The sequence below is a fragment of the Bacillus sp. SIMBA_074 genome (assembly GCF_046534555.1).
Taxonomy (GTDB): Bacteria; Bacillota; Bacilli; order Bacillales; family Bacillaceae_G; genus Bacillus_A; species Bacillus_A mycoides.
This window is the reverse complement of sequence record NZ_JAWRYM010000002.1, coordinates 114,650-171,959: the sequence shown is the minus strand read 5'-3', so window position 1 is coordinate 171,959 and position 57,310 is coordinate 114,650. Positions and strand designations below refer to the sequence as shown.

The 57,310-nt window shown below is 35.1% G+C and carries 61 protein-coding genes, 1 riboswitch and 2 other annotated features (2 of these 64 cut by a window edge); of the genes, 32 read left to right on the top strand and 29 right to left on the bottom strand.

Annotation, left to right across the window (positions count from 1 at the left end; translation table 11 throughout):
• The 3 genes from SB773_RS03200 to SB773_RS03190 form a co-directional block, all read right to left on the bottom strand.
• Positions 1–341: the 5' portion of a purine/pyrimidine permease gene (locus SB773_RS03200; RefSeq protein ID WP_410588556.1), read on the bottom strand. The gene continues 940 nt to the left of window position 1, outside the view; only the first 341 of its 1,281 coding nucleotides appear in the window; the start codon lies at positions 339–341; the stop codon falls past the left edge of the window.
• A 127-nt stretch (positions 342–468) separates the two neighbouring features.
• Complete coding sequence (gene cynS / locus SB773_RS03195; protein WP_001081567.1) at positions 469–918, bottom strand: cyanase; 450 nt, start codon at positions 916–918, stop codon at positions 469–471.
• 31 nt (positions 919–949) lie between these two features.
• Positions 950–1,531, bottom strand: coding sequence for a beta-class carbonic anhydrase (locus SB773_RS03190; RefSeq protein ID WP_000926491.1), 582 nt, complete (start codon positions 1,529–1,531; stop codon positions 950–952).
• 167 nt (positions 1,532–1,698) lie between these two features.
• Between SB773_RS03190 and SB773_RS03185 the strand changes: the two genes are divergently transcribed.
• A complete protein-coding gene (locus tag SB773_RS03185) occupies positions 1,699–2,130 on the top strand; it encodes an Lrp/AsnC family transcriptional regulator (RefSeq protein WP_002016035.1) in 432 nt (143 codons plus the stop codon).
• 268 nt (positions 2,131–2,398) lie between these two features.
• On the opposite strand, the gene SB773_RS03180 is transcribed toward SB773_RS03185, so the two are convergent.
• Entirely contained in the window at positions 2,399–3,364 is a 966-nt protein-coding gene (locus tag SB773_RS03180; protein WP_410588553.1) for a DUF4822 domain-containing protein, read from the bottom strand.
• 429 nt (positions 3,365–3,793) lie between these two features.
• Between SB773_RS03180 and SB773_RS03175 the strand changes: the two genes are divergently transcribed.
• A complete protein-coding gene (locus SB773_RS03175; RefSeq protein ID WP_410588551.1) occupies positions 3,794–4,228 on the top strand; it encodes an Lrp/AsnC family transcriptional regulator in 435 nt (144 codons plus the stop codon).
• A gap of 39 nt (positions 4,229–4,267) precedes the next feature.
• On the opposite strand, the gene SB773_RS03170 is transcribed toward SB773_RS03175, so the two are convergent.
• From SB773_RS03170 to SB773_RS03160, 3 genes are all read right to left on the bottom strand, one after another.
• Complete coding sequence (locus SB773_RS03170; RefSeq protein ID WP_033707919.1) at positions 4,268–4,825, bottom strand: cysteine hydrolase family protein; 558 nt, start codon at positions 4,823–4,825, stop codon at positions 4,268–4,270.
• 282 nt (positions 4,826–5,107) lie between these two features.
• Positions 5,108–5,347, bottom strand: a complete 240-nt coding sequence (locus SB773_RS03165) for a DUF896 domain-containing protein (RefSeq protein WP_002129863.1) — start codon at positions 5,345–5,347, stop codon at positions 5,108–5,110.
• Between the two features lie 134 nt (positions 5,348–5,481).
• A complete protein-coding gene (locus SB773_RS03160; RefSeq protein ID WP_410588548.1) occupies positions 5,482–6,129 on the bottom strand; it encodes a nitroreductase family protein in 648 nt (215 codons plus the stop codon).
• A 164-nt stretch (positions 6,130–6,293) separates the two neighbouring features.
• Here SB773_RS03160 and SB773_RS03155 point away from each other — a divergent pair, with 164 nt between their 5' ends.
• The 5 genes from SB773_RS03155 to SB773_RS03135 all read left to right on the top strand — a co-directional run bounded on the left by SB773_RS03155 (position 6,294) and on the right by SB773_RS03135 (position 8,586).
• Positions 6,294–6,650 (top strand): winged helix-turn-helix transcriptional regulator, encoded by a 357-nt coding sequence (locus tag SB773_RS03155; RefSeq protein WP_016121030.1) that lies wholly within the window; start codon positions 6,294–6,296, stop codon positions 6,648–6,650.
• Between the two features lie 71 nt (positions 6,651–6,721).
• Positions 6,722–7,126, top strand: a complete 405-nt coding sequence (psiE, locus tag SB773_RS03150) for a phosphate-starvation-inducible protein PsiE (RefSeq protein WP_044439305.1) — start codon at positions 6,722–6,724, stop codon at positions 7,124–7,126.
• Between the two features lie 137 nt (positions 7,127–7,263).
• Positions 7,264–7,785: a spermidine N1-acetyltransferase gene (gene speG / locus SB773_RS03145; RefSeq protein ID WP_060749293.1), complete on the top strand. Its 522-nt coding sequence runs from the start codon at positions 7,264–7,266 to the stop codon at positions 7,783–7,785.
• Between the two features lie 154 nt (positions 7,786–7,939).
• The gene (locus SB773_RS03140; protein WP_002129860.1) at positions 7,940–8,149 is read left to right on the top strand and encodes a DUF3955 domain-containing protein; all 210 of its coding nucleotides are present in this window, start codon (positions 7,940–7,942) and stop codon (positions 8,147–8,149) included.
• 257 nt (positions 8,150–8,406) lie between these two features.
• Positions 8,407–8,586, top strand: coding sequence for a DUF3947 family protein (locus SB773_RS03135; protein ID WP_081085919.1), 180 nt, complete (start codon positions 8,407–8,409; stop codon positions 8,584–8,586).
• Positions 8,587–8,781: 195 nt separating this feature from the next.
• Here the strand turns inward: SB773_RS03135 and crcB (SB773_RS03130) are convergent, their stop codons facing one another.
• Both crcB (SB773_RS03130) and crcB (SB773_RS03125) read right to left on the bottom strand, forming a co-directional pair.
• Positions 8,782–9,138 (bottom strand): fluoride efflux transporter CrcB, encoded by a 357-nt coding sequence (gene crcB, locus SB773_RS03130; RefSeq protein WP_002167412.1) that lies wholly within the window; start codon positions 9,136–9,138, stop codon positions 8,782–8,784.
• The gene (gene crcB / locus SB773_RS03125) at positions 9,135–9,539 is read right to left on the bottom strand and encodes a fluoride efflux transporter CrcB (RefSeq protein WP_207391897.1); all 405 of its coding nucleotides are present in this window, start codon (positions 9,537–9,539) and stop codon (positions 9,135–9,137) included. The genes crcB (SB773_RS03130) and crcB (SB773_RS03125) overlap by 4 nt, the downstream gene beginning before the upstream one ends.
• Positions 9,540–9,593: 54 nt before the next feature.
• Positions 9,594–9,653: riboswitch (Fluoride riboswitch) on the bottom strand.
• A gap of 220 nt (positions 9,654–9,873) precedes the next feature.
• On the opposite strand from crcB (SB773_RS03125), the gene SB773_RS03120 reads away from it, so the two are divergent.
• From SB773_RS03120 to SB773_RS03100, 5 genes are all read left to right on the top strand, one after another.
• A complete protein-coding gene (locus SB773_RS03120) occupies positions 9,874–10,932 on the top strand; it encodes an endonuclease/exonuclease/phosphatase family protein (protein WP_002167413.1) in 1,059 nt (352 codons plus the stop codon).
• 34 nt (positions 10,933–10,966) lie between these two features.
• On the top strand, positions 10,967–12,469 hold the full coding sequence (locus SB773_RS03115) for a DUF4077 domain-containing protein (protein WP_410588544.1): 1,503 nt from the start codon (positions 10,967–10,969) through the stop codon (positions 12,467–12,469).
• A 211-nt stretch (positions 12,470–12,680) separates the two neighbouring features.
• Positions 12,681–13,076 carry an SET domain-containing protein gene (locus SB773_RS03110; protein WP_000573650.1) on the top strand — a complete coding sequence of 132 codons (396 nt, stop codon included), beginning with the start codon at positions 12,681–12,683 and terminating at the stop codon, positions 13,074–13,076.
• Between the two features lie 643 nt (positions 13,077–13,719).
• Positions 13,720–14,316 carry a hypothetical protein gene (locus SB773_RS03105; protein ID WP_410588542.1) on the top strand — a complete coding sequence of 199 codons (597 nt, stop codon included), beginning with the start codon at positions 13,720–13,722 and terminating at the stop codon, positions 14,314–14,316.
• 20 nt (positions 14,317–14,336) lie between these two features.
• Positions 14,337–14,624 (top strand): DUF3986 family protein, encoded by a 288-nt coding sequence (locus SB773_RS03100; protein WP_060749387.1) that lies wholly within the window; start codon positions 14,337–14,339, stop codon positions 14,622–14,624.
• Positions 14,625–14,716: 92 nt separating this feature from the next.
• Here SB773_RS03100 and SB773_RS03095 read toward each other — a convergent pair whose 3' ends face one another.
• Positions 14,717–14,836: a DUF3967 domain-containing protein gene (locus SB773_RS03095; protein ID WP_002016020.1), complete on the bottom strand. Its 120-nt coding sequence runs from the start codon at positions 14,834–14,836 to the stop codon at positions 14,717–14,719.
• A 351-nt stretch (positions 14,837–15,187) separates the two neighbouring features.
• On the opposite strand from SB773_RS03095, the gene murB reads away from it, so the two are divergent.
• Together murB and tyrS are read left to right on the top strand one after the other, a co-directional pair.
• Positions 15,188–16,105, top strand: a complete 918-nt coding sequence (gene murB, locus SB773_RS03090; RefSeq protein WP_002016019.1) for a UDP-N-acetylmuramate dehydrogenase — start codon at positions 15,188–15,190, stop codon at positions 16,103–16,105.
• A 107-nt stretch (positions 16,106–16,212) separates the two neighbouring features.
• Positions 16,213–16,429 (top strand) — a binding site (T-box leader).
• A gap of 57 nt (positions 16,430–16,486) precedes the next feature.
• Positions 16,487–17,749, top strand: a complete 1,263-nt coding sequence (tyrS, locus tag SB773_RS03085; protein WP_410588539.1) for a tyrosine--tRNA ligase — start codon at positions 16,487–16,489, stop codon at positions 17,747–17,749.
• A 264-nt stretch (positions 17,750–18,013) separates the two neighbouring features.
• Here the strand turns inward: tyrS and SB773_RS03080 are convergent, their stop codons facing one another.
• The 3 genes from SB773_RS03080 to SB773_RS03070 all read right to left on the bottom strand — a co-directional run bounded on the left by SB773_RS03080 (position 18,014) and on the right by SB773_RS03070 (position 20,457).
• A complete protein-coding gene (locus tag SB773_RS03080; protein ID WP_002016002.1) occupies positions 18,014–19,192 on the bottom strand; it encodes an NAD(P)/FAD-dependent oxidoreductase in 1,179 nt (392 codons plus the stop codon).
• Positions 19,193–19,236: 44 nt separating this feature from the next.
• Positions 19,237–19,677 (bottom strand): DUF1641 domain-containing protein, encoded by a 441-nt coding sequence (locus SB773_RS03075; protein WP_002016003.1) that lies wholly within the window; start codon positions 19,675–19,677, stop codon positions 19,237–19,239.
• Positions 19,678–20,112: 435 nt separating this feature from the next.
• Positions 20,113–20,457: a winged helix-turn-helix transcriptional regulator gene (locus SB773_RS03070; RefSeq protein ID WP_088033313.1), complete on the bottom strand. Its 345-nt coding sequence runs from the start codon at positions 20,455–20,457 to the stop codon at positions 20,113–20,115.
• Between the two features lie 383 nt (positions 20,458–20,840).
• Here SB773_RS03070 and SB773_RS03065 point away from each other — a divergent pair, with 383 nt between their 5' ends.
• From SB773_RS03065 to SB773_RS03055, 3 genes are all read left to right on the top strand, one after another.
• Positions 20,841–22,004 carry an MFS transporter gene (locus tag SB773_RS03065; protein WP_410588777.1) on the top strand — a complete coding sequence of 388 codons (1,164 nt, stop codon included), beginning with the start codon at positions 20,841–20,843 and terminating at the stop codon, positions 22,002–22,004.
• 15 nt (positions 22,005–22,019) lie between these two features.
• Positions 22,020–22,859, top strand: coding sequence for an aldo/keto reductase (locus tag SB773_RS03060; protein ID WP_131247000.1), 840 nt, complete (start codon positions 22,020–22,022; stop codon positions 22,857–22,859).
• Positions 22,860–22,982: 123 nt separating this feature from the next.
• Positions 22,983–23,921, top strand: coding sequence for a thioester domain-containing protein (locus tag SB773_RS03055; RefSeq protein ID WP_410588535.1), 939 nt, complete (start codon positions 22,983–22,985; stop codon positions 23,919–23,921).
• 41 nt (positions 23,922–23,962) lie between these two features.
• Here the strand turns inward: SB773_RS03055 and SB773_RS03050 are convergent, their stop codons facing one another.
• Positions 23,963–24,601 carry an NAD(P)-dependent oxidoreductase gene (locus tag SB773_RS03050; protein WP_410588533.1) on the bottom strand — a complete coding sequence of 213 codons (639 nt, stop codon included), beginning with the start codon at positions 24,599–24,601 and terminating at the stop codon, positions 23,963–23,965.
• A gap of 304 nt (positions 24,602–24,905) precedes the next feature.
• Here SB773_RS03050 and SB773_RS03045 point away from each other — a divergent pair, with 304 nt between their 5' ends.
• From SB773_RS03045 to SB773_RS03030, 4 genes are all read left to right on the top strand, one after another.
• On the top strand, positions 24,906–26,336 hold the full coding sequence (locus SB773_RS03045; RefSeq protein ID WP_410588531.1) for an alanine/glycine:cation symporter family protein: 1,431 nt from the start codon (positions 24,906–24,908) through the stop codon (positions 26,334–26,336).
• Positions 26,337–26,558: 222 nt separating this feature from the next.
• Positions 26,559–28,001 (top strand): alanine/glycine:cation symporter family protein, encoded by a 1,443-nt coding sequence (locus tag SB773_RS03040; RefSeq protein WP_033708503.1) that lies wholly within the window; start codon positions 26,559–26,561, stop codon positions 27,999–28,001.
• A gap of 299 nt (positions 28,002–28,300) precedes the next feature.
• The gene (locus SB773_RS03035; RefSeq protein WP_002089478.1) at positions 28,301–29,482 is read left to right on the top strand and encodes a NupC/NupG family nucleoside CNT transporter; all 1,182 of its coding nucleotides are present in this window, start codon (positions 28,301–28,303) and stop codon (positions 29,480–29,482) included.
• A 487-nt stretch (positions 29,483–29,969) separates the two neighbouring features.
• The gene (locus tag SB773_RS03030; RefSeq protein ID WP_410588528.1) at positions 29,970–31,151 is read left to right on the top strand and encodes a NupC/NupG family nucleoside CNT transporter; all 1,182 of its coding nucleotides are present in this window, start codon (positions 29,970–29,972) and stop codon (positions 31,149–31,151) included.
• A gap of 46 nt (positions 31,152–31,197) precedes the next feature.
• Here the strand turns inward: SB773_RS03030 and SB773_RS03025 are convergent, their stop codons facing one another.
• The 3 genes from SB773_RS03025 to SB773_RS03015 all read right to left on the bottom strand — a co-directional run bounded on the left by SB773_RS03025 (position 31,198) and on the right by SB773_RS03015 (position 33,552).
• Complete coding sequence (locus SB773_RS03025; RefSeq protein WP_410588526.1) at positions 31,198–32,367, bottom strand: DUF418 domain-containing protein; 1,170 nt, start codon at positions 32,365–32,367, stop codon at positions 31,198–31,200.
• 301 nt (positions 32,368–32,668) lie between these two features.
• On the bottom strand, positions 32,669–33,175 hold the full coding sequence (locus SB773_RS03020) for a ferritin (protein WP_046955624.1): 507 nt from the start codon (positions 33,173–33,175) through the stop codon (positions 32,669–32,671).
• 53 nt (positions 33,176–33,228) lie between these two features.
• The gene (locus tag SB773_RS03015; protein WP_410588524.1) at positions 33,229–33,552 is read right to left on the bottom strand and encodes a MazG nucleotide pyrophosphohydrolase domain-containing protein; all 324 of its coding nucleotides are present in this window, start codon (positions 33,550–33,552) and stop codon (positions 33,229–33,231) included.
• A gap of 73 nt (positions 33,553–33,625) precedes the next feature.
• On the opposite strand from SB773_RS03015, the gene SB773_RS03010 reads away from it, so the two are divergent.
• A complete protein-coding gene (locus SB773_RS03010) occupies positions 33,626–34,204 on the top strand; it encodes an LOG family protein (protein WP_001225739.1) in 579 nt (192 codons plus the stop codon).
• Between the two features lie 369 nt (positions 34,205–34,573).
• Positions 34,574–35,077, top strand: coding sequence for a DinB family protein (locus SB773_RS03005; protein WP_000533787.1), 504 nt, complete (start codon positions 34,574–34,576; stop codon positions 35,075–35,077).
• 105 nt (positions 35,078–35,182) lie between these two features.
• Here SB773_RS03005 and SB773_RS03000 read toward each other — a convergent pair whose 3' ends face one another.
• The 3 genes from SB773_RS03000 to SB773_RS02990 all read right to left on the bottom strand — a co-directional run bounded on the left by SB773_RS03000 (position 35,183) and on the right by SB773_RS02990 (position 37,819).
• Positions 35,183–35,380 carry a hypothetical protein gene (locus tag SB773_RS03000; RefSeq protein ID WP_002166501.1) on the bottom strand — a complete coding sequence of 66 codons (198 nt, stop codon included), beginning with the start codon at positions 35,378–35,380 and terminating at the stop codon, positions 35,183–35,185.
• Between the two features lie 394 nt (positions 35,381–35,774).
• The gene (locus tag SB773_RS02995) at positions 35,775–36,215 is read right to left on the bottom strand and encodes a Dps family protein (protein ID WP_002034654.1); all 441 of its coding nucleotides are present in this window, start codon (positions 36,213–36,215) and stop codon (positions 35,775–35,777) included.
• A 170-nt stretch (positions 36,216–36,385) separates the two neighbouring features.
• The gene (locus SB773_RS02990) at positions 36,386–37,819 is read right to left on the bottom strand and encodes an alanine/glycine:cation symporter family protein (protein WP_060749376.1); all 1,434 of its coding nucleotides are present in this window, start codon (positions 37,817–37,819) and stop codon (positions 36,386–36,388) included.
• Positions 37,820–38,230: 411 nt separating this feature from the next.
• Here SB773_RS02990 and SB773_RS02985 point away from each other — a divergent pair, with 411 nt between their 5' ends.
• From SB773_RS02985 to SB773_RS02960, 6 genes are all read left to right on the top strand, one after another.
• A complete protein-coding gene (locus SB773_RS02985) occupies positions 38,231–38,728 on the top strand; it encodes a cation:proton antiporter regulatory subunit (RefSeq protein ID WP_002015988.1) in 498 nt (165 codons plus the stop codon).
• On the top strand, positions 38,729–39,928 hold the full coding sequence (locus tag SB773_RS02980) for a cation:proton antiporter (protein WP_131246992.1): 1,200 nt from the start codon (positions 38,729–38,731) through the stop codon (positions 39,926–39,928).
• A gap of 194 nt (positions 39,929–40,122) precedes the next feature.
• A complete protein-coding gene (locus tag SB773_RS02975) occupies positions 40,123–40,557 on the top strand; it encodes a DUF3920 family protein (RefSeq protein ID WP_131246991.1) in 435 nt (144 codons plus the stop codon).
• A 109-nt stretch (positions 40,558–40,666) separates the two neighbouring features.
• Entirely contained in the window at positions 40,667–41,077 is a 411-nt protein-coding gene (locus SB773_RS02970) for a MarR family winged helix-turn-helix transcriptional regulator (protein WP_060749374.1), read from the top strand.
• 50 nt (positions 41,078–41,127) lie between these two features.
• The gene (locus SB773_RS02965; protein WP_131246990.1) at positions 41,128–41,826 is read left to right on the top strand and encodes a pirin family protein; all 699 of its coding nucleotides are present in this window, start codon (positions 41,128–41,130) and stop codon (positions 41,824–41,826) included.
• Positions 41,827–42,033: 207 nt separating this feature from the next.
• Positions 42,034–43,683 carry a M4 family metallopeptidase gene (locus SB773_RS02960; RefSeq protein ID WP_341026073.1) on the top strand — a complete coding sequence of 550 codons (1,650 nt, stop codon included), beginning with the start codon at positions 42,034–42,036 and terminating at the stop codon, positions 43,681–43,683.
• 44 nt (positions 43,684–43,727) lie between these two features.
• Here the strand turns inward: SB773_RS02960 and SB773_RS02955 are convergent, their stop codons facing one another.
• From SB773_RS02955 to SB773_RS02940, 4 genes are all read right to left on the bottom strand, one after another.
• Positions 43,728–44,045 carry a metal-sulfur cluster assembly factor gene (locus SB773_RS02955; RefSeq protein WP_000082522.1) on the bottom strand — a complete coding sequence of 106 codons (318 nt, stop codon included), beginning with the start codon at positions 44,043–44,045 and terminating at the stop codon, positions 43,728–43,730.
• 120 nt (positions 44,046–44,165) lie between these two features.
• On the bottom strand, positions 44,166–45,857 hold the full coding sequence (locus SB773_RS02950) for a methyl-accepting chemotaxis protein (RefSeq protein WP_410588514.1): 1,692 nt from the start codon (positions 45,855–45,857) through the stop codon (positions 44,166–44,168).
• A gap of 327 nt (positions 45,858–46,184) precedes the next feature.
• Entirely contained in the window at positions 46,185–47,879 is a 1,695-nt protein-coding gene (locus SB773_RS02945) for a methyl-accepting chemotaxis protein (RefSeq protein ID WP_410588512.1), read from the bottom strand.
• Positions 47,880–48,292: 413 nt separating this feature from the next.
• Positions 48,293–49,111, bottom strand: coding sequence for a class I SAM-dependent methyltransferase (locus tag SB773_RS02940; protein WP_341026064.1), 819 nt, complete (start codon positions 49,109–49,111; stop codon positions 48,293–48,295).
• A 113-nt stretch (positions 49,112–49,224) separates the two neighbouring features.
• Positions 49,225–49,495 (top strand) — a binding site (T-box leader).
• A gap of 50 nt (positions 49,496–49,545) precedes the next feature.
• Between SB773_RS02940 and metG the strand changes: the two genes are divergently transcribed.
• Positions 49,546–51,180: a methionine--tRNA ligase gene (gene metG / locus SB773_RS02935; RefSeq protein WP_410588509.1), complete on the top strand. Its 1,635-nt coding sequence runs from the start codon at positions 49,546–49,548 to the stop codon at positions 51,178–51,180.
• 195 nt (positions 51,181–51,375) lie between these two features.
• Here the strand turns inward: metG and SB773_RS02930 are convergent, their stop codons facing one another.
• The 5 genes from SB773_RS02930 to SB773_RS02910 all read right to left on the bottom strand — a co-directional run bounded on the left by SB773_RS02930 (position 51,376) and on the right by SB773_RS02910 (position 55,800).
• Positions 51,376–52,278, bottom strand: a complete 903-nt coding sequence (locus tag SB773_RS02930) for an EamA family transporter (RefSeq protein WP_410588507.1) — start codon at positions 52,276–52,278, stop codon at positions 51,376–51,378.
• Between the two features lie 139 nt (positions 52,279–52,417).
• On the bottom strand, positions 52,418–53,857 hold the full coding sequence (locus SB773_RS02925) for a sensor histidine kinase (protein WP_410588505.1): 1,440 nt from the start codon (positions 53,855–53,857) through the stop codon (positions 52,418–52,420).
• Positions 53,835–54,500 (bottom strand): response regulator transcription factor, encoded by a 666-nt coding sequence (locus tag SB773_RS02920; protein ID WP_088033256.1) that lies wholly within the window; start codon positions 54,498–54,500, stop codon positions 53,835–53,837. Before SB773_RS02920 ends, SB773_RS02925 begins: the two co-directional genes overlap by 23 nt.
• Before the next feature lie 364 nt (positions 54,501–54,864).
• Positions 54,865–55,326, bottom strand: a complete 462-nt coding sequence (locus tag SB773_RS02915; protein WP_002015973.1) for a L,D-transpeptidase — start codon at positions 55,324–55,326, stop codon at positions 54,865–54,867.
• A gap of 30 nt (positions 55,327–55,356) precedes the next feature.
• Positions 55,357–55,800: a DUF3978 family protein gene (locus SB773_RS02910; protein ID WP_002034632.1), complete on the bottom strand. Its 444-nt coding sequence runs from the start codon at positions 55,798–55,800 to the stop codon at positions 55,357–55,359.
• 414 nt (positions 55,801–56,214) lie between these two features.
• Between SB773_RS02910 and SB773_RS02905 the strand changes: the two genes are divergently transcribed.
• Together SB773_RS02905 and SB773_RS02900 are read left to right on the top strand one after the other, a co-directional pair.
• A complete protein-coding gene (locus SB773_RS02905) occupies positions 56,215–56,829 on the top strand; it encodes a DedA family protein (RefSeq protein WP_002129815.1) in 615 nt (204 codons plus the stop codon).
• 402 nt (positions 56,830–57,231) lie between these two features.
• A protein-coding gene (locus tag SB773_RS02900) for a helix-turn-helix transcriptional regulator (RefSeq protein ID WP_002067963.1) crosses the window boundary here: on the top strand, positions 57,232–57,310 show its 5' portion. The gene runs 167 nt beyond the window's last position; the window shows 79 of its 246 coding nt (coding positions 1–79); it begins with the start codon at positions 57,232–57,234; its stop codon lies beyond the right edge, outside the window.

The following is a 57,310-nucleotide window of genomic DNA, read 5'->3' as shown; positions in this document are numbered from 1 at the left end:
ACGAAGAGTAATATACCTGCAATAATTAATCCGCCTTCTAAAAGTTGTAATACATCCTTTGCACTTTGTCCCTGATGCATAGCGACTTGTCCCAATATGACAAATATACTTACCCATGAACCGGCTGGCCCATCCGCTATGGGATAGCGATGCCCAAACCATGCTTGTATAAATGAACTTACTCCTACAACTAAAAAAGTTCGTTGCATTAATGTTGAGATATCTTCTATTGATAAATGGAATATGCCACCAATAATGATCGGCAATGCAATTGCATTTGCTAATAAAAACACAAACCACTGTAGAATACTAAAGCTCGTATCGACGTATTTTTTATTCATATTATTCTCCCTTGTATAAAAAGAATCTCATAGTAAAAATCCATCCTTTCTACACAGCTAGATTAAAAAGGATGGATTTTGTAAATCTATAAAATTACTTTAATTATATAGATGGATTTTTAATTAATTACCATGTACGGAACGGTAAGAATTTCCCGTTAAGTGTAATCACGATACGAGGGTCGCCACCTTTTGGATCTTCTTGTGTGTCCACACCTAGATTGAAGTTAATTGCACTCATTACACCTTCGCCAGCTTTTTCTAGAATTAATTCTCTAAGAGTTGGTGCGTATTGTAACATCATTTCATATAATCGATATAAGATTGGGTCAGTAGGAGGCATTTGCATTACTTGACCTCTAAGTGGAACTACTGTTAATGCTTGAACTACTTCTTCATCTAATTCTAATAGTTTACCGATTTTTTCTGCTTCTGGACGTGTCATTGTAGCTTGTCCTAATAACGCTGTTACAACCCAAGTCTCAGAGTTTTCACTTACTTTTGAAATTTCTTCCCATGTTAAACCTTTTGCAATTTTTGCTTCCATAATTTTTTGCGTAGCTTCTTGTCTATTCATATCTAATAACTTCCCTTCATTTAAGTAATAATTAATTTTTCATACCATTTAATGCTTTATATCCATCAACTATTAAATCTAATTTACCTGTGTGAGGATCAATAACTAAACCATGTACAGGAACATCTTTTGGAATAAGTGGATGATTTCTTACTAAATCAACATTAGCTTGAGTTGAACCGTTGACATCATCGAATCCAAATAACCATTTTTCAAGGTCAACACCAGCATATTCAATCGCTGATAAAATTTCTGGTGAAGCTACTCCACGATCTAATATTTTTTGAAGTGTTCCTTTTGGATTAGTTTGGCTCGCACCACATCTTTGGTGTCCGATAAGGAAGATTTCATCTGCATTTAGATCATATACTGATGCGACAACACTTTGCATAACACTATCGAAAGCAGAAGCAATTTTACCACCTGCATTTCTGATAACTTTTGCATCACCATCGTGTATATCTAAAGCTTTTGGAAGTAGCTCAATTAAACGAGCGTCCATGCAAGAAACAACAACCATACGTTTTTTAGGCATTTTTGTCGCTTCACGAGGAGCGTATTCTTTATTTTCTACAAATTGTTCATTGAACGATAAAATCTCTTGTAATAACATATTTGTAACCTCCTTTAAATCTAGATGTATTTTTTTGTTGCGTCCTCTGTGTTATAAGTAAATATAACTGATAAACAATGTGATGTAAGAGGATAAACTAAGTATAGTGAATTGTATCGACAAGCAGAATAAGTTGGCGAAACACTTTCTGGCTTTCTACTTTCACGATGAAAGGATTGGTTTATATCATTGATCAAACAGATTTTGAGATACTGAAATTATTAGGAGAAAACTCAAGAATACAATGGAAAGAACTTGGTCAAAAAATACATATGACGGGGCAGGCTGTAGGAAATCGAATTCGAAGATTAGAGGATTTAGGGATTATTGAACAATATACAATCGCAATAAACCGAATCAAATTAGGACAAGTAGTGACTGCATTTGTTACTTTATTCGTAACAACAGCTAATCATCAAGAGTTTATGAATTTCTTTCAAAAAGAAGAAGGGATTTCTGAAGTAGACCGTATAAGTGGTGAGGGATGTTATTTATTAAAAACACATTTTGCTTCTAATGAAGAATTGGATAACTTTCTGGGGCGACTATTAAAGTATGGGAATTATCGTGTTAACTTATCAATAGGAAAGTTAAAATAAGATTTCTTTTTTTGAGGTTATAGTAACATTATTTGCTAAACCTTATTTGTATAGAGATAATAAAATTTTCATCTTAAATAGTCGGAGCCTTACTACAATTTATGTGTAGTAAGGCTTTTTAAAGCTGTTAAAAAAATGAGAGATATTATATTCAACAATCGTGCTGAATTGTTGAGGGGGATATAAGACAATTTTTTTCAAGGGAATCATAATGATTTTTCTTTAAAAAAATCCTGCAGCTCAGTACAGGATTTGTAATCAAACGTTTTTAAAAGCTAAATTGTGGTTTTATATCACCTTTATAAGGCTCATGTTCAACGAATATAGTTATGTCTTTACCCGCTTGGTCTTTACCAGTTCTTTTATACGTAAATTTCTTATTATTCAGTTCAGTAAGTTCAAGAGCCGCACCATATTTATTATTTCCAATTGAAACATGAGCTCTTATTTTATTTTCATGTACAACATCGAAGTAGCCATAATCACCGCGGCTTTGACCTGTTTCGCTATTGAAGAACTCGTATTTATTAGACTTGTCATCAAATTTTGCTAGACTTATAAAATTCGAATTAAACTGCGTTACATCATTACCGGCTTCATCTAATACCTTTGTTCCATGCCAAAGGGTTCCGCCTAAAATTTTATCTCCATCCACGTTTTTAACGATATCACCTGTAGTAGAGTTTAGCTGCTTATCCGGATCCGTGAAAGAAAGCTCTTTTTCTTTATATGGAACATGTTCAACGAAAACTTCTACATCTTTACCGTTAGCATCTTTCCCCATTCTTTTATAGGTAAATACATTTTTATTTAGCTTTGTCATGTCAACAACAGCTTGATACTTCATTGATTCTGAAATTAATATTCTTTTCTTCCCATCATTTGTGACAAAGAAAGTTCCTTTATCGCCACGGCTTGCACCAGTCTTAGCATCAAAAAATTCATATCTTCCTGACTTCGCATCATATTTTGCAAGACCAATGAAGTTTACATTTTCTTTCGTTAAGTCATTTTTATCTTTGTCATACACTCTTGTACCTTGCCAATTTGTCTCGCTAAGAATATTAGCCATTTTTTGCCCTTTAGTTAACTTATTTTCCTTTTTAGTATCTTTCGCAGCTTGTTCTTGTTTTTGTTTACTATGATTTTCTTCAGCTTTCGTGCCAGCGCAACCTGTTAATGCTAATGTGAATCCTAGCAGTATGGATGATAGTACTTTTGTTTTTTTCTTCATTTTTATCGTCTCCTTATTGTATGATTTTAGTTAGTACGGTTTGCGAGTATAGTAGCAGTTCGTCCTTCTAAATTTTTGTTATATGAAAAGATTCAGGTGGGAGCAACGAACTTAGTTACTACGTTTATCATGTTAATCCCCGAGTATAAACTCCCTCTAAATAAATCATTAAAAAAAGATAAACTAATTCCTAAAAAATTTTCATATTTATAAAAAACAATCGCTAGCTTACTGGATGGCCCTTTCGAACGCTTATCAATTTTTTTCTGATACCTACGAGTAATCGGAAAATACATAGTAAAGGAAGAAGGAAAGCTGTTAACAGTAATGTAATTCTTAATAGAATTAATCGAGTGTATTGTAAAAGTTTTTAAGATGAATTGTAGGGGAAATGATGATCTTATAGAAGGTGATTCCTATAGGAAGGGGATGTCCATGTTTGATTCAACAGATTTTAAAATTATAAAGTTACTACAAGAAAACGCTAGAATGAACTGGAAGGAAATTGGAGAGATAGTACATTTGACTGGCCAGGCTGTTGGGAAACGAATTAATAAATTAGAAGAGGCGTGTGTCATTCAAAAATATACGATAGATATCGACAGGGCTAAGTTAGAAGGGTCTATTATGACGTTTGTTACACTATTTCTGCATGCACCACATTATCATAATCAAATTCAAACTTTTTTTGAAAAAACGGACTTAATTACTGAAATGTATCGTATAAGTGGCGATGGGTGTTATATCATGATTCTTCACACATCTTCGCACCAGCAATTAGAAGAGACTCTTGCAGATGTTTTACATTATGGTGATTATCGTATAAATACTGTCATTAAGACAATCGAAAAAAAGAAAGAATAAGAGATTTATTCTTTCTTTTTTTTATGGAACTGTAATTCTTTATTTGCTCTTGTTTATAAAACAGTTTGCCGACATGATTTTCGCATAAATATCACCAAACTCTAACGAACTCATGAACGATTGATGAGCGTGTACTGCGGGGATCAGATTTCCTTGAAATTCTAAATCTCTTGTTGTACAAGCATCTTCAATTACAACACATTGAAATCCTAAATCACTGGCAGCACGTACTGTTGCATCAATACATACATGAGTCATCATACCGCAAATGACTAGTTGATCTATTTTTTCTTTCTTTAATGTTTCAAATAAATTGGTTCTTAAAAAACTGTTAGGGTGATGTTTTTGTATGACTCTTTCGTTAGCAATTGGCTGTACATCATCATGAATTTGAACACCTACTGTTTCAGGTAAGAAGAAAGTAGCTCCTTCATTGTTCGCAATATGTTGTACGTGAATAACTGTTTTATGTTTTTCACGAAATACTTTCAAGACTTCTTTCGCTTTTTGTGCGGCTTTTTCAGGTTGATGTAATTCCATATTGCCGCCTTCAAAGTAATCATTTTGTATGTCGACTAATAGTAACGCTTCGTTCATCATTAATCCCCCCACAATTATTTATACAGCAAGTTATTTGTACTGTACCGTTATTATATAAATTGCAACTATGTGGAAGTAATAACGTCATGAAAAGATTTTGACGTATATGGTTTCATTGTGAAAAAGCTAAAGGATGCAAAGAAAAGATGGGGACAATTTGTTTGTGGTTTTTTGATTTAGAAACAGAAAATGGATGGGGAAGTAGATATTAACTTAATGATGCATCTAAGCAAACGTACTATTAGATGCATCATTAAGTAACAAAGGAGCTGGGTGTTTTCATGCGTTGTTATCTGTGTTTAGTGATAGCTTTTGTTGCTCTTTTAATTTTTCAGGAGTCACGTCATTTCCTAAAGGATCTAATATTTTTAATCCTGTAACAGTGGTGTTGATTTGACCGCGAATAATTTGAAGATACTTCTCGCGTAATTCTGTACGCTCATTTAATTCTGTTTTTGTTAAACCTTCTTCTTTTTGTTTTTTAGCTAATTCATTAATTCGATTTAAAACTTCAAGCATTGTTTTCTCCGCCTTTCTTTTTTGTATTATTCGATTAGATTGTAGTTTTGCATTATGATTATGGTTGCTACCATCATAGTTTCGTTAATAGTGTTTATCGTACTTTTATTCCAAAAGTACGATAAACACTGTGATTAAAACTCGCCATTCCAAGACGTTACTTCATCTACAGTTAATCGAACTGTTGGGAATCCTGGCTCTTTTGCTTTGCCTAATGCAATCATTAAGACGTCAGTTAAGTTTTCTGGAACGTTAAATGCTTTGCGGAATTCTTCAACGTTATAGCCAAGCATTGGGACTGTATCGTATCCTCTCGCTTTTGCAGCAAGCATAAATTGCATAGCTAGCAAACCACCGTCAAGCATTTGCCATTCTCTTTTTCCTTGTTCGCTTACAGGTGCATAAAACTCACGAATACTGTTGTTCAGTCTGTTTTTAATTTCTTCTGTCATGAATCCAGCAACTGCTGCACGTTCATTCACTTTATTGATATGTTCGAATTCATGGGCATTATTTTCGCTTAAAATTACGATCATAGCGGATGCTTCTAGCACTTGTGGTTGATTTAAAGCAATTGGATGAAGTTTCTCTTTTAAGTCTTGATCTGTAATTACCATGAAACGCCATGGGTTTAAGTTGGAACTACTTGGTGCTAGCATTGCTTCTTCTAAAAGTTCTTTAATTTCTTCATCAGAGATTGTAACTGAAGGATCATAAGAGCGAACGGAACGGCGCTCACGAATCACATCATAAAAATTTGTAGTACGATTTTCTTTTTTCATTTTAAAATACCTCCACTAATTTAATGCTCTGTTATAAGTTGCTTACATGCATCATTATGGTATAGTACAGATATTATGAAAAGTACGCACTTTTCCGTGATATAGACACCATCTCGTGACATAGGCACGAGAAAGTGCCTATCAAAATACAGAAGGAGTTCAATATGAAAAAAGAGTATAACAATAGAATTGAAGTCGTTTTGGATGTGATCGGAGGTAAGTGGAAATCCCACATTTTATATCATTTAACAAGCGGACCGACAAGAACGGGTGAGTTAAAACGATTGGTAACTGGTATTACACAAAAAATGCTTACTGAGCAATTGAAAGAGCTTGAAAAAGATGGGCTTGTGTCTAGAAAAGTATATAATCAAGTACCACCGAAAGTTGAGTATTCTCTTACAGAACAGGGAGAATCATTAAAAAAGGGTTTGAAGGTGCTTTGCGATTGGGGAAGCGATTATATTAAGCATAAATATCCGAATGGTGAAGTAATCGTGAAAGAGGACGATCATATATGATTTAACATTTCTGTAAGTATAATTTTGCTATAATGAATAAGTACTTACACGAAGGGGAGCTAAAAGAGAAAATGAAGTCATTTAATATCGATCATTATATAGCTAGCGTTTTACAGTGGATATTAAATATAGCGTTAATCATATTATCCATTGTTTTATCAATCTTTTTAATTAACGAGACGATTACTTTTGTTCAATACATATTTTCAGCGAAGAAATACACACCGTATAAGTTAGTTGAAAGCATCATTGTCTACTTCTTATACTTCGAGTTTATCGCATTAATTATTAAGTATTTTAAATCTAATTATCATTTTCCGTTACGGTATTTTATTTATATCGGGATTACGGCTTTAATTCGATTAATTATCGTGTCTCACGATGAACCGATGGAGACGTTGTTATATGCAGGGTCTATTCTCGTTTTAGTCATTTCTTTATACATATCAAATATGAGGGATTTGAGAAAAGAGTAGTGCAGACATAAGTTTGCACTACTTTTTGTACCTTGACCTTCAAGTTACTTGAAGGTTTACAATGTAATTAGGACGTTTGAAATCGAAAAAAATTGAGAAATTAAGTGAAGAGGTTATTTTACTTGGAGGTTATAGAAATGAGTCAGGAATTAAAGTTACGTCCTTTAGAACGGGAAGATTTAAAGTTCGTGCACGAACTTAATAATAACGCACATATTATGTCTTATTGGTTTGAAGAGCCGTATGAGGCTTTTGTAGAACTACAGGATTTATATGATAAACATATCCACGATCAAAGTGAACGCCGTTTTATCCTGGAGAAAGATAATGAGATGGTTGGATTAGTTGAGTTAGTGGAAATTGATTATATTCATCGAAGAACTGAATTCCAGATTATTATTGATCCGAATTATCAAGGACATGGTTATGCAGCGGAAGCGACGCGTTTAGCGATGGATTACGCTTTTTCTGTATTAAATATGCATAAACTCTATTTAGTTGTTGATAAAGAGAATGAAAAGGCTGTACATGTTTATAAAAAGGTTGGATTTATGGTAGAAGGAGAACTTCTCGACGAGTTTTTCGTTGATGGAAACTACCATAATGCGATAAGAATGTGCATGTTCCAGAAGGAATATTTTAGAGTGAAGAGGCTATAGACAATGATTGTCTATAGTCTTTTTGTTATTTAAGTCAACAACTTTTTATCGTTTTACGATAAAAAGTTGTTGACTTAAAATGTTCCGGGACTTATTATGAGGGTAGCAAAAGGAATGCGGAAAAATTAATTGTGAAATTAAAGGAGAATATATTATGAAAAATAAATTTTTATTAGCTATCGTACTAATATCGTTAGGAGTTACCTGTTTATTAATGCACGGTACAACTAGTAAAGTGGCGGATAATGGGCTTCTTGTAGAACCTTTCTTTTTCCTAGTACCAGTAAGCTACCTATTGTTCTTTAGTGGTATTGGTGTGTTGCTAGTTGGATTTATCACTTCAAAGTTGAAAAAACAGCAATAGATAAATGCTGTTAGTTTAGGAGTGGATTTTTGTGAAACAAAAAGAATTGTCATTATGGTTAAAGTTAATTATCATTCTTTGCGGATGTTTTGGTTTATTGTTCTGCATATATATTGGGCCAGAAACGGGAAGAGCGGTATTGTTAGTTTCAGAAAATTTGAAGGGACTATGTAAGCCATTAGTACTGTTCATTTGGATCACAGGAATTCCATTTTTTAGCGCTTTATTTTTGCACTGGAAGACAAGTAGGAGCAGCGATTACAGTGGCCGGGGCACAGATGACAATTCAGGCAGTGCATCAGGCCATTCAAATGCAACAACAAGCACAAGTAGCACAAATGATGCAGAGCCAGTATATGTCGTATTCACAGCTTCCTGTGCAAAGTATACATTATGATGTGTATCCAGCTGGTTTATCCCGCATTAACGGGCAGTAAAACTCCCACCTCAAAATTCGGCAGGAGCAAAGAAGTTAGGTGGGAGTCGGGCTGCCCGTAAACGCCCGATTGGTGAAGGCTAATAATCAGTGGGTAAGAACAAAACCCCCACTGATTAAAGTTTCACTTTATTTTCCATTCCATATGGCGGGACATACTTCTTATGAAAGAAAGCGACTCAATAGAGTCGCTTTTTTATATTCCACCGAGCTTCATTCCAAGGAATGCGAATAGGATACCAATTATGTAAGTAGTACTTAAATATAAAAGGAATGTGTAAATTTTTTTGCGATTGAGAAGCTGAATGGACTCTAATTTAAGTGTCGAAAATGTGGTGAATGCGCCCATAAATCCAGTTCCTAATAATAATTGCCATCCTGTAGAGACTCCGTTGCCAATTATATACCCGAGTAAAAATGCTCCTGTTATATTAATAAGGAATGTAGCAATTGGAAAGGGTGTTTTATTTCTTTTTTTAAACCAATTGCTAATTGCAAATCGTGTAATCGCACCGAAAAATCCTCCAGTTGCCACTAATAAAGCTTCCATCATAAGTGATCACCTTCCGTAAGTGATTTCTTAATTAAGAAATCACCTAGTGTATAGCCAAGTCCAGACATAATGAGACCGCCAAGTATGCTACATGATACATATAAGAAAGCCGTGCTCCATTCAGAATGATTGATTAATTGCACAGTTTCTACACTAAATGTTGAAAACGTCGTAAAGGAACCGATGAATCCAGTCCCGATGCCTGTGATAACCTCTGAAGGTAAGATGTTTAGCCGGGTGATATACGTAGTTAGCCATGCTAATAAGAAGCAGCCGGCTAAGTTAATGAGTAATGTAGCTAATGGAAAAGAATGATGCCAAAATGTATGAATAGTAAGACCTAAATAATAGCGGGAAAGGGCTCCTAATATGCCGGCGATGCCAACGATAATATAAATCAATTTTCTCACCTCTTTAAATAGCTTGCTCAAAAAAATAGACTCCTACCAGTAGTTATACTGGTAGGAGTCATTAGCTAAGCAGCGGTTATGGCGAACTCCATCGCCTATGATTATTACATATAGTGTACTAAACATTGCGTTTAATTTCCAGTGGAGAAGTTGGTGCATTTTGTATTTATATAATAGTTTAAGATAAGGAATCATTACTTATAAACTAAATATAGTGATATAAGGTTTTCAGTGTGATAAAATATTTCGTATGTCTGTCATTTTTTTTATTTAACTGAAAATAAAGAAAAGTAAAATCGTATGTTTTAGAAAAGGAGTCGTTTGTTTGAAAAAGTTATTAAAAATAGTACTTATATGTATTTTAGTAGGTGTGGGAGTTGTAGGTGGTTTTTTAGCTTATATGACACTTACAAAAGAACAGCCGGCTGATGTTATAAGCTTGAAGGTGGAAAACAATAAGGAGCGCGTAATTGCGCATGAAAATGAATTTAAAGTTACAACATTTAATATTGGATATGCTGGACTAGATAAGGATCAAGACTTCTTTATGGATGGGGGAAAAGGGTCTGGTTCAAGTAGTAAAGAACAAACGGAAACTAACTTAAAGAATATGCTTTCGTTTTTACAAAATGAGAATAGTGATTTTGCGCTATTACAAGAAGTAGATATAAAATCAATGCGATCATTTGATGTAAATGGGCATGAATTTTTGAAAAAAGGACTGCCTGATTATACTTCTTCGTTCGGAAAGAACTATGATACAAAATGGGTTCCTGTACCAATCACAAGTCCAATGGGATATGCTGAAGCTGGATTAAGTACATTTTCTAAATATACGGTTCAAACAGCGAAGAGATTTCAGCTTCCTGGAATGGAGCCGTGGCCAAAGCGTTTATTTGATTTAGACCGAGCGATTGTTGAACATAAAATTCCTGTTAATAATGGGAAATTTGTTAGACTCGTAAATTTACATTTGTCTGCTTATGATGAAGGCGGAAAAATTAGAAAGCAGCAAGTGGAGTATTTAAAAGAATATATGAACAAGCATTATAAAAATGGTGATTATGTAATAATGGGCGGAGACTGGAATCAATTAATTTCTAACGCTCAGTTAAGTGATCCGAAGTTCGTGAAAGAGCGTCCTGAGTGGTTAGTAGAGTTACCAAAGGACTTTACTGATGGTGGCTTTAAGTGGGCTGTAGATCCGTCTGTTATGACTGTGAGAGATGATGTGAAGAAATATGTGGAAGGTGAAAATTTCGTCACGATTATTGATGGCTTTATCGTTTCACCGAATGTTGAAATTGTAAATGTACAAGGGAAAGATTTGAAGTTTGAAAATAGCGATCATAACCCAGTGAGTGCGGTATTCAAGCTGAAGTAATCGATACGTATGAGTAGAAGGTGGGGCTTCATATATGGAGTGGTTAAAGAGAACTTGTTTTTCTAACCTTGAGAAAGAATCACAGAAAAATCATTTATTGCTATTTATCACGATGTGTAGTTTCTTCCTTGGGATAATCGCGATTGGGTATTACGGATATATTTTTACAGAGAGAGCAATAGCATTTTGGATGTGTGGTATTTCTATCGTAGTATTTGGAACGCTGCTTACTTTTATAGAAAGTATGGAAGCAATGTATAAATACATCATGACATGTATGCTACTTATTATGTCTTTCATTATGGTACAAGCATTTAATGAAAGCCCAGCTGTATTTCAAATGGTCTATTTTACATTAGCGGTTTCACTTATTTATTTGAGTGAACGTCTTATTTTAATTCTTGGCGGGGTAGCAGTTGTTGTTACATTTATACTTTGTAGTTATTGGCCAAATCAATTTTTTGCGTATACAGCGTCATCTGAAGCTGCAAATTTCGCAAGCTTGTTAGCGATTGTAACGATCGCTATGTGGGGTGTCACAAAGATTGGTTCTAATCTTTTGGCTCGTTTAAGGGATGAGAAGCAAGCGGTGATGAAGAAAGCTCAGGAGTTAGAAGAAACGCAAAGGCTTATTGAGGAAACTGTTGTGAAGTTAGATAGTAATTTCAATCATTTAAGACAAAATATGAATATATCGATGGAGTCAATGAGTGAAATTAACTTTGCTTTTGAAGAAGTAGCAGTGGGAACTCAATCGCAATCAGAGATGATGTCACGTTCAGTAGAAGTATTGAATGATATGGAGGGAAATATTGACCAAATCATCTCTCAAGTAAGAAATGCGTCGATGCGTGTTGATAAAAGTTTGGAAATCTCAAAGGGTAGTGTAAATACTTTAAGAAATTTTGAAGCTAACATGAGAAGTTTAAATGATGTTGTTTCACAATCAGGAACGATATTTAGAGAATTAATGACACAATCGAAACAAATTAATGAAATTGTAGATGTAATAACGAATATTTCAAGTCAGACGAGTTTGCTAGCTTTAAATGCAAATATTGAAGCTGCAAGGGCAGGCGAGCATGGAAAAGGTTTTGCTATTGTAGCGAATGAAGTATTAAAGCTTGCTGAAGAATCGAATCGTTCTGCGGGGAGAATTCAAGGAATTTTGAAGGAGTTTAGTAATCAAGCAAGTAAAGTAGAAGTGCAGGTAGAGAAGTCAGAAAGAGTACAAGAAGAATGTAACGAAATGTTAGCAAGTGTTTTGACGAATGTAACGGATTTAGGGAAGTTTATTGATGCGATTAATGATGTAATGAGGGAGATTGTTGGTCATCAAGAAAGTTTCCAAGCTAAAACGACGAATATCGTAAAGGACGTTACACATGCTTCTAACGTAATTCAACAAACTTCTGCAGCTACGGAAGAAGTGTTAGCGAGTGTTGAAGAAGAAAAGCATCGAAATGATATATCGGTGAAGACGTTACATACTGTTAGCGAGCAAGTGAAGTTGCTAGAAGATATTTTAGAAAAGTAATATCTCTTAAAAAGGGTACACCATGTGTGCTCTTTTTTCATTTAAATGAATACTTGATAGTAATTTAATTGCTTTTCTGCGCGTTTTCTGCCAAGCTTAAGGAGATAAACTGAGACTTTAATTAGTGGGGCTATACGCTACTGATTATTAGTTGAACCCCGCAAATAGCGGAATAAAATACTTCAAAGAAAGAATTATATAGGTGACGCATATGATCGAAGTTAAGACTTCTGAACTTAGTGATGGAGAATTTAATAGAGGGGTATTTGCAACTCGTGATATTAAAAAGGGTGAGTTGATTCACTCAGCACCAGTTATCTCTTATCCGAATGAACAGCATGAACACATTGAGAAAACGTTACTTGCTGACTACGCATTTGAGTATGGGGTAAATCATACGGCATTCCTGTTAGGATACGGCATGTTATTTAATCATGCATATAATCCGAATGCAACGTATGATATTGTCTTCGAGAATCATACGTTTAACTTCTTTGCTTACAAAGATATAAAAGCGGGAGAAGAGATTCTAATCAATTATAATGGTGAAGTTGATGACGATGAGCTATTATGGTTTGATAAGGAAAAAGAAGAGAACGAAAAATAATTTAATGAGTATAGAAAGGGCACATTCTGTGGGATGTGCTCTTTTTTTATGGCGTGTCCAGCTCATCTGGTCCGCTGCTTGCTGGTGAAAATCCAGTCTCTAAGTAAGAGCCAAGTCGTCTAGTAGCTGACAGGCAGCTGGTGGAGAAATCCTAAGGTTGAGCCCTGTGACAAAGTAATTTCTATTTATAGAAATGCGAGAGCGTATAGGAGTATACAGAGCCAAGAAATACACTATATTTACAACTGAATGATATGGTGAAAGGCTTAAATCGAATCTTATAAGGATTTAAAAATTACTATATCCTATCTCCAATTGGTCAAAGGTGGATCGGTAAAATAGATTGGTATGTCTTAGAATGGCTCAATTCTTTTTTCACTAACATCGCCCCTAAAGATACAGTATTGTACCTTTAGGGAGATGCTTTATTAGCTTTATATTGTAGAGGAAGAGATTTTTAGTTTATTTATTTTTAATCTTATTAAGTTATTATTTTATACAAATTAATAATAACAAATTCATCGCTTTATTTTTAGACTTGTTGGAAAATTTTATATTTTGTAATGTTTAATAGTGAGAAATAATAGGAAATATAAATTTTAGTTATTTCCCACTATTATAAAATTTGAGAGGGGAATGGTAGATGAGAATTATAGCTGGGATACTTTCTTTCGTGTTAATGTTTAGTTTTGCATTGCCATCATTTGTTGATGCAACTGTTGAATTAAATGATGATACAATTGTCGAAGAATATGTTCCTGAAGAAGATGGTGGTATTGATTTATCTAATGTCGATGTTTCTAACTTCGATTTTGAAAAATTCGAGAACGAATATGATTTTTTAGTAACTGACCCTGTATTTTTACAATTAGAAGGAGAACTAAGTAAACCAAGAGTTGAATATGTTATTGAAAAAAATCCTCTTACAGGTGAATTAATAGTTAAACAAGAAATATTACCAGCTCTTGTTATTGGAGCATTAAGGGTTTTAACTTCAAAAGTGGGAAGAACAGCTGCAGATAAAGGTTGGAAAATAGCGAGACCTTATGTACAAAAAGCATTAGACGCACCAAATAAATATATTCTTGAAGGTCCATATAAAACTAGAATTATTCAAGTCAGATCTAAAGTTACTAAAAAAGTGTTATTTAGGTTAGATTATGGTCCAGTAAAAAATAAAGGACCATATTTACATTATCATGTCCCGCCAAATTTGAATGATCATCATATTATTTGGTAAAGGAGAGATTATTTAATAGTATGTGTAACTATGAAGAACACCAACATATGCATATAGGATATTATGAAGATGGATATGATTTAGAAGTTATTGCATATAAGAAAATAGACAAGCCTATATGGGATGTTTTTATTGAAGAATATGAAGCTGACGCGGATTTTTTGTATGAATATGCTAGTAAACATAATTTAGGTGGAAAATTTGTTGGTTACGGTTTGAAAATATTTTCAATAGGGGATAAAGATGCTACTGAAGAACAATCTAGATTAATTTTTGAAAAGTGGTTAAAAACTAATAGCATTGTTTAAAAATTGGTTTATCTTTATTCCACTAATCGAAAAGGTAGAAAAGTATACTTTTCTACCTTTTCGTAGTTTATATACAAACCTTACCAAAACTTCTACCACGGCTTTTTCTTCTCTTTCGCAACTGCCACTTCATCTTGAAATTCCTTCGTTAAATCCTTTGATTCCTGTATCTCACTTAGTATCTTCATGAGAGTCTTATCTCCTGCTTTCAATCGATTTTCTTATATGTCATAAACAAAGTAAAGATTACAAAAAAATACCACTTTTCTTTCGTATGGTATAGTAAGATATTGAAGGGTATTACTTTGAAAAACCTATATATTTTACAAATTGTTGTCTATATGGTTACATGTCAAGTTTAGTAGCCCATTTGGGTTGCTTTATTATGCGATATATATTTTAATATGAGTGGAACCTCTTATAATTTAAGAGGTTTATAGGTGTGCTTTATGTACACTGTATTCACCACGTTAGCTGTTGTTTTGTAATGCATTTTTATGTGGGGATATTATGGACCCGTATATAGCGGGATAAAAAGATTATAGAAATAGAGGAATCGTAAAATGAATATGCACGAGGTTTATAAATATTTAAGTACAGTATTGCCTGAAGGTCATGTGAAGCAAGATGAAATGTTAAAGAATCATACGCATATTAAAGTGGGCGGGAAAGCGGATGTGTTCGTTTCTCCTACGAATTATGATGAAATTCAAGAAGTTATAAAGTATGCGAATCAATACAATATTCCAGTTACGTTTTTAGGAAACGGCTCTAATGTTATTATTAAAGACGGTGGTCTGCGCGGGATTACAGTAAGTTTAATTCATATTACAAATGTTACTGTAACAGGGACAGCGATTGTTGCGGGGTGTGGTGCAGCAATTATTGATGTGTCACGAATTGCATTAGATCACTGTTTAACAGGACTTGAGTTTGCTTGTGGTATACCAGGTTCAGTTGGCGGAGCGTTATATATGAATGCTGGTGCATATGGCGGTGAGGTTGCATATGTGCTAACAGAAGCTGTCGTAATGACAGGTGATGGAGAGCTACGTACTTTAACGAAAGATGCATTTGAATTTGGATATCGTAAGAGTGTATTTGCGAACAATCATTACATTATTCTTGAAGCGAGGTTTGAACTTGAAGAAGGTGTACGTGAAGAGATTAAGGAAAAGATGGATGATTTAACGTATAAGCGTGAATCAAAACAACCTTTAGAGTATCCTTCATGTGGCAGTGTATTTAAGCGTCCACCAAATAATTTTGCGGGTAAGCTTATTCAGGAATCAGGACTGCAAGGTAAGCGAATTGGCGGAGTTGAAGTTTCTTTAAAACACGCTGGATTTATGGTGAATGTTGATAACGGAACTGCGCAAGATTATATCGATTTAATTCATTTCGTACAAACAACTGTTGAAGAAAAATTCGGTGTGAAATTAGAGAGAGAAGTAAGGATTATTGGAGAAGATCTACAGTAATCTTTGAATAAAAAACGTATAAAAGTATGAATTATTTCGAAATAACATTTGGGTATTGTTGACAATTTGATTTGGATTCAATATAATGGCTAATAATTTAACAAATAAAATATACGTTGAAAGAGCCCAGTAGCAGTTTGTCACTGTTATTAAAGAGAGCTAGGGATTGCTGGAACCTAGCACAAACAAACTTGTGAATTACACTCTGGAGTATCTTAGGTAACGCTAAGCGGACTAGCAATCGATATTATTGCTAAGAGTGGTATGAATAGCTATGCTATTTATGCAAACTGGGTGGTAACACGGTGAATAATCGTCCCTATGTCTATTGTAGACATAGGGGCTTTTTTGTTTTCAAAAAAATAAAGGGGATGACAAAAGATGAATATTATTGATGAATTAGAATGGCGCGGTGCTGTGAATCAGCAGACAGATGAAGAAGGTTTACGTAAGTTAGTAGAAGAGAAAAAGATTTCACTATACTGCGGAGTTGATCCGACTGGTGATAGTATGCATATCGGACATTTGATTCCGTTTATGATGATGAAGAGATTCCAATTAGCTGGTCATCATCCGGTTATTTTAATTGGCGGGGCAACAGGAACAATTGGTGATCCAAGTGGACGTCAATCAGAGCGTCAACTGCAAACTTTAGAAGTGGTGCAGCATAATGTAGATGCGTTAACAGCGCAAATGAAAAAGCTATTTGACTTTGGCGGGAATAGCGAAGTGAAGATGGTAAATAACTATGACTGGACACATAAAATAAACATTATCGAGTTTTTACGTGATTACGGAAAAAACTTTAGCATAAATAGCATGTTAGCGAAAGATATTGTCGCAAGTCGTTTAGATACAGGGATTTCTTTCACAGAATTCACGTACCAAATCTTGCAAGCGATGGATTTTCATCATTTATACACAAAAGAAGATGTTCAATTGCAAATTGGTGGTAGTGATCAATGGGGAAATATTACGAGTGGTTTAGATTTAATTCGTAAGTTAGAAGGTCATGAAGCGAAAGTATTCGGATTAACGATTCCATTATTATTAAAATCAGATGGTACGAAGTTTGGTAAATCAGCAGGTGGTGCTATTTGGCTTGATCCGGAAAAGACAACACCGTTTGAATTTTACCAGTTCTGGGTGAATGCAGATGACCGTGATGTAATTAAATACTTGAAATACTTTACGTTCTTAACGAAAGAGCGAATTGATGAATTAGCAGCGAAGGTAGAAACAGAGCCTCATAAACGTGAAGCACAAAAAGTATTAGCGGAAGAAATGACGAAATTCGTTCATGGAGAAGAAGCATTTTTACAGGCAGTGAAAATTACAGCAGCGTTATTTAGCGGAGATATTAAGTCGTTAACAGCTGATGAAATTGAACAAGGCTTTAAAGAGATGCCGACATTCCAATCTTCAAAAGAGACGAAAAATATCGTAGAGTGGCTAGTTGATTTAGGAATTGAACCTTCTAGACGTCAAGCGCGTGAAGATATTAATAATGGGGCTATATCTATGAATGGTGAAAAAGTAACGGATGTCAGTAGGGATGTTACTGTAGAAAATTCATTTGATGGACGATTCATCATTATTCGTAAAGGGAAGAAGAACTACAGCTTAGTGGAATTAGGAGAATAGTTCTTGTGAAAGAGCGGAAGTAGGGAAGATATCTACTTCCGCTCTTTTCATATACACAATTTCGACATAAAAAAGTCAGTATATTTTGATAATTAAAGAGGTTATATTATTCTTTTGTCGAATAAATAAGTTAGAGAAAATTACGGATAAAGTGAAACTTTAATCAGTGGGGGGTTTTGTTCATCCCCACTGATTATCAGCCCGCAAATAGCGGGATAAAAATAGCCCGAACCATGCAGGGCATGATTCGGGCTTATATTCAGATTAGTATGCTAAGCTGAATAGACCTTTAATGTGTGATAAGTAACGAACGTTACTTGCTTCTTTCATTAATGATGCTGGTAAACCTTTAAGCGGAGTATTGCTTGCTCCGATTGTAGCAACAGCATCTTTACGTCCTAGACTAGCAAGTGTTCCAGAGTTGATAGGTGCGAACTCTTCGAATGCTTTGCCTTCTAGTGCTGCGTATAAGTTGTATCCAATTAACTCACCCATTTGCCAAGCGATTTGTGCAGTTGGTGGGTATGGACGACCGTCTGGAGAGAAGACAACAGCGCTGTCTCCAGCAACGAATACGTCTTTGTGAGAAGTAGATTGTAGATGTGCATCAACAGTTGCACGACCGCGGTTTACTTCAAGACCTGATTCACCAATTAATGGATTACCTTGTACGCCGCCTGTCCAAACGAATGTGTTAGCAACGATTTTTTGACCGTCTTTTAAGTCGATTTCATTACCAGCAACGTTTGTTACAGGAAGACCTGTTAAGAATGTAACACCGCGTGCTTCTAAGCTAGCAGTTGCACGTTCGATTAAGTGGTCTGGTAATACTGGAAGGATTTTTGGACCTGCTTCAACAAGAAGAAGTTTAACTTCTTTTGGATTTACGCCATGGCTTTTTGCAAGTTTAGGCATAATGTCAGCAAGCTCACCAACTAGCTCAACGCCAGTTAATCCGCCACCACCGATTACGATTGTAGCATCAGCTTCGTTTTTCGTTTTAGCGTATTCACGAATACGGTCTTCAACGTGTTTGTAGATTTTGTTTGCATCAGCAGCAGATTTTAATACCATGCTGTTTTCTTCTAGTCCTGGAATACCGAAGTAAGCAGTTTTACTTCCTAAAGCAACTACAAGTGCATCGTAAGATAGCGTAGTGCCACCAGCTAGTTTGATTTCTTTGCTATCAACTGAGAATGACTCAACTGTTGCAATTTTAAGATCGATGTCTTTACCTTTGAAAAGCTTTGTAAGTGGCATTGCAATTGCTTGCTCAGCAACGTTACCAGCTGCAAGGCGGTGTAGTTCAGTGATGATTTGGTGCGTTGGGTATTGGTTAATCACTGTAACTTGTGCTTCTGATTTGCTGTAATATTTACGTACGTTTAAAGCGGCAAGAAGACCGCCATAACCAGCGCCTAAGATGACAATTTGTTTTGACATAGTATGATATCCCCCGTCTTTACTAATTGTTGTTATAAGTTAAATTATTTATTGTTACGTTCTGCACTAATTTGAAGGTATGCGTTCACAAAGCGGAACATTTTTTGTGCTTGTGGGTCTTTTAGTAATTTTAATAGACCGAACAGGCCGATAACTTCGTTGCTTTCATCAGCACGATCTTTCGCTTCGATAGCAGTTGCAGCCATGCTTTTCACTGTATCTTTTACAGGTTCTACAAGCTCTGTGATTGCACTAACAGTGTCGCTTTTTAATACTTCATCAGTAGCAACAGTTTGAGCGAAGTCATAAGACTTAGTTAAAATGTTAACAAGCTCAGTTAATTTTGGAAGCTGTTCCACTAGTGTTGTTAATGATTCTTGTACCTCAGGTTTTAACAACTGATCAAGTACATCAAGTTGTCCTTGGCTAGCAGAAATTTGTACAGTTTCTTGTTCTGGCTTTGTTTGAGTCATAGTTTCTGGCATCTCCAATTCTCCTTTACGATAGCAATACTCTTATTTTTGATAGATAAGATAGTAAACACTTGCGAAACTTTATACAAAGTTTCACAAAGCACAATAAAATGCCTTTAAATTTATGACAGCAAGTAGGCTGAAAACATAAATTTAAAACCATAACGTCTTACCTATTATTTATGAACTGTCCGATACATGGCTTGTCCGCATAATGGAAAGTTCCCTTATCGGAAAGTGTATATAATATATATCCTATATTATATACTATATACACGTATGTTAACATAAAAATGATTCCTAATTATTTGATATTGAGCCCGTAACCTAGTAATGACAAGGTATGAAAGCGCATAAATTATTTTACTTCGATGAGAAGTATACCTATATAATAATAAAAAAAGGAAAAAACAAACAAATTCACGTTCGTTTTTTCCTTTTTTCTTATTATTCACTCTCTGCGATTAGCATCGATGTGTTGCCGCCTTTTTCAAGATGGCATTCGCCCCAAGTACAAAGAGAGTCAAGAATCGATTCTAAAGACCAACCGTAGTCGGTAAGAGAATATTCTACTTTCGGTGGTACTTGATTGTATACCTTTCTTTGAATAACGCCGTCGTCTTCTAATTCACGTAATTGCTGTGTTAACATCTTTTGTGTAATACCAGGCATTAAACGTTTTAGTTCACTCGTTCTCTTTGTACCTTTCGTTAAGTGACAAAGAATAACAACTTTCCATTTTCCGCCGATAACCTCTAAAGTCGCCTCTACAGGAATATTGTATTTCTTCATATGAAACCCTCCTTTGGTAAATGCAGATTTCAAAAGTAAGCTAAATAATACAAATGTTACTTTTTAGTACCTATAGCACTTTAAAGTACGTACTTTTTATTATGTTAAATATGTTTCATAATAGCACATGTAAGAGGCAAATGAGTAGTACGGTACTGAAAAGTGACTATGTTACTTTTTGGTACCTATCGTACTTTAAAGTGCGTTCTTCAAAAAAAGGATGAAACCATTCATAATAGCATTTATAAGTATGAAATATATTTTTTAGAAGATAAAAGGGCCTTTTTATCATACTATTATGATTGGATTTCTTGTAATAAGGAGGAATTCAATTGAGTTCATATACAGTATCATCTTCAGAAGTTCAGACGAATCGAAGAAGTATGTTTGCTTTATTAGCACTAGCAATTAGTGCGTTTGGGATTGGTACAACTGAGTTTATTAGTGTCGGTTTATTACCATCTATTTCAAAAGATTTAAATGTTTCGGTTACAACAGCTGGTTTAACTGTTTCCTTATATGCGTTAGGAGCAGCGGTAGGAGCTCCTGTTTTAACAGCGTTAACGGCTATTATGTCGCGAAAGACATTATTAATGTGGATTATGGTTATTTTCATTATTGGTAATGGCATTGCGGCGGTAGCAACAAGCTTCACTGTACTAATTATCGCAAGGATTGTATCTGCATTTGCGCATGGTGTGTTTATGTCGATAGGATCTACAATTGCTGCGGCAATCGTACCAGAGAATAAACGTGCTAGCGCAATTGCGATTATGTTTACTGGATTAACAGTTGCGACTATTACAGGTGTGCCAATTGGGACATTTATCGGTCAGGAGTTTGGCTGGAGAGCATCGTTTATGGCGATTGTTGTAATTGGAATTATTGCGTTCATCGCAAACAGTATACTGGTTCCATCTAATTTGAAAAAGGGTGTACCTGTATCATTTCGTGATCAATTCAAACTAATTAAAAATGGAAGACTGTTACTTGTTTTCATTATTACTGCACTTGGATACGGCGGTACATTCGTAACATTTACGTATTTATCACCGCTATTACAAGAAGTAACAGGATTTGAAGCAAGTACTGTTACCATCATTTTATTAGTGTATGGAATCGCAATTGCGATAGGGAATATGGTCGGCGGAAAATTATCGAATCATAATCCGATTCGAGCGCTATTTTACATGTTCTTTATTCAAGCAATTATATTATTTGTTTTAACATTTACAGCACCATTTAAAGTAGCTGGATTAATCACAATTATTTTCATGGGACTATTCGCATTTATGAATGTTCCGGGGCTACAAGTATATGTCGTTATATTGGCAGAGCGCTTTGTTCCAAGTGCGGTTGATGTTGCTTCAGCAATTAATATTGCAGCATTTAACGCAGGGATTGCTTTAGGTTCTTATATAGGTGGCCTTGTAACGAATTCGTTAGGATTAATCCATACTGCTTGGGTAGGCGGCATTATGGTAGTAGGCGCTGTTATTTTAACAGCGTGGAGTATGACATTAGAAAAAAGAGATCAAGCAAAATAAAGGAGAGAAAATAAAATGAAAAATTTACAAAGTAAAGCAGTATTGCATAATGGTGTAGAAATGCCTTGGTTCGGTTTAGGTGTATTTAAAGTAGAAGAAGGACCAGAACTTGTAGAAGCTGTAAAATCAGCGATTAAAGCAGGATACCGTAGCATCGATACAGCTGCAATTTACGGAAATGAAAAAGCTGTGGGTGAAGGAATTCGTGCAGGTATTGAAGCAACTGGTATTTCAAGAGAAGAATTATTTATCACTTCAAAAGTATGGAATGCAGATCAAGGATATGAAGCAACACTTGCTGCATACGAAGAGAGCTTAAAAAAATTAGAACTAGATTATTTAGATTTATATCTTGTCCATTGGCCTGTTGAAGGGAAATATAAAGATTCGTGGAGAGCGTTAGAAACACTTTATAAAGAAGAACGCGTGCGTGCAATTGGTGTAAGTAATTTCCAAATCCATCACCTACAAGATGTGATGAAAGATGCAGAAATTAAACCGATGATTAACCAAGTAGAATACCACCCTCGTTTAACACAAAAAGAATTACAAGCTTTCTGTAAAGAACAAGGTATTCAAATGGAAGCATGGTCACCACTTATGCAAGGTCAATTATTAGATAACGAAACATTACAAGAAATTGCTGATAAACACGGCAAAACGACAGCGCAAGTGATCTTACGTTGGGACTTACAAAATGGAGTTATTACAATTCCAAAATCAACGAAAGAACACCGCATTATTGCAAATGCTGATGTATTTAATTTTGAATTAACTAAAGAAGATATGGAAAAAATCGATGCATTAAACCAAAATCACCGCGTTGGTCCAGATCCTGATAACTTTGATTTCTAATAGAGGTAAGTTCAAAGGGTGCAAAAAAGTTTGCACTCTTTTTTGTTTTGTCTATGCATAAAAAACTTTTCTAACTAAATAATACATAGTAGTAAATTTGTTATTTTATAAGGGGTTGTAGACATGAATATAAAACGATCGTTCAAGCTAGTGGCCGCTTTTTTGAGTGTTTTATTTGTATTTGCGAACTTATTATTCCCACTTCAAAAAGCATTCGCAGAAGTTATGGATCATACGAAGTATGAAATGGATTGGAGTTATAGTAGATCAAAGAAGAAACCAATTCGAACAGAGCTTATTAAAACGGCAGATGGCAAAATTGCTTTTTGCTTAAATGTAGATTTGAAATCTCCGAGCGGCCAAGATTTACCTGAAATGGGTAAAGTAGATATTAACGTGTACCGTGTACTATTAAACGGGTATCCGCAGAAGAGCCCACAAGAATTAGGTGTTTCTGACTGGAGAGATGCACATTACGCAACGCAGCTTGCGGTGTGGAATGCGTTAAAACAAATTGATATTAACGATTTAGATTTTCGTAATAAAAATGTAGAAAAAGTCACGAAAGCTATAGTTGAAAAAGCCAATGCTAGTGAAGATTTACAAGAAATTACGATGAGTGTAATACCGTCAGAAGAACAAGAAGCCGTATTAAAAGATGAGTTTTTTGAAACTGGTTTATATACAGTGCAAACAAATGCAAAAAGCGGAACGTATAAAGTACAAGCAACAGGTGCACCAGAAGGCGCGAAGTTCGTAAATGAAAAAGGTGAAGCGAAAACCGAATTTAATGTTGGAGAGAAGTTCCGCATTTTAATTCCGAAACAAACGCCAGCAGGTGGATTTAGCTTTAAAGTATCAGGGAATTTAACGAAATTACAAGGAATTGCACATAAAGGCACACCAACAATTCAAAATGCGGTTGTATTACTTGAGCGTAGTGAAGAGAAGACAAGTCCAGAGTTAGCGGTTAGTTGGAAAAAGTCAAATGGTCATGATAATAAACCAAATAAACCCTATACACCAAATGAACCACATAAACCGAATCAATATAACAGATGATGAAAAAAGCTCGTAAACATTATGTTTACGAGCTTTCTTTATTATTCAGCTTCAGAAACAACTGTGAAGCGTTCGTTTACGTGTTTTGGATTTTCAATTTCATCAAGTGTTGCAACTGCGAAGTCTTCATAACTTACGTAGCTATCACCTTTTGCATTAACAAGAAGATTATCTTTACCAGCTTGGTAAGAGCCAGTACGTTTTCCTAATGCGAATAGTGCAGAAGGACTGATGAATGTCCAAGTAATATCATTTGTTTGTTGTAAGATTTCTAAGTTTTTACCTTGGTTTTGAGCAGTTGCAAGATATTCATTTGGGAATCCTGGTGTATCAAATACACGTGTTGTTTTCTCTTCGTCTACAAATAAGCTACCAGCGCCGCCAACAACAAATAATTTTGTATTAGGTGCACCTTTCATAGCTTCGATAAGTACGTTTCCTGCATCTACGTGAAGGTGTTCTTGTCCGGCTGGAGCACCGAATGCATTTACAACTACATCAAATGCTTGTAGGTCATTAGATGTAAGAGTGAATACATCTTTCTCTAAAATCTTTACATTTTCTTCTGTAATTTTTGCAGCGCTTCTTACGATTGCAGTTACTTCATGTCCGCGATCTAATGCTTCTTTTAAAATACGACTTCCTGCTTTTCCGCTTGCTCCGATAATTCCAATTTTCATAATGATTCCCTCCAAGTTTCTTTATTAAAGTGTATATCTAAAAATAAATGAATTTAGTGTAATTAGGTTTGTTACAACTCGATGTAATCATTATAGTTACAGGTGTGCATTTTTGTCAATGGTGTTGTTTATGAAATTATTTTTTATTTTAGTATGCGCACCTGATGAAAGTAGATTCAGAAAAGAGCATTGTATTCGTAAGGTGAATCCTAATATTTGGAAGTTATAAATTGTCGAAAAATGTTGATTTTTGAATATTTTTTGAATATAATTCGATTTATGGAGAAAAGGAGGGGTTAATTGTATGAATATTTTAGAACAATTCGTTTCATCAACGAATACAATTCTTTGGTCATATATTCTTATTGCAATGTTAATTGGTTTAGGGCTTTATTTTTCTATTAAATTGAAATTCGTACAACTTACTCATTTAGGGGAAATGATTCGATTAATGAGTGATGGCTTAACTGGAAAGACACGTAAAAAGGGAAGTGTATCGTCATTCCAAGCATTTTGTATGAGTTCAGCAGCTCGTATTGGTATCGGGAACTTAGCTGGTGTAGCGCTAGCTATTTCTATGGGAGGACCAGGAGCTGTATTTTGGATGTGGGTTATTGCGATTATTGGGGCGTCTTCAAGTTTCGTAGAAAGTACGCTTGCGCAAATTTATAAAGTAAAAGATGGCAGTGGCTTCCGTGGTGGTCCTGCTTATTATATGGAAAAAGGTTTAAATAAACGTTGGATGGGAATTTGGTTCTCTATTCTAATTACAATTACTTACGGATTAATTTTCAACTCCGTACAAGCAAATACAGTTACATTAGCATTTAAAAATGCTTTTGGTATTGAGCGTTATGTTGTAGGGATTGTACTTGCGGTATTGGTTGGGGTTATTATTTTTGGCGGTGTGAAAAGTATTGCGCGTATGTCAGAAATGATTGTTCCGCCGATGGCAATTATTTATATTGCAGTAGCTATTTTCGTCGTTATTAAAAATTATTATTTAATACCGGATATGTTTACAGAAATCTTTAAAGGGGCATTTGGTTTAGATTCAGCTGTAGGTGGCGGTATTGGTGCTGCAATGAAGTTTGGTATTCAACGCGGATTATTTGCGAACGAAGCAGGTATGGGTAGTGCACCAAACGCGGCAGCAACAGCGGATGTAACACACCCAGCAAAGCAAGGTTTTATTCAAACAATTGGCGTATTAGTAGATACATTCTTAGTATGTACATCGACGGCATTTATCGTACTATGTTCTGGTGCATATAAAGCAACAAATTTAGAAGGTATTGAGTTAACGCAAAATGCATTAAGTTCACAGATTGGTCCGTGGGCAAGCAGTTTCTTAGCAATTATTATTTTCTTATTTGCATTCAGTTCTCTTCTAGGAAACTACTATTATGGTGAAACAAATATTGAATTTATTAAACAAAGTAAAACTTGGTTAACAATTTACCGTATTGCGGTTGTAGGAATGGTACTATTCGGTTCTGTTGCGACGCTTCAAGTTGTATGGAATATGGCGGATTTATTTATGGGACTAATGGTAATGACAAACTTAATTGCGATTACACTTCTTGGCCGATTTGCATATGCTGCGTTGGCGGACTATGTGAAACAAAAGAAACAAGGAAAAGATCCGGTATTCAGCGCAGATTCTATTCCTGGTTTAACGAACACAGAGTGTTGGGATAAGCCGGCGGTAACAGATAAAGAAAAAGCAGTATAATAAAAAGGCGAGCATCGAGATGAATTCGATGCTCGTTTTTTTGTTGTAATTAATGATATTAAGGCTAAAAGATGATTAATATAATTTTTATAAAAAATACGGATGTTATAATTGTTAACATTTTCATGTTATAAAACCTTACATTCCTTGTCGAAAATTCTTGATTGTTAAAAGTTTTTAGAATATAATCTTCTTAGTGTTATGAAGAGGGGGAACGCAATGATGGATTTTTTAACTAGTGTTATTGGGGATATAAATAATGTTCTTTGGTCATATATTATTATTGCAATGCTAATTGGACTTGGGCTTTATTTTTCTTTCCGAGTAAAGTTTGTTCAAATACGTTACTTTGGAGAAATGATTCGTTTACTTGGGGATGGAGCGAGTTCAAAAACAAGAAAAGCGCAAAAAGAAAAAAGTGGTGTATCATCATTCCAGGCTTTTTGTATGAGTACAGCTTCTCGTGTAGGTACTGGTAACTTAGCTGGTGTAGCTATCGCAATCTCAGCAGGTGGACCAGGAGCGGTATTTTGGATGTGGTTAATCGCGGTAATTGGGGGTGCTTCTGCATTTGTAGAGAGCACATTAGCGCAAATTTATAAAGTAAAAGATGGGAATGCGTTCCGTGGTGGTCCAGCGTATTATATGGAAAAGGGTTTAAAGAAACGCTGGCTAGGAGTTGTCTTCTCTGTTCTAATAACAGTTAGTTTCGGATTAATTTTCAACGCCGTGCAGTCAAACACAGTAGCGGCGGCTTTTGATGGAGCATTTAACACAGATGGTAAGTTTGTAGGTCTGTTTATGGCTGGTTTACTTGCAATCATTATCTTCGGCGGAGTAAAACGTATTGCACGTGCGGTTGAAATGATTGTTCCAGTAATGGCAATTATATATGTAGCAGTGGCATTATTCGTTGTTGTAACAAACATTACGGCAATTCCATATGTATTTAAAGAAATTTTCTTACATGCTTTCGGAATTAAAGAAGTAGTGGGCGGGGGATTAGGAGCTGCGATTTTACTAGGGGTAAAACGTGGATTATTCTCAAATGAAGCAGGTATGGGTAGTGCGCCAAACGCAGCTGCGACTGCAAACGTAACGCACCCAGTTAAACAAGGTTTCATTCAAACTTTAGGGGTATTTACAGATACATTATTAATTTGTAGTTGTACAGCATTTATCATTTTATTATCAGATGTGCCTGGAGCGGCTGATTTAAACGGAATTCAATTAACGCAACAAGCATTAAGTCAACATATCGGACCGTGGGCTTCTATATTTGTAGCAGTTGCAATCTTCTTGTTTGCATTTAGTTCATTAGTAGGTAACTACTACTATGGTGAAACAAATATTGAGTTTTTAAATGGAAGTAAAGTTTTACTAAATGTTTATCGAATCGCGGTACTTGGTATGGTTATGTTAGGTTCTGTAGCAACAATTCAAATTGTTTGGGACTTAGCAGATTTATTCATGGGTATCATGGCTATTATTAACTTAGTGGCGATTGTATTCCTTTCTAAGTATGCTTTCGCGGCATTATCAGATTACGTAAAACAAAAGAAACAAGGAAAAGATCCAGTCTTTTATGCGGAGTCTATTCCTGGTTTAAACAATACAGAGTGCTGGGACAAGCCAGCAGTAGCAGATAAAGAAAAAGCTGTATAATAAAAAGGAACGAGCATCAGAGAAATTTGATGCTCGTTTTTTTTATGGTGATAAACTAAAGGAAGAGGGAAAATACGAACATTAATGAGTGTTTTATAATAAAATGTATTTTTTTAAGAAAAGTGCGGATGTGAGTTATAATTTGTGTTAGAATGGAAAATGGCTTTGAGACAAGAAATTTTATGGTTTTTCATATCCGATTGAAGGTTTTGGAGGAGAAATGGAAAGTTCGGATTATTCCTTGTTTTGAGTAGTCAGACGTTCAACGTTAATGAAGAGTTAAATGGAGGATTTTATTAATGAAGTTTGTTATGTTTCTTGTAGGACTACTAGTTGTATTCGTACTCGGCTTTCTTATAAGTTCTGATCGTAAGAAGATTAAGTATAAACCAATCGCAATTATGCTTGTTATTCAGCTAGCGTTAACGTATTTCTTATTAAATACGCCAATTGGTTATATTTTAGTAAAAGGAATTTCAGATGGATTTGGAGCGCTTCTTGGATACGCGGAATCTGGAATCGTTTTCGTATTTGGTGGCCTTGTTAATAAAGGAGAGGTTTCATTCTTCTTAACAGCTTTATTACCAATCGTATTCTTTGCAGTGTTAATCGGAATTCTGCAACACTTTAAAATTTTACCGATATTTATTCGTGCTATTGGTACTATGCTAAGTAAAGTAAATGGTTTAGGAAAATTAGAATCATATAATGCAGTAGCGGCCGCAATTGTTGGGCAAGCAGAAGTATTTATTACAGTAAAAGATCAATTAAGTAAAATCCCAAAACATCGTTTATATACACTATGTGCATCTTCCATGTCGACAGTATCGATGTCGATCGTTGGTTCTTATATGAAAATGATTGAACCAAAATATGTAGTAACAGCACTTGTATTAAATTTATTTAGTGGTTTCATTATCATTCATATTATTAACCCGTACGATATTACAGAAGAAGAAGATACACTGAAGTTAGAAAATAAGAAAAAACAGTCATTCTTTGAAATGTTAAGCGAATATATTATGCTTGGTTTCACGATTGCGATTACGGTAGCAGCAATGTTACTTGGTTTCGTAGCATTAATTACAGCAATCAATAGCTTGTTTGATTCAGTGTTCGGTATTACATTCCAAGCTATTTTAGGATATATTTTCTCTCCATTAGCATTCGTAATGGGTATCCCGCAAGCAGAAATGGTAACAGCGGGACAAATTATGGCAACAAAATTAGTATCAAACGAGTTTGTTGCGATGCTTGATCTAGGAAAAGTAGCTGGTGATTTATCAGCTCGTACAGTTGGTATTCTTTCTGTATTCCTTGTATCATTCGCGAACTTCTCATCTATCGGAATTATTGCAGGTGCAACGAAAGGAATCGATGAAAACCAATCAAACGTTGTTTCATCATTCGGATTACGACTTGTATACGGTGCGACATTAGTAAGTCTTTTATCCGCGATTATCGTTGGTGTTATGTTATAAAGTGAAACTTTAATCAGTGGGGGCTTTATCCCCCGCTGATTATTAGCCTTCACCAATCGGGCTTTTACGGGCAGTTAATCACCCACCTAACTTCTTTGTTTTCGCTGAATTTTGAGGTGGGGGTCTTACTGCCCGTTAAAGCGGGGTAAAAAGGGAGGCCCTAGCTCATAGCTAGGGCTATTTTTTATGGTGAATTTACATAAAAAACCCAATCGGTTAGGAATATATTAACATATAAAAATCTTTTAAAATTTATATTGCATTTCAATTAGATAACGCTTACAATTTGATTTGTAGGTGGTATCCATTTCAGACGTTAAATACGGTAGAGAAGAAGAGACTACCTGTTATAAATTGCAATTTATGTAAACGCTTACCTATTTTAGAAGACAGTTCAAAATATTTTAGGGGTTCATATTTTTTAACATTAATGGTCAGACGTCATTCGTTATACGACTGATAACTCATGGAAGTGGAGGATTCACATATGAAGTTAGTAATGTTTCTAGTCGGTTTACTTGTAGTATTTGTACTAGGGTTCCTTATAAGTTCAGATCGTAAGAAAATTAAATATAAACCAATTGCAGTTATGCTTGTAATTCAATTGGTACTTGCGTATTTCTTACTAAATACAAAGGTCGGATTTGTATTAGTAAAAGGGATTGCAGATGGATTTGGCGCTATTTTAAAATTTGCGGAAGCAGGGGTTAATTTCGTATTTGGTGGTCTAGCAAATGATGGACAAGCACCATTCTTCTTAACAGTATTATTACCAATTATTTTCTTAGCAGTACTAATTGGAATCTTACAACATATTAAAGTTTTACCGATTATCATTCGTGCAGTCGGTTTCGTATTAAGTAAAATTAACGGTTTAGGAAAACTTGAATCATATAACGCAGTAGCAGCGGCAATTGTTGGTCAAGGTGAAGTATTTATTACAGTAAAAGATCAATTTAGCAAATTACCAAAAAATCGCTTATACACACTTTGTGCATCTTCTATGTCAACAGTATCGATGTCAATCGTCGGTTCTTATATGAAAATGATTGATCCAAAATATGTAGTAACAGCACTTGTACTAAACTTATTTAGTGGATTCATTATCGTTCATATTATTAATCCATATGACGTGAACGAAGAAGAAGACATTTTAGAATTACAAGAAGACAAGAAGCAAACATTCTTTGAAATGTTAGGCGAATATATCATGCTTGGTTTCTCTATCGCTGTAACAGTTGCGGCGATGTTAGTCGGTTTCGTAGCGTTAATTACAGCAATTAACGGTGTGTTCGATTCTATTTTCGGAATCACATTCCAAAGCATTTTAGGATACATCCTCTCACCATTAGCATTCGTAATGGGTATTCCAACACCAGAGATGCTAACAGCAGGACAAATTATGGCGACGAAATTAGTAACAAACGAATTTGTTGCGATGCTTGATCTTGGAAAAGTAGCTGGTGATTTATCAGCTCGTACAGTAGGTATTTTATCAATCTTCCTTGTATCATTTGCGAATTTCTCATCTATCGGAACTATCGCGGGTGCAACGAAGAGTATCGATGGAAAACAAGCAAACGTTGTATCTTCATTCGGATTAAAACTTGTATACGGTGCAACGTTAGTAAGTATATTATCAGCGATTATCGTTGGGGTTATGCTTTAATAAATTAAGAAAAGCAATGAGCGTGTGGGCTCATTGCTTTTTTTGTTTAACTTGCTTTATCCAAACTTCTTTTAAATCGTGGTCTCTCTAAATAAGTTCCCAGTCTCCATACATATTCAACAGGCCCCATTCGATATTTCCGTAGCCAATATGTGCTAACCAATAGTTGAATCGTATAAATTCCGATGGTTAAAAGAATACCGAAGAAGTATCCGATTTTACCGAATAAGCCAAAGCCATAAGCGTAAAAAATTGTTGTTGCGATAATGGATTGAGCTAAGTAATTACTAACCGACATTTTCCCCATATTCGCCATATATGTTAGTAAGCGCGATGCTTTTTTGTAATGAAATAATAAAATAATTGTGCTTCCGTAAAAGAATGTCATGGTTACTGATGTAAGGCCATCTTGTAACATAATTAAAATTGGATGCTTTACGAACATGGCTAAGGTTTTAATTGTGAAAGAGAAAATACTAGTGATAAGCCAAATCTTTTTGATAGAAGGTATGTGTTTATCAATCTCAAATAGCCAGCCCTTTTTTCCTACATACATCCCGAGTAAGAAAAGTGGGGACATAAAAATTATTGCGAAAATTGATATGAAAACTAGTCCGAAGAAACCATTAATCCCAATATACTCGAAAGGATTTTCAGTTAATCTAAAGTTGACATGATCCATATAGCTTCCAGTTTCATGAACTTTATGCTCTTTTTCAATATAAGGAGCAAAATCATTAATATTTGTATTTGGATCAGTTTGATAAGACATAAGTGTAATGAGTGCGAGTAGAATAGTTGCCCAAATCAATAATGTTTTTGGTTTTCTATTTATAAACATCATTAAGAAAATCCCGATAAGCCCGTATGCAAATAAAATATCTCCGGACCAAACAAAGGTGCCGTGAATGAAACCTAGTAGTAAAAGAATGCTAATACGCCTTATATATGTAGGGAAAAACTTTCTTCCTTTTGCGATAATACTTTTTTGTAACAAAATAATGCTAAGCCCAAATAAAAAAGAGAATAGGGAAATAAAATTCTGCGTGCCGAAAAATTGAATAAACCAATTAGCACTTTCATCGAGTTTTCCGAAAATATAAGTGGGTTTTTCATTGGCGAATAACCCGAATTGAATTAATGTTATATTAACAAGTAAAATGCCAAATAAAGCGAAACCACGAATGGCGTCAACAAATTCTACACGTTGGTTCATTTTTTCTCTCCTCGTATATTGTTTTATCCCGCTATTTGCGGGCAGTAAGACTCCCACCTCAAAATTCGGCGGGAGCAAAGAGGTTAGGGGGGAGATCAACTGCCCGTAAACGCCCGATTGGTGAGGGCTAATGATCCGTGGGGGATGAACAAAACCCCACGGATTAAAGTTTTACTTTATATTGAAAATAATACCATTTTTTTACTGATTCTATGTCAAATACGAGGAATTTTAAGGTTATTTTAAGCTAGAGAGAAAATAAAAAAATCACCTTAATACATTCATTAAGGTGATTGGAATACTACTCAGCTGGAGGCGTAAATGTACGTTTCTCTAATTCAGCATCTAGCATAAATAATGCGTTTGAATCGCTTGTAATACGTTTTAATTTTTGGATGATGCTATCGAATGAAGATTCTTCTTCTACTTGCTCATCGACGAACCATTTTAAGAATGTAATTGTTGCATGCTCACGCTCATCCCAAGCGATATCAGATAAGTTGTAAATACGCTTCGTTACTTCACGCTCGTGCTCAAGTGCCACTTCAAAAGCGTTCAGTACAGATTCGTATTTGTTATTTGGATTATCAAATCCAGTAATAATAGCGCGCTCACCGCGGTCATTAATGTAGTTGTAAAGCTTCATTGCGTGGAAACGTTCTTCTTCAGCTTGTACAAGGAAAAAGTTAGCGAATCCATCATAGCTCTCAGCTGTACAGTAAGCAGCCATTGCCATATAGGCGTGGGCAGAGTAAAATTCAAAGTTCATTTGATCGTTTAATGCGTCGTGCAATTTTTTAGATAACATAAAATCCCCCTTAGTATTGTGACAAGAACATTATACCATAATTGATAATATTCTCATTTGGATACTTCAAACCTTTTCGAAAGCTTTGTGACGTGTGCCTCCATAATGTCTTGTAAATCTAAATCATATTTTTGTGAAAGAATAATAAGATTAGATAGTACATCACCAAGTTCTTCTTTTAACTCTTGTTTTAGTTCTGCTTCTGTTTTCACTTTTTCGTCAGGACGATCACGGCCAATTTCGATTGCGCGAACAACGCGTGAAACTTCTCCAACTTCCTCTGTTAAGAAATTTAAGCGAATAAAGGAATTATACTGTGACCAGCTTCGTTTTTCGTAAAATTCCTCCACCCATCTTTGAAATGCGACGATATCCATTTCTTCCTCATCCCTTCAATATGTTGTACAATGTTCATTGTATCATAACAATATATAGTTTCGGGGTGTAGGGATGAGAAAGATTTGTGTATTTGCAGGTTCAAATTTAGGGGAAAGACCAGAATTTAAAGAGCAGGCAATAGAGTTAGGGAAAATGTTTGTTGAGAACGATTATGAGCTTGTATACGGCGGTTCATGCGTTGGATTAATGGGAGAAGTGGCAAACGAAGTTCTTCGTTTAGGTGGACGTGTAACAGGTGTTATGCCGCGCGGTCTATTTCGAGGAGAAATCGTACATACAGGATTAACAGAATTAATTGAAGTAGAAACGATGCATGAGCGAAAGGCGAAAATGGCAGAGCTTGCGGATGCTTTCATTGCATTACCAGGCGGATACGGAACGTTTGAAGAACTATTTGAAGTAGTATGTTGGTCACAAATTGGTATACATAATAAGCCGGTTGGTTTATTAAACATAAAAGACTTTTACGGACCAATTTTGCAAATGGTTGAACGGGCAGCAGAAGAAGGCTTTATGAATCCATCGAATAAAGAGTTAATTGTTTCCGCTGAGACGGCAGATAAACTAATTCATGAAATCCAAAATTACGAGCGTCCTGTCTTGGGGACGAAGTGGAAGCAATTATCATAGTACATTTTTATAGCGATTTATAGAAACACATGTCTTTTTTACCGTAAAAAGGCATGTGTTTTTAATTTGGTTAAATATATTGATAGTGAGATGTGAAATCGTTGGAAGAGGGGAAGTAGATGGAGGTATGTTTTGCTTACTTAAAAAAAGAACATCTGAATAAACGGTGAGTAAGGAATTATTGAGTGACATAGAATTGTTCCGTTAAAGGGTCAGATTGTGGAAGATGACGAATGTTTTTTATGAAGTTAATAGAGGTTTTTTTAATCGTAATCAGAATAAATTTTATAGATGTAATCCTTTGGGAATTTTTAAGCAGCTATGTATCATAATCTAATCATTAAAATGAAAATTGGAGGAGAAATGAGCATGGGTCGTTCTGTATTAAAAATGTATAATTACCACTTATGGGCAAATGAAGTTATTTTAAATCGCTTAAAAGAACTACCGCAAGACATTTTCCATAAGGAAGTTAAGAGTGGTTTTTCTTCGGTGGCAAAAGTAATGTCTCACATATACCTCACAGATTTAGCCTGGCTCGAGATCATTTCTGGCAAAAGTATGAGTGATGCAATGGTACACACAGACCAATTGAAAGAACAGCTAGAAACAAAAAATATTGAGGAAATGGAAACTAGTTTTTATGAATTATCTAAACGATATAAAGAACTTTTAAGTAGTCAACAAGATTATGAAAAAGTGTTTGAGGTTGATAATCCGTATGCTGGGCTCCTGGATACGACGGTTTCTGAAACAATACTACACGTCGTCACTCACGGAGCATATCACCGTGGGAATATAGCCACAATGTTGCGGCAAATGGGGCATACCTCTGTTATGCAAGATTTTGGACTATTTCTATATTCAAAATGAATTCTTTTTATTTACGATAGAATATGTGTTGTATGATGTTTTTGGGGACTGCTTTTATTAGTGGTTTAAGCTTAATTATGTATTAGAGAAAAAAGGCATTCCATATTATTTCGGAATGCCTTTATTGTTATTGTTACTTTGTTTTTTATACAGGTACCAGCCACCCCAGCCGCCACCAATTGCTACAACAACGAGGAAAGCATAGTCTTTAACCTCGACACGTATATTGAAAATATTAGCTATAAGTAAGAGAATCCCAACTGTTATTAACGCAAAAAATGCTCTAATTAAGTAGTCTTTCAACTGAACCACTCCCGCCATTTAAGTAGTAAATGATGAATATGGAAAAGCTTTTTTGGATCTATTTTACTAAAGGGTGTTACCTATATTTTAACATAAAAGGGATTGTAATATATTGATAAAAGTAGAGGAGAGGGGGGCTAATATTGTCGTGATTTGTCGGTAAGTCGATATAATTGGAAAATCGCTGATATAAATTTCATGTACTGATATGCATGACAACCCCATAGAAAAAAAGCGACTCTGAACGAGCCGCTTCCGCTTTAAGTGGTATCCAGCTCCGGTGGCTAGCTCTTCGTGTCTAAGAACCTTCCACATAAGAAGGCAAAAAGCGCCTTCTATGTGAAAGAACCTTAGCCAGTCAGAGCTGAACGAGCCACCTCCGCTTTAAAATCTATTATTGATTCAAGAACGCGCGTAGCATCCAAGCGTGTTTTTCTAGTTCTGTGTAGATGCCTAGTAGTAGGTCAGATGTCATTTCGTCGTCAGATTCTTGAGCGATTACCATGCCTTTTTTCAGTTCAGTTAGCATCATTTCGTAGTCTTTCATGATTGCTTCGACCATCCCTTCTGCAGTTTCTCCGTAAGCTGCTTCTTGAATAGAAGATAGTTCTAAGTATTCTTTCATTGTTGCTACTGGTTTGCCGCCAATTGCTAAAATACGTTCTGCGATTTCATCGATGTGAGTAGCTGATTCTGTGTAAAGCTCTTCAAATTTTTCATGTAGTGTGAAGAATTGAGGTCCTTTTACGTACCAATGGAAGTTGTGTAGTTTTGTAAATAAAACGCTCCAGTTTGCTACTTGTTTGTTTAATGCTTCGATTACTTGTGTATTCATTATGATCAATCTCCTCTTGAGTTATTATTTTATATGAATTACTAATTTATAATTATTATAATCTAGTAATTTGTATAAATCAACCCTTTTGCTGGAATTAATTTGAACAAATTATGAACTGTTGTAAATAAAAAATCCCTATTACTGTGAAGTAATAGGGATTTTTATTGTTAAATAGCTTGTTTCTTCTCTTCTAAATCTTGCCCATCCCAACACTCTGTATTTTTTAAGCCAGGGATAGAACTTGCAACGAAAACAGGATCTTTTCCTTGTTTCTTTTGTTTTATATAGTCTACTAATGCTGCGTAGGCAAATTTGCTAAGGAATGAGATGGCAATTAAGTTTGTGAATACCATTAGTCCCATAAATAAATCAGCTAAGCTCCAAACTGTTTGAAGGGCAGCGATTGATCCGAAGAACACCATTCCGACAACTGCAACACGATAAATCATTAACCATGTTTTGCTTTCTTTAATGAATGCGATATTTGTTTCACCATAATAGTAGTTTCCTAGTAAAGAACTGAAAGCGAATAGGAAAATAATAATCGCTAAGAAAGTGCTTGCCCATGGTCCGATTTGTGAACTTAATGCTTGTTGTGTTAATTCAATTCCTTGTAAATTTGATCCTTTGTAAAGTCCAGAACATAATACGATAAATGCTGTTGATGTACATACTAAGAATGTATCTACGAAAACACCTAGTGCTTGAACAAGTCCTTGTTTTACAGGATGAGATACATCTGATGTTGCAGCTGCGTTAGGAGAGCTACCCATACCTGCTTCTGTCGCGAATAAACCGCGCTGAATTCCGAATTTGATTGCTGCTCCAATACCACCAGCGATGGCTTGGTCTAAACCGAATGCACCGTTAAATATTTCCATGAAAATGCTTGGTAACATATTGAAGTTGTTAATAACGACAAAAACAGCCACACCAATATAAATGATTGCCATTGGCGGAACGATCATTTCTGTAATACGTGAAATGCTTTTAATACCACCAAAAATAATTACCGCAACTAATAAAGCTAATACAGCTCCTACGATAGTTCGTTCTAATCCAAAAGCATTTTCAAACGCTATTGTTACTGTATTTGCTTGTACTGAATTGAAAATTAATCCGTATGCAACTGTAATGAGAAGTGAAAACCAGACACCCATCCAGCGTTTGTTTAACCCTTTTTCCATATAATATGCTGGTCCACCACGGAATCTGCTTCCATCTTTTACTTTATAAATTTGCGCGAGCGTACATTCTACAAAACTAGTAGCTGCACCGATAATAGCGATAAACCACATCCAAAATATTGCGCCAGGTCCGCCCATTGAAATTGCTAGTGCTACACCAGCTAAGTTCCCGATACCAATACGTGCAGCTGCACTTAAGCAAAATGCTTGGAATGGAGAGACGCTATCTTTTTTCTTTTCTTTTCGATTGAACCCTTTACTAATTAAACTGACCATTTCACTGAAATGAGTAATTTGGACAAATTTTAATTTAAAAGAGAAATAAAGACCGAAGCCGATTAGCATTGCAATAAGAATATATGACCACAAAATATTATTCGTTACTTCAAGGAATCTGCTAAAGATATCAACCATATAATACACTTCCTTTTTTTCATAATAAGAAAAGTATATGCAAAAAATATATCAGAATCAAATTTTCTAAAAAAACATGTTACATAAACTTAGTTTATGTTATGATTAAGTTACATTGTAATATTTTTAAAATTATTTACATTTTAAAAAACTAAATTTAAAGCGAGAAAGAGGGGATAATTTGAAAGAAGAATCTTTATTGAAAGTAAGCCTTAAGATTTTGAAAACGAGAAGTAATTTATTTTTTATCGTTACATCTTCAAGTATGTTTCTAGGAGCTACTTATTATTACAATAAAAGATTTCCAAATCACAAATATCCTGAATGGTTAGAATTTCTAAAATTGATTGGATGAATAAAAGACAGAAAAACAGAAAATTTAAATATAAATCCGTTGAGGAGGAGTTAAAGATGAATATTAGAGAAAGTGAACTTCCAGGTATTGGTTACAAGTTTCAAATCGTTACGAAAGGTAACGAAAAAATGGTGATTGTTATTCATGATGATGGACGTAGAGAAATGTATCATTTCGATTCAGACCATGAAGAAAGTCTATCAAGCATTTCATTGCGCGACTCAGAGGCAAGACAAATTGCAGCAATATTAGGCGGGATGGTATATAAGCCTAGGGCACTAGAAAATGTTGAGATGGTCTTTGAAGGTTTAGCAATTGAGTGGTTCAAAGTGGAGAATGCAGCGCCAGCAATTGGAAAAACAATTGGTGATCTTGAAATAAGAAAAACATATAGCGTAACGATAATTGCAGTTATGAAAAAGAATATGAAAAAGCTATTTAATCCAGGTCCAGACACGGTGATTGAAGAAGGAGATATGCTTGTAGTTTCTGGTGAGAGAGAAGAAATTAAAAAGATTATTAATGAATTACTTTCGAATAGGGGGACTGACTAGATGGATACTTTAATTTTTGAAGTCGGTACAGCTTTAGTTTTAGTAGCAATTGCGGCGGTAATCGCTGGAAAGTTTAAATTCTCAGTAATTCCTTTTCTAATTGTTCTTGGCATGTTAGTAGGGCCGCACGCGCCGACAATAGGTGTTATCGATCTCAAATTTATTGAAAGTGCAAGTGTGATATCCTTCCTTGGAAGGATTGGCGTTCTGTTCCTTCTTTTCTATCTGGGATTAGAGTTTTCGATGAAAAAACTAATTAAATCTGGACGTTCTATCGCGATTGGCGGAACAATCTATATTTTGATTAACTTTTCACTAGGATTATTATACGGATTTATAATGGGGTTCCCGTTACTCGAAATCTTAATTATTGCGGGTATTATTACGATTTCTTCTAGTGCTATCGTTGCAAAGGTATTAGTTGATTTAAGAAGAACTGGTAATAATGAAACCGAATTAATTTTAGGAATTATTATGTTTGAAGATATATTCCTTGCTGTATATTTATCAGTTGTCTCTGGTTTAGTTCTAGGGGATCATGCTTCCTTCCTAGGCGCTCTTACCTCAATTGGAATTGCTTTAGGATATATGCTTCTATTCTTTATTGTAGCTAGAAAGGCGACACCGTTATTAAATAAATTGCTTAATATTAGTTCGGATGAAATTTTCATTATTGTAGTATTTGCTTCGTTGTTCTTTATTGCAGGTTTTTCAGAAACAATTCACGTTGCAGAAGCAATCGGGGCACTTCTTTTAGGGTTAGTTTTCTCTGAGACAGAGCATAGTGATCGAATTGAACATCTTGTTGTTCCATTTAGAGACTTCTTCGGAGCTATCTTCTTCTTCAGTTTCGGATTAAGTATCGATCCGTTTTCATTGGGCGGAGCAATATGGTTAACGTTAGGTGCTGTACTTCTGACGATAATCGGAAACTTTGTAGCAGGGATGATTGCAGGGCGACAAGCTGGATTATCTCATAAAGCGTCAACAAATATTGGATTAACAATCGTTTCAAGGGGAGAATTCTCAATCATTATGGCTAATATCGGTATCGCGGGTGGGTTAATGTCGGTATTGAAACCATTCTCAGCACTATATGTGCTTATACTATCCATTTTAGGTCCCCTTCTAACGAAAGAGTCAAAGAATGTATATAAACTTTTAAATAAAATCTTTAAGTGGGATACAAAGAATAGCTAAATTTTAAACAATTGACGTGTAAGTTCAGACTTTATATAAGGTATTATTGTGAAGGAATCTATAGTTAAATAGATTCCTTTTTTTATGGGAAATTAATAACTGGTTGTTATTTGTTAGAGAAGGATATGTTTAATATTTTACATATTGTGGCATACATATAGGAAAAGGGAGTTTAGGAAGGGGATTATTGAGAAATGGAACTCCAGTTTCAAAATGTATATCAACAAGTTGAGAATTGGTATGTGTTGGATTCGGAGCTTCCTTGGGATGTCAAAAAGTTAAGAAATGATTTGTTTTCTCTTATTGAAGTAAGTGCAACGCCAGTTATTTTTTGTGATACGTGTGATGCGAATCATGTACTTTTATCATTAGGAGAAGAAGAAGAGGAGTTTTTATTCCCAGTAGGTGGTTTTTATCATAAAGAAAAACAATTAATTTTCGTTTGTATGTGGGAAGAGTATGAGCAAGTGCTCAAAACGCTATTGCATGAATTCAGGCATGCGATGCAGCATAAGGACGATATACTATATGTTGGAAATGAACTATACGAAGAAAGATGGATTGAGAAAGATGCGAGGCATTTCGCGGAGAGGAAGCTAGATGAATATAAAAATAGAAATTTAATCTGAAGCATAAGTGGAGGAAAATCACTGTGCTTTTTTGCTAATTAAAAATAAGTAGTTGACCTTTAATAAGTTTAGTTCTAAACTAATAGTATCAAATGAGCGAGGTGATGGAATGAAAGCAGAGGAAAGACTTGGATTACTATTATGGTTTCGTTTATCACGCTTTTATAATAGAAGTATTCGTGAGACGAATCAGCATTTGAAAAAGTGGAATGTATCTGCCGCTCAGTTTGATGTATTAGTTCAAATCGGAGGAAACGATCGTTTAACGCAGCAAGAACTTGGAAATAAGTTGTTTGTTACGAAAGGAAATGTTACTCAACTTTTAAATAAGATGGAGCAACTAGATTGGATTCAGCGTGAACAAGAAGGTACCACGAAATATATTTCATTAACAGAAGAGGGAAAGGTTCTATATGAAGAAATAGTCCCGCCGCAAGAAACATTTCAAGCAGAGCAATTTGATAAGTTAAATAGAGAAGAACAAAAACAATTATTAGAATTACTGAAGAAGTTGCAGTGATAAAATTAAAAATAAATATCTCGATTTCGAGATAATATGAGGTGAAGGATATGTTTAGAAAAGTTGATCATAAAAATATGGGAAGAGCAAATCACGGTTGGTTAAATACACATTTTCATTTTTCCTTTGCAAATTATTATAATCCAAACAACATGAATTTTGGAGCAGTGCGTGTTATGAATGATGATTTAATAGCGCCACAAACTGGTTTTGATATGCATCCGCACCGTGATATGGAGATTATCTCTTACGTTATAGATGGTGAATTAACACATGAAGATAGTATGGGGAACCGCGGGACAATTGAGCGTGGGCATGTTCAATATATGAGTGCAGGTACTGGTGTATTTCACAGTGAGCATAACTTAGGAAGTGAAACATTACGTTTATTGCAAATTTGGATTTTACCAGACCGCGACGGTCATAAACCAAACTATGGTGAGTTTAAATTTGATTGGAGTAAACGTGAAAATGAGTGGTTCCATATGGTATCTCCTTCTGATGGAGATGCACCAATTCATATTCACCAAGATGCAAATTTATATTCTTTATCATTAGAAGCTGGTAAAGAAATTCATTTTCCTGTTAAAGAAGGACGTCAATTGTACCTTGTACAAATTGAAGGTTGCAGCGTTGTAAACGGTGAAACACTCGTAATGCGTGATGCAGCGGAGGCTGTAGAAGAAGATATTCACATTCAAGCGAAAGAAAACTCTCACTACTTAGCGATTGAAATGAAAATGGAATAAAGTGAAACTTTAACCCATGGCGGTTTTAAGTATGTGAATAGCGAGATGAAAAGTTATAGGGAAGAGGATATCGAAAACGATATCCTTTTTTGTGTGAGTTAAATTAACAGAAAAAACTTTCTCAATTTTTGAGAGCAGGTATTAGAGGGATTATTCAGAATATTTATAAAGGTGTTAAAAACTTTTAGGGAAATGGGGAGTGTTAGATTGAAAAAGCAAGTAATTTCATCAGCATTAGCATTAACTGTTATCGCAAGTGGGTTTGGGGCATTTGGAGCAACTACGACGAAAGCAGAAGAGCAAAAAATCCAGTATCACCAAGAGTTTAAAACGCCAGCTTACATAGGTGAAGAATGGAAAGCGCCGGAAGGACTAGATAAAAAAGAGACGGTCTTTCAATATTTAGAGAGTAAAAAGGATATGTTTAAACTAGCGGGAAATATTGACAAACATTTCAATATCGTTGGTGAAGAAAAAGATGCTGATTCTGGTACAACACATGTGAAGTTAGTTGAGAAGCATAATAACATTCCTGTGTATGGTTCAGATCAAACAGTTACGCTTGATAAAGAGAATAATGTAAAAGCATTTTTCGGACAAGTTATTCCGAATTTAGATAATAAAAATATTCCTGCATCTGCAAGTATTAGTGCGGAACAAGCAGAAACGATTGCAAAAGCTAATATTGAGAAAGAAATTGGTAAAGTAAAGAATTATGATGGTGTGAAAAAAGATTTATATGTGTATGAAAAAGATGGTCAATACTATCTTGCATATCTTGTAAAAGCGTCGGTTTCGAAACCAGCTCCAGGATATTGGCATTACTTTGTTGATGCAACAAATGGAAATGTTATTGAGAAATATAATGCTGTAGATAACATTACTGGATTTGGTTACGGAGTATTAGGTGCTAGACAATCATTTGAAATTGCTCAAGATACGAAAACAGGAGCGTTCAACTTATTTGATGGTACACGAGGACAAGGTGTCCATACATTTGATGCAGAGAATATGGATGAAAACTGGTTTAATTTATTCTCACAAATTCTTGGATATACAGGAGAAGAAGTTGTAAGTAAATCTAAGTTCTTCGAAGATAAAGCGGCAGTTGATGCGCATGTGAATGCAGGAAAAGTATATGATTATTATAAAAAGACATTTAACCGTAACTCTTTCGATGATAAAGGTGCGAGACTTATTTCTACTGTTCACGTAGGTGAATCTTGGAATAACGCAGCTTGGAACGGTGTTCAGATGATGTATGGTGATGGCGATGGCAAGACATTCATTCCATTATCTGCTGGACTAGATGTTATCGGTCACGAATTAACGCATGCTGTAACTGAACATACAGCAAACCTTGTTTATAAAGATGAGTCAGGTGCGTTAAATGAATCGTTATCTGATATCATGGGTGTCATGGTTGAGAAGAAGAGCTGGGATTTAGGTGCTGATATTTATACACCTGGTAAACCTGGTGATGCACTTCGTTCTCTGAAAGATCCAGCATCTATTCCAAACCCATTAAAACCAGGTGAAGGTTACCCAGATCACTACAATAAACGTTATACTGGAAAAGCTGATAATGGCGGCGTTCATATTAACAGTAGTATTAACAATAAGGCAGCGTATTTAGTGTCTGAGGGCGGCACACATTACGGTGTGAAAGTAACTGGAGTAGGCCGTGAAGCGACAGAAAAAATTTACTATCGTGCTCTTACGAAATATTTAACTGCAAACTCTGACTTTAAAATGATGCGTCAAGCAGCACTTCAATCAGCGGAAGACTTATACGGTAAAAACTCTAAAGCTGTACAAGCTGTAACGAAAGCTTATGATGCAGTAGGAGTAAAATAATAAGAGAAAAAAGACCTGACTGGATTGTCAGGTCTTTTCCTTATTTAATCACGAATACCTAATGCAATTTTTGCCATACGTGACATACGTTCTTTTGTCCACGGTGGGTTCCATACAACGTTTACTTCTATTTCATTTACTTCAGGTACGTTCGTTGATAATACTTTTTTAACGTCTGATACGATTTGGCCAGCCATTGGACAACCGATAGAAGTCATCGTCATTGTAATGACAGCATTATTATTTTCATCCGCTGTAACGTCATAAACTAATCCGAGATTGATAATATCAACACCTAATTCAGGGTCAATAACAGCTTCTAAGTTGGCATATAACTTTTCTTCAAATGCTTGTTGTGACATGTGTAGCACCCCCTAAATATTAATGATATCGGTTCTCATTATAACGGATATGCGGGATAAGTGCAGGAAATGAGCTCAAAAAAATATTCCTCCCTGAGAGAGGAATATTTTTTTGAAAAGCTATTCAGTTTTAAAATGAGATACAAGCTGATCTAATTCTTCAACTGTTTGTTTCATTTGTTTTGCAGTGAGAGTCATTTCATTCATCACGATGACTTTCTGTTCAGCAGATTGTGCCGTTGCAGCTGTTTCACTAGATACTTCATTTGAAATAGAAGCGATGTTATTAAGTGAAGCGTTCATTTCTTCAGCGCTTGCAGCCATTTCTTCAGCAGTTGCTGATATGTCTTGCATTTGAGTTGATACTTTATTTACTTGTTCAACAATTGTTGTGAAAGAAGTACCAGCCTCACGAACGACAGTAATGCCTTCAAATGCTTCAGAACGACCTTTAGACATCATAGAACTAGCTGTTTCTGTATCATTTTGAATTTGATGTAGTAATTGGTTAATATCTTTTGCAGCAGTTTTAGATTGTTCCGCAAGTTTACGAACTTCATCAGCTACGACAGCAAATCCTTTTCCTTGCTCACCAGCACGAGCTGCTTCAATAGAAGCGTTTAAAGCAAGTAAGTTTGTTTGCTCAGCGATATTAGAAATAGATTGTACAGCCGTATCAATATATTTCGTGTGAGTGATTAGACGTTCGACCACTTCTGATGTAGCATTTACAGCTTCATGTATCGTTGTCATTTGTGAAACAGATTTTTGGATAACAGTACTTCCGTCGTTAGCATGTTCAGATGTAGCTACAGCAAGTTCGGCTACAGATGAAGCAGATTCAGCGATACGCTGAACACTTATTGCCATATCATCCATCGCAGTCGAGCTTTCTTCCATACTAGAAGTTTGCGATTGAATACTTGAATTTAAGTTGGACATCGAGCTTTGAACTCTTATTGTTGCCTCGCGTGATGTATTAGTCTTTTCTAGCATATTTTCAGAAGCTGTTTGTACTTCTACAGATGTTTTTTGAACACGATTAATGATATGCTGCAAGTTTTCTAACATTTTATTAAATGATGTGGCAATAGCACCGATTTCATCATTGCTATTTACTTGTAGACGGGCTGTTAAGTCGCCTTCTTGAGAGGCTAATTCTTTTAGTTTAGTATCAATTTGTTGAATTGGTTTTACAAGCTTACCAGAGAACCACCATGCAAGAATAATTGCAGTTACAATACAAATAACAAGTGATAAGAAGACAACATATTCAATTCGTAGTGAAGATTGATCGATTTTTTCAATAGATTGTTCACGTAATTTAGCTTGTTCATTACTGTAATTTGTGAAATCACCGATTACTTTATAAACAGTGCCATTCTCTGTAGAAGCTACTTGTAAAGCTTCTTCCCATTTTTGTTCTTTTGCAAGAGTGAATACTTTCTCTTCAATGAACTTTCTCCAAGTGGATCCTAATTCCATTGTGCTTTTCACGGACTGAGAAGTGTTAGGGTTAGAAAGAAGTTGCCCTTTTGTATCTTCAAGACGTTTACTCATCTCATTAAACTTGTCTAATTCGACTTGATCATGTTGTAGTAAATAACCTCTTAAAGCAGAAAGTTGTACTTGATAAGCGTCTCCGCGCTCTTTCAATTCTGTTGCAAGAGGAGAAATTTCTTTTTGTAATGTTTCAGCTTTATGAGACTGATCCATGGTAAAGAATAAAATAAAAGCTAAGGCGATGCCGAATAAAGCACAAATCGTTCCCATCATGAACATAAGTTTTTTTCTGATACTTACAAAATTCATATTATAAAAAGCCTCCTTTGTGAAATCTTAGTATTAGGATTAATTAATGTTAAAAATTGAAAGAAAGCTTTACTCCATCTGGAATAAAGCTTTCTTATTTCCTTTAGGAATTATAGCAGACAGAGTGGGAGAGAGAAAGATATATTTTAAAGTGAAAAAGAGGGGCTAAAAAAAGAAACCCATTCTTTTTCCTATTATCCCATTATTTGCGGACAGTTAATTTCTCACCTCAAAATTAGGCGGGAAATTAACTGCCTGTAAAAGCCCGATTGGTGAAGGCTAATAATCAGTGGGGGAGGAGAAAAAATCACTGATTAAAGTTTCACTTTATGCATTTGTTTTGAAATGAGAAACGAGAACTTCAAGTTCTTGTACTGCGGTTTTCATTTCTGATGACTTTGTAGCAATGTCTTTCATTACATTTACTTGGCCACCAGCTGAATGTGCTGTCTGTGATGTTTCAGCGGCAACTTCGTTTGAAATAGAAGCGATGTTATTTAAAGCTGCATTCATTTCCTCAGAACTTGCGGCCATTTCTTCAGCAGTTGCAGACATTTCTTGCATCTGTGTAGAGACTTTATTAACGTGGTTAACAATTGCTGAGAATGAAGATCCAGCGGTACGAATGACTGTAATTCCTTCAGAAGCTTCTGACTGACCTTGTGTCATCATGTCATTTGCTATTTTTGTGTCCGCTTGAATTTGATGAAGTAAATGGTTAATGTCATTTGCTGCTAGCTGAGATTGTTCAGCAAGTTTTCGTACTTCATCGGCAACAACAGCGAATCCTTTTCCATGTTCACCAGCGCGGGCGGCTTCAATAGAAGCGTTTAAAGCAAGTAGATTCGTTTGTTCTGCAACGTTAGAAATGGATTGAAGAGCAGTATCAATATGATTCGTATGTGTAATGAGTCGCTCTACCACTTTTGATGTAGCGTTAACAGCGTCATTGATTGTATTCATCTGTGTAATAGATTTTTCAATTACTTTACTACCATCATCTGCTTTTTCAGAAGTTGTAACAGCTAAGCTAGCAACAGAAGAGGCAGATTCTGCAATGCGCTGAACACTTGTTGCCATATCATCCATTGCGGTTGAACTTTCTTCAATGCTAGAAACTTGTGAACGAATATTGTGCTCAAGAGCATTCATAGTCTCTTTAGTTTTTGCGGTATTTTCCATAGAAGCAGTTGTTTCGATAAACACATTTTCAGAAGCTTCTTTTACACTTGTTGATGTTTGTTGAACTTGCTTTATTATACGCTGTAAGTTAGCAAGCATTTGATTAAAGGAATTTGCGATGTCACCAATTTCATCTTTACTCGTTACGTGTAATCTAGCGGTTAAATCGCCATCTTGAGAAGCTAATTCTTTTAACTTCGCATCAATTTGTCGAATCGGTTTAACGAGTTTACCAGAGAACCACCATGCCAATAGAATAGACGTTAATGTACATGTAATGAGTGAGAAGAAAATAATATATTGAATAAGGGATGAAGAAGACTCTACGTCAGCAATTAATACGTCCCGTTTGTCATTTTCTTCATTTGCATATTTAGTAAAACGACTTAAAAGATCATTTACATAATCTGTTTGAGCAAGAGCAATTTTGGATGCTTCATCCCATTTTCCTTCCCGTGCAAGAGGGAGGACTTCATTATCTACGACGCTGCGCCATTTTGCTCCCATTAAAATGGCCTCTTTCATTCCTTCAGGGAGTTTTTTATCACTCGTTACTTTTTCTCTTGTATCAGCTAATTTCTTTCCTTCCCGGTTGAATTTATCTAATCCTTTTTGATCGTGCGATAGTAAATATTCTTGTAAGCCAGCAACTTGCGCCTGGAACCAATCACCGCGTTCTTTTAAAATGGTTGCTCTTTTTGATACATCATTTTTTAATGTTTCGATTTCACTTGCTTGGCTCATGGCGAACGAAAGAATAACAATAAGAGCAATGCTAAATAAAGAAGAAATGCTTAAGAGTGTGAACAGAAGTTTTTTTCGAATACTAATATATTTCATCGTTACCCCTACCTTTTTTGAAACTATTTATTACGATTTATAAATACAAGAAACGGAATTAATAAAAACATTATTATGAAGTTATTAATCTGTTCAGTGAAAATTATAGCAGATAATGGAAGGAGGCAAATTGATATGAATAAATGTTCTTAAAATGTATACATTTGTATATCAAAAAATTCATAAATAAAAATCAGAAATGGTATTGTAATTTGAAATAACATCCTGTATACTTCTAATTAGTTGATAACGATTATCACTATCGACTGAACATTACTCTTCGTTATGTTGGTCATACCCCTTTTTGACGACGTAAGTCAGAGACGAATGTTGAAATATCTTGTGTCCTATTCTACAGAATTATAGTAATCTCCAACCTCAACTTATATGCGTAAGCATGCAAAAAAAGGATCCTATCCGTGAAGGGATCCTTTTTTGCATGGTGTTGCAATTAATGTATATAGACCAGGTATACGCTCTTCAATTCCCTCTGGTGCAGTAGAAGGGAAAACCCACTTTTGATGAGATCCGTGTTCTTCAATCAATTTTTCAACCTTGAAATTTGTTTCTGCCATTGATGTAATTATTTCTCCTAGTGTCCAGCGCCTAATTTTTGTTCTCGGTAAAGCGTATTTCTGTGATCCCGTAAGGAGAGTACTATAAGCTACGTCATCTTCAATAAGTTCCTCGTCGAAATAATTTCCATTTGCTCGAAATGATGGATGATCTACTCCTAATAATTTTGTATAAACGGGATGATAGTCACGTAGTATAAATGTCCCATCTTGTTTTAGTAAGTGAGAGATTATATGAAAGAGTGGCTTTAAGTCTAAAAAGTAATGGAGCACGCCAAGTTCCAGTAACACGATATCAAATGATTGGGATAGATTTAAATCTAGTACATCGGAAATGATATATTGAATAGAGACACCAGCAGCTTCGGCTAGTTCGGTTGCGTATTTTTCATTACTTGCTGAAATGTCTACAACTGTTACATCGGCTCCTAAAAGAGCAAGAGCAACTGCTTTATTTCCTTTTGATCCGAGTAAATTAATAATACGCTTTCCTTTTGGAGATTGTATGTAGGGTAAATAATGAGTGACCTCGCGCACGGGATCTTCCATGAGCTTTTTCGCATAATCCTCTGGTGCCCCGTGGCGATTTGTCCAAGCTTCATAAGCAGCTGCGTTCCAGCTTTTTTCATTAATAGTACTTAGTTGTTTTTGATTCAATTTTATCACTCCTTTTGTGAACGTATAGTTATTCGGTGAATGAGTAGGATTTCCTGTTTTTTTGAATAAAAGTTTGATTTTTCTGTTGTTAAGTCGTAAAATACGTTTTATACATAAAAGCGTTGAAAAGGAAAAGTAGAATGGAACCATTCTTTCCAGAGAGCTTCGGTAGCTGAGAAGAAGCAAGAATATTCATTTGAACAATGGCCTTTGAGCTTCGTCCTGAACTTATCAAATGATAATAGTAGGCGGCGACGAGAGTTGGTACTCGTTATCAAAACCACAGTATAAGAGCATATAGCTCCGTACTTGTTAAGGTTAGTTATGCGAATGACTGACGAAATAAGGTGGTACCGCGACTGTTTATACAGCCCCGCCCTTATCTTTTTTAAGATAAGGGCGGGGCTTTTTATATTTTAAAGGAGGAATATAAGATGAGTATTTTTATTGGAGGCGCTTGGCCGTATGCAAATGGTTCGTTACACCTTGGACACATTGCTAGTTTGTTACCAGGAGATATTTTAGCACGTTATTACCGGGCAAAAGGTGAGAATGTGTTGTATGTTTCGGGAAGTGATTGTAATGGAACACCGATTACAATTAGAGCAAAACAAGAAGGTGTGACGGTGAAAAAAATTGCTGATAAGTATCATGAAGAGTTTGAGCGATGTTTTCGTAGCCTTGGTTTTACTTATGATTGCTATACACGTACAGATAGCGAGCATCATCATGAAACTGTTCAAAAAGTCTTTTTGCGACTATTAGAAGAAGGTTATATTTATAAAAAAGTAGTTGAACAAGCTTATTGCGAAACGTGTACGCAATTTTTACCGGATCGATATGTAGAAGGTATTTGTCCGCATTGTCATGAAGCAGCAAGGGGCGATCAATGCGATGCTTGTTCCGCTATTTTAGATCCACTCGATTTGTTAGAAAAGAAATGTAAGTTATGTGGTAGTACGCCATCAGTACAGGAAACAGAGCATTTCTATTTTGCATTGCATAAATTTCAGCAGCAAATTAAAGAGGTCGTAGAAATTGCAAAGCAGAAAGTAACATGGCGCGACAATGCAATTCAATTAACAGAGAGATATTTAAAGGAAGGATTACAAGATAGGGCAGTGTCACGTGATTTACCAATTGGGGTACCAATTCCAGTGGCAGGATATGAAGATAAGAAAATTTACGTATGGATTGAAGCAGTGACAGGATATTATTCGGCGAGTAAACGCTGGACTGAAGAAACAGGGAAAGATGATCAAGAGTTTTGGGATAAAGAAGCGAAAACATATTATGTGCACGGAAAGGATAATATTCCGTTTCATTCAATCATTTGGCCAGCGGTATTACTTGGAATAGGAGAAGAAGCAATCCCGCGTCATATCGTTTCGAATGAATATTTAACAGTTGAAAAAAGAAAATTATCTACAAGTAAAAACTGGGCAGTATGGGTGCCTGACATATTGGAACGCTACAATCCAGATTCTATTCGTTACTTTTTAACAGTTAACGCACCAGAAAATCGTGATACTGATTTTTCATGGCGTGAATTCATTTACAGTCATAATAGTGAATTGTTAGGTGCATACGGGAACTTTGTGAACCGGACATTAAAGTTTATTGAAAAATATTATGGTGGTACTGTACCGAAGGGAAGTATTGATGTAGAGCTGAAAGATAAAGTAGAAGGATTATATAAAAGTGTAGGAGAGGCGATTGAACAAACTAAATTTAAGGTGGCACTAGAAACAATATTTGATGCAGTACGCTTTGCAAATAAGTACTTTGATGAAAAGCAGCCTTGGAAACAAAGAGAAGACGACCCAGTTTCATGTGAGGAAACAATTTATAATTGTGTTTACCTAATAGCAAACTTTGCACAACTGCTTGAACCATTTTTACCGTTTTCAAGTGAAAGAGTTAGAAATACATTATCGAGTGTTAAAGTAAATTGGGAACCTCAAAATACGTTGCCAAACCGAATTGATAATGTACAGCCATTATTTGAGCGAATCGATGTAAAACAAATTGAACATGAGGTAGAGAAGTTATATGGAGCGGTAAAGTGAAATATAAGGAAAAGACCTTTCAAATAAATGAAAGGTCTTTAGTTATGCAGTAGGACTCTCTTTTTTATCTTTTAAAAAGAAAAGTACAGTAAGGATTACGAGAATAATAGCTGCAATATCATATGTTATTTTGAATGTAGTATTAAAGTTTAACATATCGTAACTTTATTCACATTTATATACAAGTTGATGTCTTCACGCACTATGCACACGATTATGTTTTTTTTCTTTCCTAGCAGTAAGTAGTTGCGGTGTAAAAATACCGAGTAATATAACTACAATCCCAATCCACTGCATAGGTGATACAACTTCATGAACAAGTGTAATAGAAGCGATAATTGCTGTTGGTAATTCAGCTGCACCTAATATTGTACCAAGTCCCGTTCCGACTTTTGGTACCCCAATTGAAAAACAAATGACAGGTATAATAACCCCGAACAGTCCAAGGAAGAAAGCATATTTCCATAGGCCTGCTTGTAAAGCGCCGTCCGTTAAAAAGGTAGGCGGGAAAAATAAGCATACAATAAGAGTAGCACTCGTTGTCATAAGAAAGCTTTTCGTATAAGGCGGAACATCTGTAGCAACGCGCCCGCTTACAAATACATAGAATGAGAAAGAGACGGCAGCTAATAGTCCGAAAATAATACCTTGCGTAGAAAAGTTTTGTCCAAGACCTTCAAATACTCCACCAGCAAACAATGTACCAGTAAATAAAATAATAATAGATATAACTTTCTCACGGCTTGGGAATGTTCGATTCGCAATCGCTTCGATGACTACACCAATCCAAGTGAACTGAAAGAGTAAAACGACAGCGATAGAGGCTGGCAGTTCTTCTACAGAAATAGCATAGAAAATACCTGTCATACTCATTGTTGTGCCGACTATTAGTAACGAAAAGAATTGTCTTTTTGATACTTTATGGCGTGAAAAGAAAAGAACGAGTAAAAGTAGTCCAATCCATCCGAAGACATATTGTCCTCCTAGTAGTTGGTGTGCTGAAAATCCGTCGATGAATCCGAGTTTAAAAATAGTTGAAAGTACGCCGTAGCTACAAGCGCCGAATAAAACTAGTAATGAATACTTAAATTTCTCCATGTGAAAACCTCCTTATATAAATAAAAAACGCCCGTTATCCTAATAAGGACAACGGGCGAACGAAACAGAGTAAGAGACTCTACAAAATTCCGCCACTCATACGAAGTATGAGTTTGGGGTATGAAATTATAGTAGTAGTTTACATTGCTTTTGGGAATACAATGGAGCATTTTACACCTTGAGGTGTGTTTTGTATCCCATAAGGGAACTGATGTTTATCTAATATTTGTTTTACAATATATAACCCAAGACCACTACCTTGTACTAAGCCATGTTTGCCAGGATTTGCGCGATAGAATGGCTCAAATAAATGGGCAAGTTTATCCTCATCGATTTGTGAACCTGTATTTAATACTTCTAATGCGTAACCGTTTGGCTTTTCATAAAGCTTTATATATACATGCTGATGATCAATTGTATAATGAATTGCATTTGAAATAATGTTAAAAATAGCAGTTTGAATAAATTTAGGATCAGCTAAAATTTGTACGTCTTGTTTAATGTTAGATTGAACATTTAATTGTTTTACAGATACAAAATAATCCACTTTTTTCATAACATCCTCAATAATAGTAGTTAATGAAATAACTTCTAAATTCGGTTTAAATTGAGGGTTTTGTATTTTGGATAATTCTGACATCTTTTCCGTTAATATGTTAATATCTTGCATCATCTCATATGAACGTTTTAAATATTTATCTCTATCTTTATAAGCGCCAATTCCGTGAATCATGCCATCGAGTTGTCCCATAACGGCTGCGATTGGTGTTTTTAATTCATGGGATACCATAGACATAAATTCTTTGCGAGATTGTTCTAATTGTTGTTCCTTCTTGAGTTCATTTCTTAAATCTTTATTGCTTTCATGTAAATTTTTCACAATAGTAGGTACTTGTGAGGCAGCTACTTGCAAATTAAAATCTGTTTGATCTGTATTTTTGTTAAGTAGCTTTTTATCTGAGAAATCAAGATTCATAATATCTTTTAAAGCATCGCTCATATATCGGAAAGGTTTGGCGATTATTTTTGCGTAGATTAAAGATCCAAGCAGAGATAATGCAAGCATTGTCGCCCCAATATGTGGAGCTAACTGCTGCAACACATCTGTTAACTTTGGATTATCATGTGTATCATTTGCTTTACTTGCTGCATTTTGTGTATGTAAGGAATCATTGTTAGTAACTTGCTTTTCCGCTTCTGTAAGTGAAGACGTTGTGTTACTTTTCCCCGGAATATTTTGTGCATGTTCTTTTGCTTTTGCAGTTTGGCTAGGCTGCAAAAGATGATTGATGGCTGTAGAGAGTGTTTTCATGTCTATTTGAGAAGATTGAAAATTAGAGATGCTACTCTCTGACACAGCTTTATTTTGCTTTGTTTTACTGTGGTCGTTTTGTTTGTCTGATTCCGCTTGTTCCGCAGTTTGCGTTCCAGAAGCTTTCAAACGATCTTTATCGTAATTTGAGGCTAGAAAATAAATAATTTGATAAAGACAAAGTGATAACAGAATACAAAATAATAAGGTTTTGATGAATATATTTTTGGTGATGTTGTCTTTGCTACGATTCGATTTTGTAGCCAATGCCTTTCACCGTTTTAATATAAGGAATTCCTAATTTTTTTCGTAAGTTTTTAATATGTGTATCTATAACTCTTACATCACCATAATGTTCATAGCCCCATACCTTATTCAACAAATCACTTCTTGATAATACTTTCCCCCGATTTTGCAGTAAAGTATATATAATTTCAAATTCTTTTGTTGTCAATTCAATTTGATTACCATGAACATAAGCGGCATATGCTGTAGAATTTAACATCAACTCATGGAATTGTAGTATAGTCGCAGTTTCTGCTTCCTTCGTTGCTGCCCTTCTTAATACAGCTTCTACACGTTTAATAAATACCGTATAATGGAACGGTTTCGTAATATAGTCATCAATACCTAATTCAAATCCTTTAATTTCACTTTCTTCATTATGTAAGCCTGTTAACATAATGATTGGTACATCAGATTGTCCTCGCATAATTTTACAAATACTATAGCCATCTATATCTGGTAACATCACATCAAGGAGGACAAGATCGTATGAATTTTTTTGGAAAAGAAGTATACCTTCTGTGCCAGCGCCAACGACATCAACGTTAAAGTTTTGTGCCATTAGAAATTCACGAATAAGTTCTTGTATATCTGGGTTGTCTTCAATCACCAGTATATGCGTCATAGTAACACCTCCTAAATAACGCTTTTTACTGCAATATTCGAATTCATCATTTTTCGGATGACTCAAATTGTTTATACATATAATAAGCCCCCGCTATAAAATAATCATGAAAGCAGCAAGGGGGATTGTTTAGTGTCACTGAATAGTTCAGAATTACAGTAGTTCTATTATAGTATGTATTGTAAAATTTATAAAATATTATAACTGTATAATTTTAATATCCATGTTTATCAATGTTACGATGATGTTGAAGGCAATCTATTTTTATTATATATGTAAATACAGTTATTTTGCTACTGTAAATGAATAAATAAAATAAGCCAAGACATAAAATTCTTGGCTACACATAAATCTTGTTCTTAGGCTAATTTACAGTGACAGTAGCTTGCTGTTGAACGCGCTCAAATAACCAGTGAATATCATTGTTAAACATACGAATACAACCAAGTGTTGTTGCTTTCCCGATTGCTTGATTATTGTTAGTTCCATGAATCGCATACGTTGTTCCGTAAGTTCCTGCCATATTTAATCCGAGCCAGCGGTCCCCAAGTGGATTACGTGGATCGCCGCCTTTAATTTTTCCTGTATAGTAAGGACGGTTTTTAATTTTATTTACGATTTGAAAAGTACCCTTAGGTGTTGGTGTTGCTGCTTTTCCAGTAGCGACAGTGAAACTTTTTATGAATTTTCCATCTTGATAATAATCCATTTTATTTATTTTTGTGTTTACGATAAGCTGATCTTTCGTCGTAGCTGCTTCTGCAGTAGTGAATGGAAGAGTTAAAAATCCTAATGATAATAGCGCACTTAATAATAGTTTTTTCATTATATTCTCCTTTTACTTGTTGTAGTAGTCTTACATACAATGAATTTGTAATCCTCGTAATGCTTGATTGACATTTTCATCTAATGTTTCAAAGAAGGTAGTAATCTTTGTATTACATTTGTTGTTTTTATCGATAAGTAATCTTTCATTTAATAAAAGCTCACCATGTAGTCCAAAACTTTGAACTCGAATATTTAGTTCATCTTCAGTTTCAGAAATAATCGGTAAGAAATAGTGAAAAGCTTTCGTTGGAATGATGTAGCTTTTGCCAATCATGCTTTCTTGATTTGAATTAACCCATTTTCTCGTGACGATCTTAATGTTCTTTTTTGAAACGATAAAAGACAGCGTTGTAGATTTTGTTAAACTTACGTCAAATTCATTTGTTTCACATATTTGTAAATTAAAAACGGTTTCATTTTGATGAGATTCAACATTCGTATTAATAAAATCGTGCATTTTATAAGCTTCCATTTCTTATTCACCCTTTTTTCAATTTCGAAAAGCGACTTATATTTATTCAGTTTAATGTTTAGTCATATATTAGCTAAATTTTTCAACAAATTCCGATATAATCTTACAATACGTATATGAAGCTAATATGAAGTTCATATGAGTTTGTGGTGGTTTTTTATAGAGAACAAAATAAGGTGGTTTTCGAGAGTTAAAAACTGGATGAAAAATGTATATTAATGGATTTCCTTCGCGTGATATATAGTTGTTAGCTTGTTTTTTAATGCTAATAGATATAAGTAAATAGAGAGCAAAAAACTTTAGAATGAGCCTTACAAAAATGTAATAAAAATGTAAGCTATTGTGATAGTTATTTCGACAATTTTTTTATACAATAATAGTAACAAGTTGTACGTGAATGAAAGGGGAGATGACATGGAATGGGTTCATGAATTATTTCAGCAATATGGGTATTATGTAGTACTTGTAGGCTTGCTGTTAGAATATATTGCACTTCCGTTTCCGGGAGAGCCAACATTAGCATATGCGGGGTTTTTAGCACAGAAGGGTGATCTAAGTTTACCTATTTTAATTATCCTATCCTTTATTGGGACAAGTGTAGGAATGACGATTCAATACTTTTTAGGTAATAAGCTTGGTATGCCTTTTGTTCAAAAATACGGGAAGTACGTATTTTTAACACAAAGAAAAATTGATTTAACGAGAATGTGGTTCGATAAATATGGATATTTCCTTATCTTTATTGGCTTCTTCATTCCTGGTGTACGTCATTTTACAGGATACTTTGCAGGTATCATTAACTTACCGTTTCGCCGCTTTGCAATTACAATTTATTCAGGTGCTTTATTCTGGGTATCGTTCTTCTTAATTGGCGGCTACTGGTTAGGTGGTAACTTACATGATATTTTCGGATTACTGGGAGATCATATCGGCAAAATCATTTTCGGAGCGATTGTCATTGTAGCAATTACGTTAAGCGTTCGTTTCCGCAAGCAACTAAAACGAGTATTTTTACAAAACGCAAGTTAATATGGAATCCATTCTATGTCAGATTTTAGGGAGGCAGTGCAAAAGCACTGCCTTTTTTATTGTATTTTCCAGTTTGCTTTTATTTTTCCATCGATACCGTAACCGGTGGCTGGTATATAATACGTTCCCGTTCTATTAGGTGAAAGTTCATACGTATCGTCGCTTAGTTCGGAAAGGGGTTCATATTTATTAAATTCACTAGAAAAGCCAGTGCTATAACCTTGGTAGGTGCTATTTTCAGTAATAAGGAAGTTTACGTTGACCTCAATTATGTAGTTCTTGAAGATTATTATATACGTTATGTTTAGTATAATATATATTCGTTTTTGACATGTATCTACGTCAAAATGACAATTATAATTGACAAAGATAAGGATATTATTTACAATTTTAATTAAATAAATGAAAAAGAGGGAAGACATGAAGCTTCAAAATCGAGTGAGGGAATTTCGAGCAAAGCATCGTTTATCACAAGGGGATT

Bases quoted from the DNA above. Each gene is read 5' to 3' on its own strand.
- SB773_RS03100 (WP_060749387.1), top strand. From the start codon at position 14,337: ATGTGTAACTATGAAGAACACCAACATATGCATATAGGATATTATGAA.
- SB773_RS02970 (WP_060749374.1), top strand. From the start codon at position 40,667: ATGAAAGCAGAGGAAAGACTTGGATTACTATTATGGTTTCGTTTATCA.
- SB773_RS03060 (WP_131247000.1), top strand. From the start codon at position 22,020: ATGAAAAATTTACAAAGTAAAGCAGTATTGCATAATGGTGTAGAAATG.
- SB773_RS03080 (WP_002016002.1), bottom strand. From the start codon at position 19,192: ATGTCAAAACAAATTGTCATCTTAGGCGCTGGTTATGGCGGTCTTCTT.
- SB773_RS02950 (WP_410588514.1), bottom strand. From the start codon at position 45,857: ATGAATTTTGTAAGTATCAGAAAAAAACTTATGTTCATGATGGGAACG.
- SB773_RS02920 (WP_088033256.1), bottom strand. From the start codon at position 54,500: ATGACGCATATACTGGTGATTGAAGACAACCCAGATATACAAGAACTT.
- SB773_RS02995 (WP_002034654.1), bottom strand. From the start codon at position 36,215: ATGAATACACAAGTAATCGAAGCATTAAACAAACAAGTAGCAAACTGG.
- metG (WP_410588509.1), top strand. From the start codon at position 49,546: ATGAGTATTTTTATTGGAGGCGCTTGGCCGTATGCAAATGGTTCGTTA.
- SB773_RS03190 (WP_000926491.1), bottom strand. From the start codon at position 1,531: ATGTTATTACAAGAGATTTTATCGTTCAATGAACAATTTGTAGAAAAT.
- speG (WP_060749293.1), top strand. From the start codon at position 7,264: ATGAGTCAGGAATTAAAGTTACGTCCTTTAGAACGGGAAGATTTAAAG.
- SB773_RS03070 (WP_088033313.1), bottom strand. From the start codon at position 20,457: ATGAAGAAATACAATATTCCTGTAGAGGCGACTTTAGAGGTTATCGGC.
- SB773_RS03055 (WP_410588535.1), top strand. From the start codon at position 22,983: ATGAATATAAAACGATCGTTCAAGCTAGTGGCCGCTTTTTTGAGTGTT.
- SB773_RS03075 (WP_002016003.1), bottom strand. From the start codon at position 19,677: ATGCCAGAAACTATGACTCAAACAAAGCCAGAACAAGAAACTGTACAA.
- SB773_RS03020 (WP_046955624.1), bottom strand. From the start codon at position 33,175: ATGTTATCTAAAAAATTGCACGACGCATTAAACGATCAAATGAACTTT.
- SB773_RS02915 (WP_002015973.1), bottom strand. From the start codon at position 55,326: ATGAAAAAACTATTATTAAGTGCGCTATTATCATTAGGATTTTTAACT.
- SB773_RS03025 (WP_410588526.1), bottom strand. From the start codon at position 32,367: ATGAACCAACGTGTAGAATTTGTTGACGCCATTCGTGGTTTCGCTTTA.
- SB773_RS02980 (WP_131246992.1), top strand. From the start codon at position 38,729: ATGGATACTTTAATTTTTGAAGTCGGTACAGCTTTAGTTTTAGTAGCA.
- cynS (WP_001081567.1), bottom strand. From the start codon at position 918: ATGAATAGACAAGAAGCTACGCAAAAAATTATGGAAGCAAAAATTGCA.
- SB773_RS03115 (WP_410588544.1), top strand. From the start codon at position 10,967: ATGGAGTGGTTAAAGAGAACTTGTTTTTCTAACCTTGAGAAAGAATCA.
- psiE (WP_044439305.1), top strand. From the start codon at position 6,722: ATGAAGTCATTTAATATCGATCATTATATAGCTAGCGTTTTACAGTGG.
- SB773_RS03140 (WP_002129860.1), top strand. From the start codon at position 7,940: ATGAAAAATAAATTTTTATTAGCTATCGTACTAATATCGTTAGGAGTT.
- SB773_RS02910 (WP_002034632.1), bottom strand. From the start codon at position 55,800: ATGGAAGCTTATAAAATGCACGATTTTATTAATACGAATGTTGAATCT.
- crcB (WP_002167412.1), bottom strand. From the start codon at position 9,138: ATGATGGAAGCTTTATTAGTGGCAACTGGAGGATTTTTCGGTGCGATT.
- SB773_RS02930 (WP_410588507.1), bottom strand. From the start codon at position 52,278: ATGGAGAAATTTAAGTATTCATTACTAGTTTTATTCGGCGCTTGTAGC.
- SB773_RS02990 (WP_060749376.1), bottom strand. From the start codon at position 37,819: ATGGTTGATATCTTTAGCAGATTCCTTGAAGTAACGAATAATATTTTG.
- SB773_RS03155 (WP_016121030.1), top strand. From the start codon at position 6,294: ATGAAAAAAGAGTATAACAATAGAATTGAAGTCGTTTTGGATGTGATC.
- SB773_RS03015 (WP_410588524.1), bottom strand. From the start codon at position 33,552: ATGGATATCGTCGCATTTCAAAGATGGGTGGAGGAATTTTACGAAAAA.
- SB773_RS03105 (WP_410588542.1), top strand. From the start codon at position 13,720: ATGAGAATTATAGCTGGGATACTTTCTTTCGTGTTAATGTTTAGTTTT.
- SB773_RS03065 (WP_410588777.1), top strand. From the start codon at position 20,841: ATGTTTGCTTTATTAGCACTAGCAATTAGTGCGTTTGGGATTGGTACA.
- SB773_RS03030 (WP_410588528.1), top strand. From the start codon at position 29,970: ATGAAGTTAGTAATGTTTCTAGTCGGTTTACTTGTAGTATTTGTACTA.
- SB773_RS02905 (WP_002129815.1), top strand. From the start codon at position 56,215: ATGGAATGGGTTCATGAATTATTTCAGCAATATGGGTATTATGTAGTA.
- SB773_RS03010 (WP_001225739.1), top strand. From the start codon at position 33,626: ATGAGAAAGATTTGTGTATTTGCAGGTTCAAATTTAGGGGAAAGACCA.
- SB773_RS02975 (WP_131246991.1), top strand. From the start codon at position 40,123: ATGGAACTCCAGTTTCAAAATGTATATCAACAAGTTGAGAATTGGTAT.
- SB773_RS03180 (WP_410588553.1), bottom strand. From the start codon at position 3,364: ATGAAGAAAAAAACAAAAGTACTATCATCCATACTGCTAGGATTCACA.
- tyrS (WP_410588539.1), top strand. From the start codon at position 16,487: ATGAATATTATTGATGAATTAGAATGGCGCGGTGCTGTGAATCAGCAG.
- SB773_RS02985 (WP_002015988.1), top strand. From the start codon at position 38,231: ATGAATATTAGAGAAAGTGAACTTCCAGGTATTGGTTACAAGTTTCAA.
- murB (WP_002016019.1), top strand. From the start codon at position 15,188: ATGAATATGCACGAGGTTTATAAATATTTAAGTACAGTATTGCCTGAA.
- SB773_RS02965 (WP_131246990.1), top strand. From the start codon at position 41,128: ATGTTTAGAAAAGTTGATCATAAAAATATGGGAAGAGCAAATCACGGT.
- SB773_RS03035 (WP_002089478.1), top strand. From the start codon at position 28,301: ATGAAGTTTGTTATGTTTCTTGTAGGACTACTAGTTGTATTCGTACTC.
- SB773_RS03160 (WP_410588548.1), bottom strand. From the start codon at position 6,129: ATGAAAAAAGAAAATCGTACTACAAATTTTTATGATGTGATTCGTGAG.
- SB773_RS03110 (WP_000573650.1), top strand. From the start codon at position 12,681: ATGATCGAAGTTAAGACTTCTGAACTTAGTGATGGAGAATTTAATAGA.
- SB773_RS03050 (WP_410588533.1), bottom strand. From the start codon at position 24,601: ATGAAAATTGGAATTATCGGAGCAAGCGGAAAAGCAGGAAGTCGTATT.
- SB773_RS03175 (WP_410588551.1), top strand. From the start codon at position 3,794: ATGTCCATGTTTGATTCAACAGATTTTAAAATTATAAAGTTACTACAA.
- SB773_RS03165 (WP_002129863.1), bottom strand. From the start codon at position 5,347: ATGCTTGAAGTTTTAAATCGAATTAATGAATTAGCTAAAAAACAAAAA.
- SB773_RS02945 (WP_410588512.1), bottom strand. From the start codon at position 47,879: ATGAAATATATTAGTATTCGAAAAAAACTTCTGTTCACACTCTTAAGC.
- SB773_RS03005 (WP_000533787.1), top strand. From the start codon at position 34,574: ATGGGTCGTTCTGTATTAAAAATGTATAATTACCACTTATGGGCAAAT.
- SB773_RS03185 (WP_002016035.1), top strand. From the start codon at position 1,699: ATGAAAGGATTGGTTTATATCATTGATCAAACAGATTTTGAGATACTG.
- SB773_RS03040 (WP_033708503.1), top strand. From the start codon at position 26,559: ATGGATTTTTTAACTAGTGTTATTGGGGATATAAATAATGTTCTTTGG.
- SB773_RS03170 (WP_033707919.1), bottom strand. From the start codon at position 4,825: ATGAACGAAGCGTTACTATTAGTCGACATACAAAATGATTACTTTGAA.
- SB773_RS03045 (WP_410588531.1), top strand. From the start codon at position 24,906: ATGAATATTTTAGAACAATTCGTTTCATCAACGAATACAATTCTTTGG.
- SB773_RS02955 (WP_000082522.1), bottom strand. From the start codon at position 44,045: ATGTCACAACAAGCATTTGAAGAAAAGTTATATGCCAACTTAGAAGCT.